35 protein-coding genes are annotated in these 44426 nt (G+C 44.9%); 12 read left to right on the top strand and 23 right to left on the bottom strand.

All coding sequences use genetic code 11. The features are described 5' to 3' along the window. Positions 1–51 precede the first annotated feature (51 nt). Positions 52–981: a carbamate kinase gene (locus tag ACED45_RS11795; protein WP_371714115.1), complete on the top strand. Its 930-nt coding sequence runs from the start codon at positions 52–54 to the stop codon at positions 979–981. Positions 982–1297: 316 nt separating this feature from the next. Here the strand turns inward: ACED45_RS11795 and maiA are convergent, their stop codons facing one another. From maiA to hppD, 4 genes are read right to left on the bottom strand one after another with little or no spacing between them, the layout of a single operon-like run. Beyond that, a complete protein-coding gene (maiA, locus tag ACED45_RS11790) occupies positions 1298–2002 on the bottom strand; it encodes a maleylacetoacetate isomerase (RefSeq protein ID WP_371714113.1) in 705 nt (234 codons plus the stop codon). 21 nt (positions 2003–2023) lie between these two features. Then, the gene (locus tag ACED45_RS11785) at positions 2024–3061 is read right to left on the bottom strand and encodes a fumarylacetoacetate hydrolase family protein (protein ID WP_371714112.1); all 1038 of its coding nucleotides are present in this window, start codon (positions 3059–3061) and stop codon (positions 2024–2026) included. A 12-nt stretch (positions 3062–3073) separates the two neighbouring features. Then, on the bottom strand, positions 3074–4204 hold the full coding sequence (locus tag ACED45_RS11780; protein ID WP_371714111.1) for a homogentisate 1,2-dioxygenase: 1131 nt from the start codon (positions 4202–4204) through the stop codon (positions 3074–3076). After that, positions 4197–5270 carry a 4-hydroxyphenylpyruvate dioxygenase gene (hppD, locus tag ACED45_RS11775; protein ID WP_239718609.1) on the bottom strand — a complete coding sequence of 358 codons (1074 nt, stop codon included), beginning with the start codon at positions 5268–5270 and terminating at the stop codon, positions 4197–4199. Before hppD ends, ACED45_RS11780 begins: the two co-directional genes overlap by 8 nt. 83 nt (positions 5271–5353) lie before the next feature. Between hppD and ACED45_RS11770 the strand changes: the two genes are divergently transcribed. Further along, positions 5354–5536: a hypothetical protein gene (locus ACED45_RS11770; protein ID WP_371714110.1), complete on the top strand. Its 183-nt coding sequence runs from the start codon at positions 5354–5356 to the stop codon at positions 5534–5536. A 94-nt stretch (positions 5537–5630) separates the two neighbouring features. Here ACED45_RS11770 and ACED45_RS11765 read toward each other — a convergent pair whose 3' ends face one another. From ACED45_RS11765 to ACED45_RS11740, 6 genes are read right to left on the bottom strand one after another with little or no spacing between them, the layout of a single operon-like run. Then, positions 5631–6290: an HAD family hydrolase gene (locus ACED45_RS11765; protein WP_019821750.1), complete on the bottom strand. Its 660-nt coding sequence runs from the start codon at positions 6288–6290 to the stop codon at positions 5631–5633. 1 nt (position 6291) lies between these two features. Further along, positions 6292–7311 carry an ABC transporter ATP-binding protein gene (locus ACED45_RS11760; protein WP_371714109.1) on the bottom strand — a complete coding sequence of 340 codons (1020 nt, stop codon included), beginning with the start codon at positions 7309–7311 and terminating at the stop codon, positions 6292–6294. Further along, a complete protein-coding gene (locus ACED45_RS11755) occupies positions 7311–8096 on the bottom strand; it encodes an ABC transporter permease (RefSeq protein ID WP_210472204.1) in 786 nt (261 codons plus the stop codon). The genes ACED45_RS11760 and ACED45_RS11755 overlap by 1 nt, the downstream gene beginning before the upstream one ends. Then, complete coding sequence (locus tag ACED45_RS11750) at positions 8096–8989, bottom strand: ABC transporter permease (protein ID WP_371714108.1); 894 nt, start codon at positions 8987–8989, stop codon at positions 8096–8098. Before ACED45_RS11750 ends, ACED45_RS11755 begins: the two co-directional genes overlap by 1 nt. Beyond that, positions 8986–9864, bottom strand: coding sequence for an alkaline phosphatase family protein (locus ACED45_RS11745; RefSeq protein ID WP_371714107.1), 879 nt, complete (start codon positions 9862–9864; stop codon positions 8986–8988). The genes ACED45_RS11750 and ACED45_RS11745 overlap by 4 nt, the downstream gene beginning before the upstream one ends. Before the next feature lie 33 nt (positions 9865–9897). Beyond that, positions 9898–10980: an ABC transporter substrate-binding protein gene (locus ACED45_RS11740; RefSeq protein ID WP_371714106.1), complete on the bottom strand. Its 1083-nt coding sequence runs from the start codon at positions 10978–10980 to the stop codon at positions 9898–9900. 211 nt (positions 10981–11191) lie between these two features. Between ACED45_RS11740 and ACED45_RS11735 the strand changes: the two genes are divergently transcribed. Next, positions 11192–11920, top strand: a complete 729-nt coding sequence (locus ACED45_RS11735) for a UTRA domain-containing protein (RefSeq protein ID WP_371714105.1) — start codon at positions 11192–11194, stop codon at positions 11918–11920. 115 nt (positions 11921–12035) lie between these two features. Here ACED45_RS11735 and ACED45_RS11730 read toward each other — a convergent pair whose 3' ends face one another. Further along, positions 12036–14441, bottom strand: a complete 2406-nt coding sequence (locus ACED45_RS11730; RefSeq protein WP_371714104.1) for a response regulator — start codon at positions 14439–14441, stop codon at positions 12036–12038. Between the two features lie 88 nt (positions 14442–14529). Here ACED45_RS11730 and ACED45_RS11725 point away from each other — a divergent pair, with 88 nt between their 5' ends. Further along, complete coding sequence (locus tag ACED45_RS11725) at positions 14530–15288, top strand: substrate-binding periplasmic protein (protein WP_285953423.1); 759 nt, start codon at positions 14530–14532, stop codon at positions 15286–15288. A 206-nt stretch (positions 15289–15494) separates the two neighbouring features. Here the strand turns inward: ACED45_RS11725 and ACED45_RS11720 are convergent, their stop codons facing one another. Further along, on the bottom strand, positions 15495–15956 hold the full coding sequence (locus ACED45_RS11720) for an NADAR family protein (RefSeq protein ID WP_327784627.1): 462 nt from the start codon (positions 15954–15956) through the stop codon (positions 15495–15497). A 263-nt stretch (positions 15957–16219) separates the two neighbouring features. Then, positions 16220–16414: a PA3496 family putative envelope integrity protein gene (locus ACED45_RS11715; RefSeq protein ID WP_004736928.1), complete on the bottom strand. Its 195-nt coding sequence runs from the start codon at positions 16412–16414 to the stop codon at positions 16220–16222. Between the two features lie 362 nt (positions 16415–16776). Between ACED45_RS11715 and ACED45_RS11710 the strand changes: the two genes are divergently transcribed. Genes ACED45_RS11710 through ACED45_RS11700 form a run of 3 tightly spaced genes read left to right on the top strand, consistent with a single transcriptional unit; the run spans position 16777 to position 19058 of the window. Next, entirely contained in the window at positions 16777–17601 is an 825-nt protein-coding gene (locus ACED45_RS11710) for an ABC transporter ATP-binding protein (protein WP_371714103.1), read from the top strand. 9 nt (positions 17602–17610) lie between these two features. Then, the gene (locus ACED45_RS11705) at positions 17611–18543 is read left to right on the top strand and encodes an ATP-binding cassette domain-containing protein (protein WP_371714102.1); all 933 of its coding nucleotides are present in this window, start codon (positions 17611–17613) and stop codon (positions 18541–18543) included. Next, positions 18540–19058 (top strand): transcriptional regulator, encoded by a 519-nt coding sequence (locus ACED45_RS11700; RefSeq protein WP_371714101.1) that lies wholly within the window; start codon positions 18540–18542, stop codon positions 19056–19058. The genes ACED45_RS11705 and ACED45_RS11700 overlap by 4 nt, the downstream gene beginning before the upstream one ends. 382 nt (positions 19059–19440) lie before the next feature. On the opposite strand, the gene ACED45_RS11695 is transcribed toward ACED45_RS11700, so the two are convergent. Next, on the bottom strand, positions 19441–21420 hold the full coding sequence (locus tag ACED45_RS11695; RefSeq protein ID WP_371714100.1) for a replication initiator protein RctB domain-containing protein: 1980 nt from the start codon (positions 21418–21420) through the stop codon (positions 19441–19443). A gap of 1261 nt (positions 21421–22681) precedes the next feature. Between ACED45_RS11695 and ACED45_RS11690 the strand changes: the two genes are divergently transcribed. From ACED45_RS11690 to ACED45_RS11675, 4 genes are all read left to right on the top strand, one after another. After that, the gene (locus tag ACED45_RS11690; RefSeq protein ID WP_285953426.1) at positions 22682–23899 is read left to right on the top strand and encodes a ParA family protein; all 1218 of its coding nucleotides are present in this window, start codon (positions 22682–22684) and stop codon (positions 23897–23899) included. A 5-nt stretch (positions 23900–23904) separates the two neighbouring features. Next, on the top strand, positions 23905–24879 hold the full coding sequence (locus tag ACED45_RS11685; protein ID WP_371714099.1) for a ParB/RepB/Spo0J family partition protein: 975 nt from the start codon (positions 23905–23907) through the stop codon (positions 24877–24879). Positions 24880–24972: 93 nt separating this feature from the next. Then, positions 24973–27075, top strand: a complete 2103-nt coding sequence (locus tag ACED45_RS11680) for a GNAT family N-acetyltransferase (protein ID WP_371714098.1) — start codon at positions 24973–24975, stop codon at positions 27073–27075. A gap of 418 nt (positions 27076–27493) precedes the next feature. Further along, on the top strand, positions 27494–29164 hold the full coding sequence (locus ACED45_RS11675; RefSeq protein ID WP_102431369.1) for a DUF342 domain-containing protein: 1671 nt from the start codon (positions 27494–27496) through the stop codon (positions 29162–29164). A gap of 150 nt (positions 29165–29314) precedes the next feature. Here the strand turns inward: ACED45_RS11675 and ACED45_RS11670 are convergent, their stop codons facing one another. From ACED45_RS11670 to ACED45_RS11645, 6 genes are all read right to left on the bottom strand, one after another. Further along, positions 29315–31429: a type I secretion system permease/ATPase gene (locus tag ACED45_RS11670; RefSeq protein WP_371714097.1), complete on the bottom strand. Its 2115-nt coding sequence runs from the start codon at positions 31427–31429 to the stop codon at positions 29315–29317. Between the two features lie 18 nt (positions 31430–31447). After that, on the bottom strand, positions 31448–33358 hold the full coding sequence (locus tag ACED45_RS11665; RefSeq protein WP_371714096.1) for a bifunctional diguanylate cyclase/phosphodiesterase: 1911 nt from the start codon (positions 33356–33358) through the stop codon (positions 31448–31450). A 5-nt stretch (positions 33359–33363) separates the two neighbouring features. Then, a complete protein-coding gene (locus ACED45_RS11660) occupies positions 33364–34032 on the bottom strand; it encodes a transglutaminase-like cysteine peptidase (protein WP_186728107.1) in 669 nt (222 codons plus the stop codon). A gap of 59 nt (positions 34033–34091) precedes the next feature. Then, positions 34092–35483, bottom strand: coding sequence for an HlyD family type I secretion periplasmic adaptor subunit (locus ACED45_RS11655; protein ID WP_327784632.1), 1392 nt, complete (start codon positions 35481–35483; stop codon positions 34092–34094). Positions 35484–35595: 112 nt separating this feature from the next. Further along, complete coding sequence (locus tag ACED45_RS11650) at positions 35596–36891, bottom strand: sigma-54-dependent transcriptional regulator (protein WP_146492693.1); 1296 nt, start codon at positions 36889–36891, stop codon at positions 35596–35598. Between the two features lie 68 nt (positions 36892–36959). Further along, a complete protein-coding gene (locus tag ACED45_RS11645; RefSeq protein WP_371714095.1) occupies positions 36960–38897 on the bottom strand; it encodes a sensor histidine kinase in 1938 nt (645 codons plus the stop codon). Between the two features lie 167 nt (positions 38898–39064). Here ACED45_RS11645 and pdxH point away from each other — a divergent pair, with 167 nt between their 5' ends. Further along, entirely contained in the window at positions 39065–39700 is a 636-nt protein-coding gene (pdxH, locus tag ACED45_RS11640; RefSeq protein WP_371714094.1) for a pyridoxamine 5'-phosphate oxidase, read from the top strand. A 124-nt stretch (positions 39701–39824) separates the two neighbouring features. Here pdxH and ACED45_RS11635 read toward each other — a convergent pair whose 3' ends face one another. From ACED45_RS11635 to ACED45_RS11625, 3 genes are all read right to left on the bottom strand, one after another. After that, positions 39825–40607 (bottom strand): PAS domain-containing protein, encoded by a 783-nt coding sequence (locus ACED45_RS11635; RefSeq protein ID WP_371714093.1) that lies wholly within the window; start codon positions 40605–40607, stop codon positions 39825–39827. A 375-nt stretch (positions 40608–40982) separates the two neighbouring features. Then, entirely contained in the window at positions 40983–42812 is a 1830-nt protein-coding gene (locus ACED45_RS11630; RefSeq protein WP_371714092.1) for an SUMF1/EgtB/PvdO family nonheme iron enzyme, read from the bottom strand. A gap of 187 nt (positions 42813–42999) precedes the next feature. Further along, positions 43000–44103, bottom strand: a complete 1104-nt coding sequence (locus ACED45_RS11625; protein WP_146492685.1) for a PEGA domain-containing protein — start codon at positions 44101–44103, stop codon at positions 43000–43002. Between the last annotated feature and the right edge of the window lie 323 nt (positions 44104–44426).

The following is a 44426-nucleotide window of genomic DNA, read 5'->3' as shown; positions in this document are numbered from 1 at the left end:
TATGGGTTTGGAGCTATTAGATCATATCTGTTAACAAAGTGCGATCCCGCCCTGCGCATAGTATTAGCTTTAGGCGGTAACGCTCTTTTAGCAAGAGGCCAAGCATTAACGGCTGAGAACCAACGTGAAAATATAATCAAATCAGCAGCGAGTATTGCCGCGATCGCACGCGAGCATGAGATTGTTATCGTTCATGGTAATGGCCCACAAGTAGGTTTATTGATGGAACAAAACGCGGCTTATAACGAATATTCGCCAGAGACGACCCCGTACCCAATGGATGTACTAGGCTCTCAAACCTGTGGCATGGTGGGCTACATGTTACAACAAGAGCTAAGAAACATTGACCCTGAATTAGACGTAGCTACTCTAGTCACGCAAACTGAAGTATGCAAAAAAGACCCTGCGTTTGCTAACCCGACTAAATTTGTTGGCCCTGTATATACGGAGCAACGAGCTAAAGAGTTGATGGCTCAAAGCACAATGCAGTTTAAAGCTGATTGCGAGTACTACCGTCGCGTTGTGCCTTCTCCTATGCCAAAAAACATTGTTGAAATTCAGCAGATTGAAACTCTTCTAGATACAGAAAACCTTGTTATCGCTTGTGGCGGCGGCGGTGTTCCCGTGAGTATTGAACAGGGTAAGAGTACTGGTGTAGAGTGCGTAATTGACAAAGATCTTACAGCTGAATTACTGGCTGAAAAAATCCATGCCGACTTATTTATTATCTTAACCGATGGCTCGATTTTCCGTAACTATGGTAAAGAAGACCAAGCAGAAATGAAGCAAGCAACGCCTGCTGGTTTAGCTGAATTTTCATTCCCTGCAGGTTCTATGGGGCCAAAAATTGATGCCGTTTGTAAATTCGTTGAAGCTGGATTGGGTAATGCGGCGATTGGTTCATTATTTGATTTAGATAAAATAATTACCAATGAAGCTGGTACTCTGATTACGAAAGGTGAAGGTATTGTTTATTACTAATATTCTCGAATGATAATCACCACCAATATAAAAACCTTTGATTAAAGCCTCTTATTTAATAACGAGGCTTTTTTCTTATAAACATATTAGTGCTAAACGGGATAAATATTCATACACTTACTGAATTTCATATATTTAATTAACATTATAAAAACGAGTTTTGTGCTCCACATTTGGCAGTTTTGAGTACTAAAAGAATAACTTTCCATACCTGTATTTATTCAATAATAGCTAATATTTAATTTTGGAAACCGCTTCTTTCAAGAAACGGTTTTGGTAGTGTAAGGGACGAGTATTTTCGTTTACATCAGTTATTCTACATGGGCTCATTTGCATCTCCTTGATTCTCTGGCATCGCACCAATAAACGCGGGCAATTTGTTACACGCTTCAGCTATCGAGTTAATCAGCGGATAAGGCGACATATCAAGATCAAAGCGCAACGCATTGTAGACTTGCGGCACTAAGCAAATGTCTACGATGCAAGGCGAATCCGTCAGGCTATACACCGAATCACCGTGTGATTTTCTGTGCTTCGCTAGCTTCTCTTCTAACGCCAAAAAACCTTGGCTCATCCAATGATGAAGCCAATCCATTTTCGCCTCTTGTTCGCACAACAATTCTCGCTCCAAATACTGCAACACGCGCAGGTTATTAAGAGGGTGAATTTCCATCGCAATATCCTGAGCCATCGCCAACGCTTGATAGCGCAGTGGGGTTTGCTCAGGAATCAGCAAGGTGTCTGGGCTGCTCTCACACAAATAGCTTTCGTCCAAGTATTGCAAAATCGTCAGTGACTGATTGAGTTGAACTTCACCATCCACCAGCACGGGCACTAATTCACTGGCGTTGAGATCGCGATATTGTAGATCATGTTGCTCGCCGCCATTACGCACCAAATGCACCGATTTAGACTCATAGTTGAGCTGTTTTAGGTTCAACCCAATACGCACTCGATAGGCTGCAGACGAGCGCCAGTAACCGTAAAGTACAATGTTCTTGTTCACGATGCTCTCGCTCATGCAGAAATCCTATTATGTAGATTATAGCGCTCGATACTGGCTCACTTTTTGGTCTATCGCGCCAAAAATGGAATTACCCGCCTCATCGAACATCTCAAGTTTGATCGAATCACCAAACGACATGAATTGAGTCGAAGGTTTACCATCGCGAATCGTCTCAATCATACGAACTTCAGCAATGCATGAATAACCCACACCGCCCTCGGCAATTGAGGTGCCATGGTCAGTGCCTTGCTTATTGGAAACCGTGCCCGAGCCTATGATTGCACCTGAAGATAATGGGCGAGTTTTCGCAGCATGCACGACCAACTCTGCAAAATTGAAAGTCATATCTACGCCAGCATTCGGACGACCAAAAGGCTGGTCGTTGTAGGTCGATATCAGCGGTAGATGAACCTTGCTGCCTTTCCATTGCTCGCCAAGCTCGTCGGGTGTAACTGCGACCGGAGAAAACGCTGAAGAAGGCTTAGATTGGAAGAAACCAAAGCCTTTCGCGAGCTCTGCCGGAATCAAACCACGCAGCGACACATCATTCACTAACATCAGCAAGCAAATCGAATCGTGCGCTTGTTTAGCACTGGCACCCATAGGCACATCACCGGTCACAATCGCGACCTCACCTTCGAAATCGATACCCCATTCGTCGCTGGCAAATTCGATGTTGTCACGAGGGCCAATAAACGCATCAGAGCCACCTTGATACATGAGCGGGTCAACCCAGAAGCTTTCTGGCATTTCAGCACCACGCGCCTTACGCACCAGTTCAACGTGGTTTACATAGGCGCTACCATCCGCCCATTGATAAGCGCGTGGCAGAGGTGATTCACAATACTGAGGTGCAAAGACTTCACTGCCAGTCACATGCCCGTTGTTTAACGAGGTGTATAACTCTTCTAACTGAGAAGCCACGCTATCCCAGTTATCCAAAGCCACCTGCATGGTTGGCGCCAGATGCATCGCATGGAAGATTTCAGTGGCAGCCACACACTGTTTGAGATCTTTACTTACGACCATCAACAGCCCATCACGAGTACCATTTTTCTTGGTTGCTAATTTCATCTTTGCTGTCCCTTACTTCTCTTGCCAACTGTAGACATATTCTTTGTTCTCAACGCTATCGAGTTCGTCAGAAAACTGTAGTGCGTGGCGAGTATCGATCATCACCGCCACTTCATCGGTGAACTTTTTCTTGTGCGCTTGCCCTGCCTTAAAGGCTTTAGGGTGAGGCCCATGCGTAAAGCCCGCAGGGTGGAAAGTCACCATGCCCGCTTCAATGTTGTCGCGGCTGAAGAAGTCACCTGCGTGATAGAAAAGCACTTCATCGTAATCATCATTGTTGTGGTAGAACGGCACTTTCAGCGCTCCGGGGTCGCTCTCTATCGGGCGTGGTACAAAGGTACACACCACAAAGCCAGCACCCACAAACGTTGTATGCGCAGAGGGTGGCAAGTGGTAGCGATGCGACATCAGCGGTCTGATATCGCGCCAATTCACTTTCACCACCGCTAAGTCGCCATGCCAGCCAATTGCATCCAATGGATTGAACGGATAGGTGATCACGCTGACTTTATCGTGACGTTTTACCTGAACCTGAGTCTGGTTTTCTGAATACTGAGCGCGGAATTGATCATTGATCGACGGGATGTCGAGCACCGCAGGATCAAACACCGCGTGATTGCCGACCATGCCTTTCTCTGGCAGGGAGTAAGCCGCGTCTGTATTCTCAATCATCAAGATGAACATCGGCTCGCTTGGCTCCAAGCGCCAGTTGGTTGAGCGCGGTATCATCACGTAATCCCCTTCACTCACCGCTAGATGACCATAGTCACAATAGAGATCGGCGCTGCCTTGGTGAATGAACAACAGCTCATCCCCGTCGGAATTACGCACCAAGAAGTCCATCTTGTCATCCATGCGCCACACACGGATTTTGCAGTCCGCATTGTGCAAAAGATGAGGCACCGCCCAAGGGGTTATCTGGCCGGCTTTTTCCACCAGCGTAAAATCAAAAGCGCGAGGACGTAAATCGCCCTCCCACTCCGACCAACCTGTTGGGGCATGTTGGTGATGAAAGTGAGTGGCAGGACCGAAGAAACCACTTCGGCCCGCCTCTCGCTCATAGATTGCCTCTTCGGGGAAGTCGGCATGCGCTTGTTTAGAACATACCCCCTCCCGATGAGGAAACGAGATCCATTTATGCATCGTCTAATACTCCTCGACGAATCTGGTCCTCTTCAATCGATTCAAACAGCGCCTTGAAGTTGCCTTCGCCAAAGCCTTCATTGCCTTTACGCTGAATGATTTCAAAGAACACAGGCCCGATTACTGTCTGTGTGAAAATTTGCAGCAAGATGCCGTCTTTAGTCGGTGCGCCATCAATCAGAACGCGAAGCTCGCGCAGCAGATCAGTGTCTTCACCGTGGCCTTTCACACGCTCGTCGACTTTCTCGTAGTAGGTATCTGGGGTTGGCATAAAATCCATGCCGCGATCACGCAGAGTTTTCACTGTTTTGTAGATGTCATCCGTAGCAAGCGCGATGTGCTGGATGCCTTCGCCGTTGTATTCGCGGATGAACTCTTCGATTTGTGATTTGTCGTCTGAAGACTCGTTGATAGGAATGCGGATTTTGCCGCAAGGTGAGGTCATAGCGCGGCTCACAAGGCCTGTCAGCTTTCCTTCAATATCGAAGTAACGAATCTCACGGAAGTTACCGATACGCTCATAAAAGCCAGACCACAGGTCCATATTGCCTTGTTTCACGTTGTGCGTGAGATGGTCGATTTCATACAAGCCAACATTAGCTTCGGCCATGCGCTGTTCCGCATCGTCATAGAATCGGAAATCGACGTCATAGATGCTCTGCTTGCCATAGCGATCCACAAAATAGAGCAGGCTTTCACCAATGCCGTAAATGGCAGGAATGCTCAGTTCCATCGGCCCTATTTCTGTTTTGTACTCTTCACCACCGCCCTTGAATGCTTGCTCCATAGCAGCCGTTGCCTCGTTGACACGAAAAGCCATGCCACAGACCGATGGCCCATGCACCTTGGCGAACGCTTCCGCTTGACTGTGTGGTTGTTCATTAACGATAAAGTTGATGTCACCTTGTCGATACAGCCAAGCTTCTTTTGAGCGGTGCTTGGCAATCTCAGCAAAACCAAGTGACACAAACAGCGCTTTAAGTTGCTCTATTCCCTTGTGGTCAACGGCCGTGTATTCAACAAACTCGAATCCATCCGTGCCAAGCGGGTTGTATGTATCCACCATGAACTTTCTCCTTGTACCTATTGGTTTTGTGTTACGTGATTTTTGTCCTCAATTAAATTTGGCCCACAAGCGGAAAGATTGGAATGGATGGAAGAAAATGGGCAATAACGCTAAAAACCCGTCAGGTTGTAAAATATTTGTTACACAAAGAGCCTCGCAACAACAAAATGAGTGCTATCAAGGGATTGAAAGATGGTGGTTTGATTTACAGCAGAGTAAGAGATGTTATTAAATTGTTACGCATATCCTTTTGTCAGCTACGGTGATAAATCAAACATTAGCCTGATGATGCAAAAAAGCCGCTGTAGTCAGCGGCTTGATGAGTTCTAAGACGAACATGATTCAGAGATGGGTTAAGCGTTAATCCCAGTTGAGAATCGACCAATTCGGTTGATCGGCTAACGCTTTCAAACGCGGGCACGGGTTGACCAAATATGCAAAATCAGCGTGTTCACACAAAGGTAAGTCGTTGATTGAATCGGTATAAAAGTGAATGTCTGAGTAGTTGGTTTCTTGATTGTCTAACCACTCTTTTAAACGCGTCACTTTGCCTTCACGGTAGCTTGGCACACCTGAGATCTGAGACGTGAAACGGCCTTGGTTTTCAATCAAATCAATACCGAGTGCGTTCTCAATACCAATCTTACGACCGACCGCTTCCACTAAGAAAGTCACGCTGGCAGAGATGATCAACATGTCGATATCATCATTCTCAAGCTGCTCAATCAAAGGTTTCGACTGCTTGAACTGTCTAGGCAAAATATGCTGTTCAACACACTCTTCCACCAATGCGCTGACTTGCTCTGTTGGCATATCGGCCAGTGGCTGCATGGAAAATGTTAGGTAATCTTCCATGTTCAATTTACCTTCCGAATACAGGCCCATTAAGCGCTTATCTTCTTCAATAAAGTTAGGCGCAGTGGCAATGCCCTTTTCAACCAAGAACGCATTCCAGAGCATCGCTGCATCGGCATTGATCAGCGTTTCATCCATATCAAATACATACAAAGGTTTGAACATCTTAGGCTCTCACAGGTTGAATTTCGTTAAGGTTAAACAGGAGTTCAAGTTGGCTACCGTTTGCCAACAGTCGTTCAGAAGAACGGTTAAGCAGGTCGACCGTTAATTCACACTCATCAACGTCCACTTGATAGCGAATCACATTGCCTAATAGCTGGTGATTGCGAATGGTACCGGTTTTCGGCGAAGAGATATGTTCGCCATATTGTCGGCCTTGCTCTTTAACGTAGATAGATTCAGGTCGAATCGCCACTTTCCACTCGGTTTCAATATTAAACAGCTGCTTAGCTTTGTTGGCTTGCACCAGATTGTAGTGACCCATGAACCCCGCCACGAATTCATTGGCAGGTTGAGTGTAGATCTCTTCTGGTGTACCTGCTTGAACGATCTCGCCTTTGTTCATCAAGAAGATGCGGTCAGACATGATCATCGCTTCTTCCTGATCATGAGTCACGAAGATCGTGGTCAGGTTCATCTCTTTTTGGATGTCTCGGATCTGCTGGCGCAAATGCTTACGGATCTTCGCATCCAGCGCTGAAAGAGGCTCATCGAGCAACAAAATACGCGGCTTCACCACCAAGGCTCTTGCCAAAGCAACACGCTGGCGCTGACCGCCTGATAGCTGATGCGGGTAGAACTTCTCTTTGCCCGTTAAATCCACCAGCCCAATCACTTTTGCGACTTCACGCTTAATCTCGTCAGCAGCAAGCTTTTTCATCTTGAGGCCAAACGCAATGTTGCCCTCAACCGTCATGTTCGGGAACAGCGCATAAGATTGAAACACCATACCGATGCCACGCTGTTGCGGCACTTGGTGAGTAATCTCTTCGCCATTAACCCAGATTTCGCCACTATCGACCGGATTCAGGCCTGCCAAGCTGCGCAGCAGCGTTGATTTGCCACAGCCACTTGGGCCAAGCAGCGTGATGAACTCTCCCTTCTCGATGGAGAATTCAATGTCTTCAAACACTGTGTTGTCGCCAAAGCTCTTGGTGAGGTTTTTCGCATTTACATAGCTCATTATTTGGTTCCTTGGCTGAAACGACTTGCCAACCAAGTCAGTAAGAAAATAAACAGGAAGTACGTCATCACAAGCGCTGACGTGAAGTGACCACTGGTTTGACGCATGTTGTATAGGTAGATTTGCAGCGTCTCGTAACGTGTACCGACCAAGATGTTGGCAAACACGAACTCACCCAATAGGAACGAGAACGACAAGAACAGCGACGCCATTAAGCCTTTCTTGAGGTTTGGTAGAATAATCAATAAGAACGCCTTAGTGGTGCTTGCGCCGAGTAGGTGGGCAGCGTCCATCAAGTCGTGCAGGTTGATCGCTTCAAAACTGTTGGCAATCGCGCGATACATGAATGGCAGCGCGATGGTGAAGTAAGTACCAATCAGGATCCATGGTGTGCCTATCAGTGAGATTTCGCTATCGGCATACAGCTGAAGCAACCCCACCGACGACACAACAGGCGGCACGGCGAATGGCAATAAAATAAGGATATTCATGATCTTGTCGAGTTTCGGGAAATAATAAAACACCACGAAAATCGCAGGCAGAATCAACACCACACTCAGTGACAACGCCGCTACACAGATAAACAGTGAACGACCAAAGGCTTGTAAGAAGCGAGGATCCGTCAGAAGATTGATGTACCAATCCAAAGTAAAACCATCAGGCAAGATCGTGGCGCCCCAACGCGACGAGATCGAGTAAATGAAGGTCGCTAAGATCGGGATCATCATGATACCAACGATCGAATAGACCACGGTTTTATGAAAGTGAGTATTTACGGTGTTCATTACTTTCTCTTCCCTGCGTAGCTTTTGCTGATCAGCCATTGGTTAATCACGGTGATGAAGGCCAGCATCGCCATCAGAATCACGGAAATTGCGGCAGCTAGATTAGGTTCTAGGAACAAGTCGCCTGATACCAAGCTCGCGATTCGAATCGTAATCACATTGTAGTTGCCCGACGTTAACGCATACACGCTCGCGTAGGCGCCAATCGCGTTAGCAATCAGAATGATAAAGGTTCCAAACAAGGCAGGAGACAGCACTGGCAGCGCTATTTTGGTCCAGTATTGCCAAGTTTTCGCACCAAGCAGTGCAGAGGCGGCTTGCCAGTCATCGCTAAGGGCATCAAACGCTGGATACAGCAACAGCACCGCCAATGGGATCTGGAAGTAGATGTAAATTGCTAGCAAACCCCACTTGCCGTACAACTCGAAGTCCCCTAGCAATCCGTACTGCTTAAACAATAAGGTGATTGCCCCGTTGGTGCCTAATATGATGATGAAGGCGAACGACAGAGGCACACCAGAGAAATTGCTGCTCATGTTGGTGAAAGCAATCACTGCGTCGCGGATTTTAGAGTCGACACGGCGCAATAAAGAAACGAGCAGAGTCGCAATGGCCAAACCAAAGATACTCGACCAAATCGACAGCCATAAACTGTTACCAAAAGCCTGCATCATGAAGGCTGAATCGAAGACTTCAGAGTAGTTTTCTAAAGAAAGCTCATCGTCGTAGAAGAAGCTGTTGATCAACACCCAAACCATAGGTGCTAGTTGGAACAGATAGAAAAACAGGGCGAAAGGCGCAAGCCACAAAGCGGGCTTGAAGCGTTTGAACCAAGATTTGGTTTGAGGTTTAAGCGCAGAGCCATCGCTCTGCGTGATTACAGAACTGCTCATAGGGCCAACAATTCCTGAGTGTAAGATTTATCGTGTTCAAGGTTGAATAACTGACACACGCTGCCGCAGATATCGGTCTGTTTCACTGAACATTCTTGGTGTGTGAACTTATCGCCAATCACAAAGAAAGGCACTTCACGCTCTTCAGGCAGAATACCACCGTGAGACAAGTCATTGTTCATGCCATGGTCACTGGTAATGATCACTTGATAACCATCGTCTACCCATTTCTCAAGGTAGTTCGACAGGTAGATATCCGCGCCACGTGCACTATTGCGGTACTGGCGAGAATCCAACCCATGCTTGTGGCCCATGTCGTCAATGTTCATTGGGTGAATCAATAAGAAATCAGGCTGATGAGTCACGCGCAGGTGCTCGGCATCCAAGAACAAGGCTTCATCTGGGTAGTGATCCCAGTGGTAGAAACAGCCATGTTGAATGTTCATGGTTTCATCGTTGGTGAAACGGTCACGCACGGCATCAAATGGCGCTCGATTATACAACTCGCTCACCCAGTGATAGGCCGCGGCAGCCGTCACTTTGCCTTGCGATTTAGCCAAACTAAAGATCGACTCGTGATTCGACAAACGCACGATTTGATTGTTAACGATGCCACTCTCAACAGGGCGAGCCCCAGTTAAGATGCATTCATACAGTGGGCGTGACATGGACGGCAGTTCACATTGCATTAGGTAAAGTGTGGCGCGCAGCTTGTTTTTTTGCGTGCTTTGCGAAGTGCTCTGTTTACTGTACGAATCGCCCAGCTTTTCATGCATATCACTTTGCTCTAGAAGACCGTTCAGGTAGCCCATACAATCACGGGCTACCTGATAATTCAGTCCATCTAGAACAACAAGGATAACCTTATTGCTCATGGTCTATTCTCTGTTGCTTGTTTTGAATATGGATTACTGCTGATGAATCAAGACGCTTTCTTGCCATTGACGCGGCAGACGACGTGCTGATTTTTCCCATGCTGAGAAATCAGTGACTGGGTGAACGTTGCTGTATTGCTCGTTCGAGATCAGCTTGTCTTGTACTGATTGAGGAAGCGTCACGTTGCTACGGATTGGGCGCGCGTAACCTTCTGCTAGGTTGATCTGGCCTTGGTCACTGAAGATATATTCACGAGCCAACTTCGCCGCATTCGGGTTCTTTGCGTGTTTATTGATGATGGTGGTGTAACCAGAGATCACTGAACCATCTTGTGGGATGTTTACGGTAAAGCGCTCACGGTCAATCTTGTCGCGGTAGTTCAATGCGTTGAAATCCCACATGATCGCGACTTCCACCTCACCTTTTTCAAGGTTCGCAATACTTGGATCTGTGTAAGATAGGCGACCTTGCTTCGCTAGTTCACCAAAGAACTTAATCGCCGGTTTTAGGTTCGACTCGTCACCGCCATTCGCAAATGCCGCCGCTAGAATCGCGTTGTTAGCTTGTGCTGCGACACCTACGTCACCTACAGTGACTTTGTAATCGCCTTCGAGTAGGTCACTCCAAGATTTTGGTGCGTCTTTAACAAGGTTGTTGTTTGATATAAACGAGATAGTGCCCGTATAAGCCAGAGCCCAGTGACCATCTTTGTCTTTCGCCCAGTCCGGAATATCATTCCAAGTACTTGGCTTGTATGGCTGAGTCACGTCTTTCTTCACCGCAACACGTGCAAAGGCGAAGCCAACGTCACCGATATCTGCGGTTGCGTTTCTTTTCTCCGCTTCAAATTTCGAGATCTCTTGTGCTGAGCTCATGTCAGTATCCTGATGCTTCAAACCGTAGTTCGCTTTCAGATCAGCCCATGTGCCTTTCCAGTTTGCCCAACTATCTGGCATGCCCACACTGTAAACCGCACCCTCTTTTTGAGCAGCTTCAATCAGTGACTCAAGATCGGCATCCTTCGCCATCGCTGGCATTGAAAGTGTTGCCGTTATTAGCGTTGCGCCAATCAGTTTGGCTGGCGATACAGTTGAACGGCTAAGCAAAGTTTTCATTGTCTCTATCCCTCTGGACTAGGTCAGTAAGTTCGTTTTGTATGCTATCGCCAGAGTGTGACGCTTTCGCGCAACTTATTTGACAGTTAGAGTGTATTTTCGTGGCAGTTATATTTCACTCATATGACAGTAAGCCTTTGTTTACTGTCACATTCCTGTTAACTCCATGGTTTACCTTATTGAGCACACGAACTTATGGACTAGATCAGCAATGAGAACATTGGCAACAGCGCAATCAGGGACACAGCTAGGTAGAATTAAGGCGAGCATCAGAGAACAACTTCAATCGGGTATCTTCACCGAGGGACAAAAACTGCCATCCGAACGAGAGCTCAGCGAACTGTTTTCCACCACACGAATCACGCTCAAAGATGCATTGGTGTCGTTAGAAACTGAAGGTCTAATATACCGAGAGGAGCGCCGAGGCTGGTATGTGTCACCCGAACGTATTCGCTACAATCCATTGTCTCGTTCTCACTTTCATCAAATGATTCGCGAACAAGATCGCATTGCAGAAACACGACTGCTGAGCACTCGCACAGAGATGGCGGCTGGCGACTACGCCAAAGCATTAGAGATAGAGCAGATAACGCCAATACACGTGATTGAGCGATTACGCTTTATTGATGGTAGAGCGGTACTGTTCGTTGAAAACGTACTGAAAGCACCGCTATTTGAGAAAGTATTGTCGGAAAATCTCACCATGTCGCTGACGGGAATCTACCGAGAAAAATACGGCTACGAGACCAAACGATCGCGCTTTGATGCCATTCCCACTTCCGCTCCTGCGCATGTCGCTAAGGCGTTAAACCTAGCTGAAGGTCAGCCAGTGCTGAAGATCTGCCGTGTAAACTACAAACAAGATGGCGAGCTAATGGACTGTGAATTGGAATACTGGCGACCAGATTCTGTGGTGATCCACATTGATAGCATCGGGTAACGCCGTATGGCTTAGGTCTCGCAATAAGGGAGGAAGTAAAGCTAGCATATACAAAAACTCCGACGGATTAGGTCGGAGTTTTGAGGTTTAACAATCGGATATAATGGCGCACAGACTAAACAATCTTCTGTTCACCTTCTCCCGCTAACTCGCTCTTATCCGACAAAAAACTCGCTACGATCTCTCTCAGTTTGCCTTGGTTAACCGGTTTAGGTAAAAACTCATCCATGCCCACATCAAAGCACAAATGCTTATCCCTTTGCACTACATTGGCTGTCAGCGCTACGATTGGGATATGTTTCGACGTCCCCTCTTCGAGTGCTCGGATCTGTTTGGTTGCTTCAAAACCATCAAGAACCGGCATCTGACAATCCATAAATATCATCACATATTCATTGTATTTGAATTTATCGACTCCAACTTTACCGTTGTCGGCAATGTCGACTTCAAACCCGAGCTTCTTAAGCATCATCTTGGCCACTTGTTGATTCACTCTCGAATCTTCCACAACTAAGACTTTGCCACTAAAAGAGGTTGTGACCGCCGCAGGTTTTGGTTCTTCTTTTAAAGCCGTTTTCTCTGGTTGTGCTGGCTTAGCAACAGTCGCAGGTTTGGTGACTGGTACCGGTTCATTGTCTTTAAACGCCACCTCGCCTCGATTTGGATAGGTGAAGGTTGAAGTATCAGCGGCTCTCGCAAGCACCTCACTGATGGTCCACTTAAGTTGATTGTCTTGATAAGGGCGAGCGATGTAAGCGACAAAGCCGACTTGTTTCGCGCGAACTTCATCTTGCTTTCTTGGGTCGGCGGAGATCATCACTAACTTAGGACACTCGCTACCAAAGCGCTCGACCAAGCTTCTTGCCAGTTGGAAGCCATCAACCGACGGCATCACTTTATCAATCAGCACTAAATCGTATGGCGATGACTTAGCCACAGACTCTGAAACTAACTCTAACGCTTGGTTTGCCGTTTCACAGCACTCAGACTTAACGCCGAAGGATTGAAGCTGTGTAGACGTTATACGCATGTTCAGCTGGCTATCATCCACTAGCAAAACCGAAACCTTAGTGAAATCGATATTGCTTTCGTCGGCTTCTAAACATGGGTCAAAGTCAGCCGTAAAATAGAATGTACTGCCCTGACCTTCAACACTGGTTAGTTCAAGCTTACTGCCCATTAATGCCACTATCTTCTCGCATATTGTTAGACCAAGCCCAGTGCCTCCGTAAATACGCGTGGTACTGCCGTCGGCTTGTTGAAACTTATCAAATACCGATTGCTGTTTGTCTTCTGCAATACCGATGCCGCTGTCGACAACCTCGAACTTCACTCTGAGTTTTTGCTCAGGCTCAACCACATCTTCCAAACGAAGCGAGAGCGTGACATGACCATGCTCAGTAAATTTAATTGCGTTGCCGACTAAGTTATTTAGGACTTGTCTTAGTTGAGTACCATCACCGATCACCATGGTTGGGATCTTAGGGTCGATCGCCAATTGGAATCGAAGTCCTTTCTGTTCCGCTTTTACTCGGAAGGTTGACTCAACGTCGGCCGCAATGCCCATCATTTTCATCGGCTCTTGCTGAAGCTCTAGTCGCCCCGCTTCAATCTTCGAATAATCGAGAATGTCATTAATCAGATCTAGCAGGGTAAGTGAAGAGGTGTTGAGCATATTGACATACTCTTTCTGCTCTTTCTGCATATCCATTTCAGAAAGCAGAGACGACAGCCCGATAATCCCATTCATTGGGGTACGGATCTCGTGGCTCATGTTAGCCAGGAATTCACTTTTGTTACGGTTAGCCACCTCGGCGATATCTTTGGCTTTTTCCAGTTCTTGGTACTGTTGACGAATGCGTTCAATTGACTGGTTGTAACTGCTTTCTAGCGTCGAGATCTCATCTTTGTAAGTCGAATCGGTTGGTGTTAAAAAACGCGGTTTGTTGTCTTCTACTCGTTGCTGATTGATCTGGGAAGACATGGTCATTAAACGCTTCACAACGAGGCGATACACTATCGTTAGACACACCAGAGACAACAAGAAGATTTTAACGGCTTCGAAGGCGAGTAGTAATAGTACGCGTTCTTCAAAGTCATTGAGGATCATGCTCAAATCAGATTGCACCGTGAGCGTCGCCAATGGGAAATCTGTCCCCGCCATTTGGTGAACCATTTCCCAAGACTGAGAATAAGACTGACCTTCAGTCTTTTTACCTAATTCTAGAATTTTTTCATCAGGGCTTTCGATAAGAAGATAGCTAACTGAGGGGAGGCGAGAGATGCCTTCAGCTTGCACAAGCAACTGCTCTCGATCTTCAACCCACAAACTCGCTGTTAAGCCAGAAAGATAGCCAGCCTTAACCTGTTCGATCTGAGAACTAATAAAAGAAACTCGACTTTGATACTCTACATACAACCCGAGACCTGTCACTATAACTGTGAATAAGGTACTAATTGCTATGATAGTCCCGATCAACTGTCGGGAGAGTCCAATATAGCGTTTTCCTTTTTTCACCATACACAAATTACCATTATTGTTATCCTAGCAAACTACAATTACTCAACTAGTATAATAGTAGTCATTCATCAAATAACTAGGGAAGGTTATGAAAAAACATCTTATCGTTGCATCCATAGTCAGTTTGTTTTCAAGCAGTTATGCTCTTGCAAGTGAACCTCTTCACTACTACATTATTGCGAGCCAAGCGCAACCTTTTCAGATCGAAACTGACGGGTCATCTCACAGAGGAATGGTTTCTGATATCGTTGAAGCGGTATTCGATGACAGCCAGTATGAGATCAAGTACCACACCTACCCATTTAACCGAATGATCGACAAGCTCGATGCGAGAGAGAACCCAAACTGGGTAACCTATGGCAGTCCGAGTTGGGGAAATATCCAATCTGTTAACCTGTCTGAAGAGCCAATTTACAATGTAAAACATGTGTTACTCAGCAGCGGTAAGAAGCCCTTTGAGTTCAATACAATTGATGATTTAGACGGAAAAGCAGTGGTATTACTGGTGGGGTTTGAGTATCCGAACCTAGAACCTTACATCCAACAAGGCAAGCTCAACGAGATTCGAGTTAAGGATTACAGCGCGGCTTTTCGAGTCCTGAACCGTGCACCTGGTGATACAGTGTTTGTTGAAATGGAATCACGAATCAAATACAACCTAAACGAGCAGAAGCTGAGTATTGATGACTACCAGATGCAAGAGTTCGGTTCAGTCATTAATAACTACCCTATCCATTTAGCGTTCGACCCTGAGATGGACCCTAAACTGCAAACCTTCATTAACCAACGTCTGGACCAGATGAAAGACGATGGGCAGCTCAACGACATTGTACAAAGCTATCTATAGCATTTGGCTAGCGCTCACTTGATTAGCTAATAGCCCATGAATGACTTCGTGACACGTTTTTGTACTTTTGGTCAACCTAGTGACTAACAATGACAAAGGCCGCTCTGTAAGCTTACAGGGCGGCCTTTTAATTTATTAGTGAAGGCTTAACAAACGTATCACTAGAACTCGAGTCAATTCATTTAATGCGAAGTAATCAAATGCAGCTACTGATTACGAAGTTGTTGGCGCACCGCCATCAGAATCTTGCCGAGGTGGTTTTCACCAGTTCCATCGCCCCCATCTCCCCAAAAGTGATCTTTATGAGAGTGCTCTTTAATCACTGAATCGCCTGTCCCCGTCAGGAACAGAGCAAATTGTGGGTTCTGTCTGAACTTCTCGGTCACAATGAATCGCATCACTTCAACACGAATGTCATACCAATCTTTTCGAACTTGGTCTTCATAGTCACGACTTAAAGAGAACGCTTCAGCAGGGGTACTGGCTTCCAAAATGGTATTGCGTAATGCTTCAGAAGCAAACTTCATCGCTTGATAATAATGTTCGCTGGTTGCCCAAACTTGATCACCTACCTTGATGGGACAAGCCGCAAAATTTGACAGGTATCCGTTCGGATCTTCAGGTTCATAAAACAGCACTTCTTTAGCTTGTGCCACAGAATTAGACATAGCCTCTCCTTACCAACGACATCACATATTTTTGCTTTAACTTTAAAATTAGTGGCGTTGCATATTACTGTCAAACAACTTAGTTCAAGAGTATGCCATGTGCGTGTTTTTCATCTAAAGAACGTAATATCAAAAGGGATCAGCTAAGCGAAGCAAAGATCTAAAGAATCAAAATGTTGATTTAATCTAGATAGGAATTATGAAAAAGCACTTATAAATCAAAGGGTGGCATGGTGCCACCCTTCTAAATGCAATGGGGATTATTAGTGAATAAGACCTAGCTCCCTCGCTTCTTCCAGACTCAAACCGCTTTCTCTAATTTCTCTTAGAGCCTCGATACGACGACGAGCTTCAGCGGACTTCATTTTCTTTTCTGGTTTGAAAGATACTTCTTCTTCAGCATCCCACTTGTTTGCAATATTTGTCATTTCATCATGGTTGATAGAATTAATGGACATGTTTTCCTCCGAAAAGCACCATGTAATGGACAGGTAATCTGTAGCAAATGCTATTTCGCTTGTTAAGAAAATCTGTACTGAAATGTGATGATTCCGACGCTTCACAAAGCTAATTAATAAATGCCTCATTTAAACTTTGCCAAAGGCATTTTCTGCAATTACATTTAAAAGATTCCCCATAAGAAATGTGGTTTGATCCAACTCTCATTTTCCCCTCTCCCAATTCTTCTTTTCCGCTGAAAATTCGTGAAATAACCCAAGATAAATTTCGAGGCACTTCATTCTTTTTGTGCTGATCGCTTTCACTAAATCCAACACATGTTAATGATAATAGTTATCAATATCATAACTGAGTATTTATCATGTCTGTGGGAATTTCAGATACACCACTTCTCGAAGTGAAGAATTTATGTGTCGATTACATCACCGATGACAGTGATTTCAACGCGGTCAAATCCGTCAGCTTTAGCATAGGCCAAGGTGAAATTTTTGGCTTAGCCGGGGAATCTGGCTGTGGCAAAAGTACCATCGCGTTTGCCATTAACCGTCTGCATAAGCCGCCCGCGTTCATATCCGGAGGCCAAATATTGTTTGGTGGACAAGATCTGCTGAGCTTATCAGACAGTCATTTGAATACCTTGCGCTGGAGCGAGATTGCTATGGTGTTCCAAAGTGCAATGAATTCACTCAACCCTGTATTAACCATCGAAGAACAATTTGCTGATGTGCTACGCCACCACAAAGGCATGAGCAATGAACAAGCCAAAGATCGCGCAGAAAAGTTACTCGACTTGGTAAACATTCCGCGCAACCGACTCACGGAATACCCTCACCAATTCAGTGGCGGCATGCGTCAGCGTTTAGTGATTGCCATTGCCCTCGCCCTCAACCCTAAGCTGATCATTATGGACGAGCCAACTACAGCTTTGGATGTGGTTGTACAACGTGAAATTCTGCAGCAGATACACCAACTCAGAGAGGAGTTTGGCTTCTCAATCCTCTTTATTACTCATGACTTAGCGTTAATGAGCCAACTGTGTGACCGCATTGCCATCATGCGCCATGGCCAAATCGTTGAAGTCAATCAAGCCTACGAGATTCGCAACAATCCGCAGCACTCCTACACCCAAAAGCTATGGAGTTCTTTCCCTAATATTCACGAACATGCTCACGCGACAGCGTGCTAGGAGAGCTCTATGTCACAACCTATTTTTCAAGTAAAAAACCTCGTCAAAGAGTTCACTGTTGGCGGTGGATTTGGCAAAGAAGAGATATTCAGAGCGCTGCACGGCGTGAGCTTCGACCTATATGCAGGAAGAACGCTGGCACTGGTTGGTGAGTCCGGTTGCGGGAAAAGCACCTGCGCGAGGCTGATGACCAAGGTTTACCCTGCGACAGAAGGAGAGATCTTGTTCAACGGCAGAGACATCTCTACGCTCAAGAGCCGCAAAGATATCTTGGATTACCGCAGCCGCGTGCAAATGGTGTTTCAAGACCCGTTTGGCTCACTTAATCCCACTCACACCATAGAGCACCATTTAACTCGCCCGCTTAAGATTCATAAGCAAGTCGCTAATAAAGCAGCTCTAGAAGCACGCCTTAAAGAGTTGCTCACGCTGGTGGAGTTACCCGTCGAAACGCTCGCCAAATACCCTCACGAGCTCAGTGGCGGCCAAAGACAACGGGTTAACCTAGCCAGAGCGCTTGCGGTTGGGGCCGAAGTCATTCTTGCCGATGAACCAACCTCGATGCTGGATGTTTCAATTCGACTTGGCGTGCTCAATCTCATGCAAAAAATGAAGAAAGAGCTTGGGATAGGCTTCTTATACATTACTCACGACCTTGCGACCGCTCATTACATCGCAGAAGAGACCGCAGTGATGTACAAAGGACAGATCGTTGAGTGGGGATCAACTCAGTCGATCTTAACTAATCCGCAGCACCCATATACCAAGTTGTTGATCTCTGCAGTGCCGGATCCTGATCTGCCATTTGGCGAACTCGTAAAAAATGAGCCAAACTATTCCATAGACGCCGATCGTATTCGAGAGCAGAGCAGCGAAATACAGCATGAAATCAAGCGAGTTGCTGATAATCACTTTGTAAAACAGTGGGATAATGTTGCATGAATGAACTAGACACTTGGTTAGAGCGAGTCGGAGATTGGTACAAAGACCGAAAGCATGATCAAGTGGAACGGTTAGAACCTTTGATCTTAACGCCTCCAGATGCACTCTGGGGGCCTTTGATCACGGATGAACAAAGCAAAGGCATCGCATGTTGGCTAGACGGATGTCTGAGAATCTTTACTTTCTATCGCCACCTCGCTGACTTATCGAATCCGAAGTTGGCTTCACAGAAGGCCATCAACTCAAGCCATCAAGAAAAGGCCTACCAATACCTGATGTTTGCCTATAGCAAGCTGCAAGCCGTGTCATGTGACCCAAAATCAGAACCAGCCTTACAAGAGTGGTGCATACAACGGCTACAACACTTGTGTGTATTGGCTTTGGAGTTTACGAACCAACAGCAAAAACCACGTTGGAAAGCAGAGTCAGAGAAATTGATCGAATCGCATGTGCGTTTTATGACAACCCATCCCCGAAACGATGATCAAGGTAGTATTCAACGCCACCTCCACTGATCAAGTCCTTCTCGATCAAACATCAAATCAAAATCTCATCAAAGTTAGATCCGTAGAAAGCATGATCTAGCCTTGATCATGCTTCGGAGTTTAATTCTATAAGCTATTGAATTTTAATGATTCACTGAATTTCAGGCAAAAAAAAAGCGAGTCCCTTAGGAACTCGCAAAAATCTATTCAGTATGATGTAACAAAATATGAGCCAATCTATTAATCATAAGAAAGGACAAAGGTTGTCTATTCGGAATAAATAATAATCAACTGGGTGCGTTACTTTGTCATCACTTTGTCAGCGTTAGGTGCGATTTTAATCAGTATCTAATGTGTTCAAAACTATCCATTCATAAACGGTAAATACAGGCTTATCGCTACAGGATAATGACTAGTGGCCAATCGCCATTTCATCGAGCGCAAGGAACACGTTTTCGTCAAGGTGACCTTCGTGAACCTGTTTACACACTTTACGACGCACAGCTAAACCAGAGATCAAACGTTCAATGGACAAGTGTCGATTGCTGGTGCTATCACGGTCGTTGTAAAGCTCAATCAAACGACTCAGTGTTTCGTATGGAATAACGTCTTCCCCTACTCTCAACCAATCAAGCTTCTCAATGAGCTCTGAGCACTCTTCTTTGATTGAGGCATGTGAGTGCCCTGTCATTGCGGATAAAGCCGTTATACTGCGTTCTAGAGCCTCTGCAGAGGTATATTTAGAGAGAGTAATCATGATCTCGTCAGCGTTGATCTCAACAGAATGTTTACGTTGCTTAACTCGACGTCCCAATTTACCTCTTGGCGACGGTGCTTTACGCTGAATTGGCTCAAACTCACCGTCGATAATCTCAGACAACTCTTCCAGCTTCTGCTTAGACACCATCTCGTTACGAAGTGGATTCGGCAGCGTTGGCGCCATATTACGCTTACCGGCGTTGGTAGTACGCGCTCTTGAATATCGTAATACTTCTTCCACATTACATTTAATATCTACTTGATAATCCGTCGTTTTGCCTTTTTCGATCAACGCGGTGATCGTCAAGTGATAACCCCAAAGGTTAACCAGGAAAGTATCTTCTTGATCGCCGGCTTCACCAAGCTTTCTAAGCTCACGGATCAGATCCATTGAGAAACGACGCCAATCGATGTTACGCGCCAACTTCTGGTTAAGCTCGCTGAGCAACATGCAATCTGAATGACGGCGTGCCATACGGCTTCTAAAGTACGAATACATTTGGAAGACCAAGGTATGTTGTTTCAGAATTTCTGGCGGAAATAGGAAGAAATAATCACGCGTCAGTAGCTCTTCGTAGAAAGAAGGCTCCCAAACCAGGATGTATAGGTTCGGTTTAATGCGAATTTCGCCGTCAGAGCCCTCTGTAGGAGCCTCTTCCGATGCGGTAATGGTTCTAGCTAAGAATCGGAAACGATCACTCTTAAAGCCCTCTGGCATGTTCTCACTAAGCCAACGGCCAGTAAGCTCATGCAGTTGGAAATCCGTAAACTCGATACGGTCAATACTGTCGCGGATCGAATCACGTGCTGGACCACTGTCTTTCTTGCCACGTAAAGACAAAATATCAGTGATGTAGAGTGGAGTTTTGTTCGGCGTGTGCTTCGCGTCTAGATGGTAATCATCTTGATGATGATCATGATATTGAACCGTGAGTGTGAATAACGCGAATAGCGTCATCAGATCGTCAACTGTCATGATATTTTTAGAAGATCGTGTCTCGATCACAGCTCGAGTGCCAGAGATCGAGACCATGGATTTTTGATAGCTCTTGCGAGTTCTAGGTGGCGCTAACGCTTGATCAATAATCCCCGCCCAATTGGTTGGCGAAACAATGAATTGATCCGCTTCATCTTTCATTGTTGGGGGAGTATTAAGTCCATGCTCATTGAGTAAGCGTTTGTTTACTTTGGTTTGAGCTAGTGCTTTAGAACGCTTCTGCTTTTCATTTTGCTTCACGCTTTCTGTCACCAAGCTGGAGGCACCCAGTACCGATATCAATTGGTTTGGGTTCACAAAGCGGTGCAGCATGGTTTTACCAGCAAGGCCTTCTTCGAAGCGAACGGGGGTTTGTTTGAACAATCCAATATTTACTGCGGCTCTTAGCCTTTGCTGTAAGGCCGCGCGAGTGACTTGACCATCGGTTGATTCAATAATCTCGGTGGTTGAAACGTATCCGTCTTTGCTGCTAAACCCACGAAGTGAAATTAGGTTAAGAAGCTCAACTATGCTTTTGGTGACACCTTTGAAGTGTTGATATTGTTCTATCCATTCAACGGCTGTTTCAGATACCTCAAATAAATGACCATCTTTGTGGCTTCGTGCCTTAATTAACAATTTCTCTTCTGGTTTCATTTTTGATCCGTATCACACTAACCGTAATTTCACTATAGTTCCTGAATGATAAAGAAAGAATGATCATAAATAAAGAGAATTTATTGGCTTTTAAATAACTGATCTTTTTGATTAATATGATCTTAAATGATTAAGTGATCTAATGATCTGGACGTAAACTTGCGCTTAAGTTGCTGAATTTAAAATATAAAAAAAAAACCGCTTGGAAAGCATGATCATAAAGAGTCCGAAACTATGATCATTAAACAGAAGAAAGCATGATCACAAAGCATCAGAACGATGATCATTAAGCCATTGTAAGCATGATCATTATTGGTTCGAAAGCATGATCATTATACTTGTACAGCTTATCCACAGTCCATAATTGAACATGGTCTGTTGAGTCACTTCTAACTCGTCAATGTGGATAGTTTTAATGGCTTATCTATCGGAACAATGATCAAGTAAGTGCTCTTTTCTATCGTTCCCACCCTATTACGTACAAAATTTGTTCTGAAGTTAGTGTTAACGGCTGGCTCGGATGTCATTAAAGCGGACGTGCATTATCTAGGAAGCATGATCACGAAATTGTCATGTTTCTGTATTCTGAGTCTGTGCAGATTGAATTTCCAAGCAATGAGGCCTTATAGGCCTTGAATCCCCATTGCAAAAGCATTTGTCCGTAACTTAGCTCCTAAATTATATGCTTCCGGAACTATATTTACTTGATCATTTTTCCGGAAGTTGATCATTTCGAACAGTCACTCGTGCGGATCAATATTGCTGAGTTTACACCTTGATCATGCTTCGTAATGACGCCTTATCAATTCTCTTACGCGTGATGTATTCCATGATCATTCTTCCGTGTTAGGTTCAACTCTCTTTTATCTAGTGATGCTTCACCTCGTCGTGGTTTCGTATTTGCGATGCTATTTTTGGGTTTTGACTACTTCTCGGTTGAAAAGCTCACAATTTCGAATGCAAATCACATGAACCGTAATCTACGGTCGTATTTCAATCGTTCCGAAGGTTTTTTGATGGAATTGCATTTACATTGTAAATAAGTGATGCTGTAACATTTCAAATGTAAGCCAGAAATAGCATGGTTATACATAACAAAAACGGTCATTTTTTGTGTTTGTCTTAGCCGTTGTTTCATCAAACTGTAAAAATACAGTCTATTTTATGTGATTTTACTCATAAATGTATGTTCATGTTTTTGTTGTGTTTGTTGTTAATCGCTGTACAATTTGTACTTAGTTAATCATTACGGAAACTGGCGATGAAAAGAGAACAAACGATTGATAAGCTCTATCAGCTGGCCGAACAAACTCAACAAGTTCAGGCTGACCGAATTGAGATTATTCTGGAAGAGCGAAGTGATGAACATTTCCCTCCAATGTCTAAAGCTATGATGGAGACTCGTTCTGGCTTAACTCGTCGAAAATTGGATGAGGCGATTACCAAGCTTGAAGCGGATGGTCACCAGTTCACAAAGAACAACGCCAATCATTACTCGATTTCATTGACTGAAGCTCACATGCTGATGGACGCGGCGGAAGTGCCAAAGTTCCACCAACGCAAACAGCATGCAGACAACAAACCTTGGATTATCAACGTACAAAACCAGAAGGGCGGTACAGGTAAATCAATGACAGCGGTTCACCTAGCGGCTTGTTTGTCTCTGAATTTAGACAAGCGCTACCGCATTTGTCTGATTGACTTGGATCCACAAGGTTCATTACGTCTGTTCCTAAACCCACAAATCAGTGGTGCAGAGCACGACAGTATTTATTCTGCCGTTGATATCATGTTGGACAACGTGCCTGAAGGCCAAGAAGTTGACCTAGAGTTTCTTCGCAAGAACGTACTCTTGCCAACTCAGTATCCAAACCTAAAGACAATCTCTGCATTCCCAGAAGATGCGATGTTTAACGCTGAAGCGTGGCAAAGCCTGTCTCAAGATCAGTCACTTGATATCGTTCGTCTTCTGAAAGAGAAGCTTATCGACAAAATCGCCGATGATTTTGATGTGATTATGATTGATACCGGCCCACACGTAGATCCACTAGTGTGGAACGCAATGTACGCGTCGAACGCTCTTCTGATTCCATGTGCTGCAAAGCGTTTGGATTGGGCTTCAACGGTTAACTTCTTCCAGCACTTACCAACGGTGTACGAGATGTTCCCGGACGATTGGAAAGGGCTTGAGTTTGTTCGCCTTATGCCAACCATGTTCGAAGATGACAACAAGAAACAGGTTTCGGTTCTCACTGAAATGAACTACCTGCTGAATGACCAAGTTATGATGGCGACGATTCCAAGAAGCCGCGCTTTTGAAACCTGCGCCGATACCTACAGCACGGTTTTCGATCTCACGGTTAGCGACTTCGAAGGTGGTAAGAAAACTCTGGCTGTCGCTCAAGACGCAGTACAAAAAAGTGCTCTAGAATTAGAGCGTGTATTACACAGCAACTGGCCTTCACTTAATCAGGGATAACAACAATGGCAATTAAAACATCTGACTTAAATGCAAAGCTATTTGGTAAAGCAAACAAACGTCGTGTAGCAACGCCTCAAGAAGCGCAAACTGCTGCTAAAGAACAGGCTCAAGTGATTGAACTTTCAGTTGCGGGCGAAGAGTTGGTTTCATTTGAATTGGTTCGAATTCCTGCTTCTGAAGTGGCAACTCGAACGGTTGTTTTTGAAGAGAATGCACGTGAGCAATCTTTCTTAAATGAACATGCGCTTTCAGACGTACTGACTACGTTAAAAGAACGCGGCCAGCAATATCCAGCGGTTGGTCGTAAGAACAAGGACGGCAAGATTGAAGTTCTCGATGGTAGCCGTCGTCGCATGTCATGTATTTTGGCTGACAAAGAGTTCCTAATCTATGTTGCTGAAAACATTAACGGCGAACACGCTAAGTTTCTATCAGACGTAGCTAACGCTCATAAACCGCTTTCTCTTTACGAGAAGGGTAAAGAGATGCAAGCGAAGCTGGATAAAGGCGAAGCTGAAGACCAGAAAGCACTCGCGAAAATGTTCCAGTGCAGTGAAGCTTTGGTGAGTGGCGCATTAAAAGCGGCGGCTTTGCCACTTGAATTACTACAAGCTTACCCTAATGTGAGTGACCTTGGTCGTCCAACGATTGTTAAACTGCACAAGCAGTTTGGTGGATTGACGAGTGAACAACAACAAACATTGCTGATTAAGTGTGATGCTTCTGAAGGTTTTGTTTGGCAACGTAGTGAAGCTCAAGGCGTAACTCGTCTAACTAAAGACGTGACAGAAACTTTGGAAGGTTGGATTCTTGAATTGGCGCCAGCGCCAGCGAAGAAAGCGTCTCCAAAAGTTGAGCTTATTAAAGGGCGCGCATCATACAGCCGTAAGGGTTCAAACTTGGCGTTGAACCTTAAGAAAATTGATGATGCGACGATGGAAGAAATCCTCGCTTTCGTGCAATCGAAGCTCGACTAAATCGACAGTTTTTCGTTACTACTCTAAAGCCGCTATATGCGGCTTTTTATTTGGCTGTGATAAACTGTGTTTAGACGAATCTGGACACTAACTATGACAAACCCAACCAACAATTTTCTACACACACTTTCTAATATCGCTCAACACAACGATCACCGTTATGGCGTTGTATTTGATGGCGATTTCGATTGGCAAAACTCCGCTGTTACAACTTTCCTTCAAGATGCAAATTCTCAAACCGTTTTCCAGATTGGCGGTACTTCGTTTGAAGGGGCGATTTACGCGCCAGTAAAAAAGGGCCAGCAACTTCTTGGTCGCGAATGCCAACTTCTTGTTTGTGATTTTAGAGAACAGTTTGATGCAAACAGTTTTAGTGCTGCACTGGGGTCGTTAGTCGGTGGCGGGCTGTTGTTGGTGTTGCCACCAAAAGTTGATGACTCTAAAAATAGCGCGAGCTTTGGTCAACGTTGGTTAAAGCTACATTTTGATAAACTGCTTTCTATTTCGCAAAGTGACGAACAGATGAGTGTGGTTGAAGCGATTAATTCGCTTCCTCAAAAACTTAATGACGACAATTTGACTGACCGATTTGAACAGCAAAAAACGGCGATTGAGTTAGTTAAGAAAGTCGTCACGGGACATCGAAAACGCCCACTGATTTTAACTGCAGACCGAGGACGAGGTAAAAGCTCAACTCTGGGTATTGCAGCTGCTCAGCTTTTGGCAGAGCGACAGGGCTTAAATATTATTGTTACCGCTCCGTCTTTGAAAGCGATTGAGCCCGTATTTTCTCATGCGTTACAGCGACTCGATACGTGTGAAGTAATTAACGCGACTCACATTGTTTATCAAGGTGGAAGTTTAAGATTTGTCGCGCCAGATGAATTACTTAAATCTAAGCCTGATTGCGATCTGTTGTTGGTTGATGAAGCCGCTGCCATTCCAATCCCAATGCTTAAATCTATGGTCGGTAGTTATCATCGCATGGTTTTTTCAACCACAGTTCATGGTTACGAAGGCAGTGGACGAGGTTTTGGAATTAAGTTTGAAGCTTGGCTTTCTGAGCACCGCCCTGGATGGAAGGGTTACAAGCTTGAACAACCCATCCGCTGGAGTAACAACGACCCACTCGAGCGTTGGCTATTTGATTGTTTCCTTCTTGGTGATGATGTTTGCCCGAGTGAACCAGCGGTTGATGAGTCGGAAGAACTTTCTGATGGTGCATTCAATCAACCTTGCTTGGTTGAGTTGTCAAAAGCAGACTGTTTTATTAATCCTCAAAAACTCCAACAATGTTTTTCTCTTTTAGTCGAAGCTCATTACCAGACGTCTCCTAATGATTTAATGCAATACCTCAACAATCCAGCAATCCGGTTGTACGCAGCTTGGCAGCAAGATGAATGCTTAGGTTGTATGTTGGTGACGGAAGAGGGTGGTTTAGATCAAGAGTTGATTGCACAAGTTCAAGTTGGAAAACGTCGCCCGCAAGGTCACCTAGCTCCAGTCCTTTTAGCTAACCAGCTCGGTTCTGTTGAAGCGGCAACTAGCCGTTGTCTTCGAGTGATGCGCATTGCTGTCTCGATACGCCGTCAAGGTTTAGGTATTGGCCGTTGGATGTTAGAGAGGTTGTCTGAGGAAGCTGTACAGACAGAGCAAGCAGATTATTTGGCGACAAGCTTTGGCGCGACCAGCGAATTAATTTCGTTTTGGAATAGTAGTGAATTCGAAGCTGTGCATATCGGCCATCAGCGAGATCAGGCGAGTGGCTGTCACTCGGTTCTTATGGTTAAGGCGCTTAACTCATCCCCTCAAAGCTGGCTGAAACAAATTCAAAATCATTTTGAGCGTAGTTTCTGTTTTCTTGTTTCTGGTTCTTTGGCTTCCCTTGAAACCGATATGGTGCGCGTACTGCTGCCAAAGAGTGTACAAACCGTGAGTGAGTTTGAAACTCAATTAGTTAGAAATCACGTAAACGGTGGCAATAGTTATGATACGATTAGCTTCAGCGTATTGAATTTGATTCTGCTCAGTAACGATCGAGAAGCCAGTGTTTCTGACTTACTTATCGCAAAGGTCGTTCAACAGAAAGAGTGGGAGATTTGTGTCGAGCAGTTTAATCTTGTTGGTCGTAAACAAGCAGAGAGTCAGTTTCGCAAAGATGTCGGTGTTTTGTTAGCAAATTTACAGTGTAAATAGACAGGTCATCATTTTAATAAACTTACCGCTACGAATTAGATTTACAGTGTAAATTAGAATCTTGGATTTACACTGTAAACTGGAACACAATAACGAAATCAGGTTTTACCCGGATTTCCGGTTTTAGCCTTTCTGTTTTATCTCTCCATTACAGCCTCTAATCTTTTATACCTACTGGTCTTTACTATTTGGCCCAACCTCGTATCAACATTCAATCGCACGAAATATCTTGGAAAATTCACTAATGTATTTGTAAAGGTGAAGCCGATCATAAAATGTATCAGTCTTATTTATGAGTCATGTTTGCAGAATCGAAAGTAAGTGATGTGACGCTGATTATTCTAATAATGTGATTCTAAGCGCAGAACGAATTATATAGACTGAATAACAACTGAGTCATTAGGGATACTCAATTCGAATGTGGGATAACATCGTTACATTGTCGGAAGATAAGCAACAAGTGATGGCGTGTCTGCCAACTGGGTTTGTGGTCGACGCAAGCTTTGATAATAAGACGCTGCCAGCAACCTTGGAAGCTTTGAACGCATCAAACTATTTTATTTTCGAAGAAGAGGTTTTGCGTTTTGTCACTCTTGCTAAAGAAGGTAAGGGGGAAGCTTATGAAGGAATCTTGATTGCAGAAGTTCGAAATGCCAATGTTACGGTCGAATTATCTGATGATGAGATGCTCGCAAGTCTTGTGGTAACGGGGCCATATAATGGACATGCGCTGCGTGGTAGCGACATTATTCATTGTTTAGCTCAAGCCCACATAACAAAAGGAATTAATAAGTTAGCGCTCAGAAAAGCATTAATGATGAGTAACAAGCTTAAACCGGGCGAAAAGTTTACTCAGCCAGTCGCCAAGGGGACACAACCCGTAAAGGGTAAAGACGCAAAATTTGCCGCTTTGGTTGAAGATATTACTCGCCAAGTTTTGAAGCCTCGCAATAAAGACGAAGGCAAGATCGATATGCGAGATTTGGGACAAACCATTACCGTTGGTCAAAATGATCACTTAATGAAACGTACCCCCGCAACCAAAGGCATTGCAGGCTTTACCGTCCAAGGTCGAGTTATCCCACCACTTCCTGGACAAGACAGTTTAATCAAGCCTGGAAAAGGTACCTACATCTCCCCTGAAGATCCCAATCTACTACTCGCCTCACACCCTGGATTGCCCATCATTAAAGATCGAACCATCGAAGTGGATGACGCCTTATGTGTCAGCAACGTCGATGTCTCAACTGGGCACGTTAAATTCAAAGGCAATGTCTTTGTCTCTGGCAACATCGAGCCGGGGATGATCGTCAAGGCGACCGGAAGTGTCACGGTGGGTGGTTTTATTGAATCAGCCGAAGTTCAAGCTCAGGGAGATATCAAAGTCGCGAAAGGTATTATCGGCCACACCACCAAAGAGGGTGAGCCAAAAAGTTGTAAGGTATTCAGTAAAGGTTCCATTACTGCAAGCTACGCACAGAATGCCGAGCTACAAACCGCCGGTGACCTTCGACTTGGTGTGCACAGTATGAGTAATGACATTCGCTGTGGTAACAATCTTATCGTGATGGACAGTTTGAAAAAGCATGGCACGCTCAGTGGTGGCGAAGCCAAAGTCGGTGGAAAGATAGAATGTGTGTTCTTAGGTGTTGAGGGAGACACCGCAACCAAGGTACATGGTTTTGCACGCTACGATGGCTACCGACAAAAGATAGCCGAGCTGAAGGAAACTTATAAACACACTCAAGAGCAAACCATGGGTGTGATCCGCCAAGAGTTAGAATTTAAGAAGCGCCCGAAAGCTGAGAGAAGCGAAGAGCAAGCCCTAGAAATTGAGCAGCAACGTGAGAAGAACAACCTCGCCATTGAAAATACTAAGTCGCAGTTGGATACCCTCGAAGCGGAATTTGAAACCAACCTTGCCGAATGCACCATAGAGGCTCATGAAAAAGTGTATACCCGAGTGACGATCCAGTTTGGTGATGAGACGGTCACTACTAAGCGAACGCATGGTGGCAGTGTATTCTCGTTCAATCAATACGAGATTCAATGTTCATTTAAGATGGAACAAGAAGATATCTCATTGTGATTGAAAGACTCTCAATCTGAATGATTCTGACTAGATCGGTTCGAACCGTTTTCTATATATTCGAATAAAAAAAAGGGGGGGAGCTGATGCTCCCCCCTTTGCTTGTCACTGATATTGATTTAGTTAGATTCTTTAAGTCACATGAGCGCTTTAACTTGCAGCTCTTACCTTACCTTGCTTCAAGTCTGACAGAACTTGCGCTTTTGGCCCGTCAGCAATAATGCAGCCTTTCTCCATTACGATCACTCTGTCGACAATGTCCAACATCGATGTTTTGTGTGTAATCAGAATTAACGTCTCGCTTGGTAGCAATTGGTTAAGCTGGTGCTTGATGTGCATTTCTGAACGGTTATCCATCGCACTGGTCGGTTCGTCCATCAATAGCACTGGAGGACGGCCTAGGAAGGCTCTAGCAATGGCAATTGACTGACGTTGACCACCAGACAGCAAACCACCGCCTTCGCCCACTTGGCGTTCTAAGCCTGCTGGATCTTGCTGAGTAAAAGCGGTAACACCTGCACGGTTCGCAGCATCCATTACATCACGGTCATCGACCAATGGACGACCTAAGGTAATGTTGTCTCTTACTGAGCCATAGAATAGGTTACTGTCTTGCGGTACACAGCCTATATTGCGTCGTACGTCGACATGATGTAGTTGCTCCATGTCGGTGTCATCAATGCGAACATGGCCTTCTGTGGGCTTATACAGGCCCATAATCAGGCGCTCTAGAGTCGTTTTACCTGAACCAATTCGGCCAATGATCGCCACCTTTTCACCAGGTTTAATATGCAGTGTTAAGTCTCTGATAGAAGCGACTGGCGAGTCAGGGTAGTGGAACGTCACTTTGTCTAACGCGATATGACCTTGGATAATCGGGCGATGAATGTAGCGTTTGCCTTCTTCTTGTTCATCAGGCATCGACATGACTTGCTCAATCAGAGTCATCGACGATTTCGCTTGGTTATAACGTGTAGAAAGCAAAGACAGTTGAACAAGAGGACCAATCGCACGGCCACTCAGCATGGTCGCAGCAATCAAGCCACCCATAGTCAGTTCACCTTCAGCAATGAGATACACACCAAAAATGATCATACCTACGTTAGTACTTTGCTGAACAAAGCCGGCGGTGTTTTGGATGCTGTCTGTGATGCGTCGGCTTTTGATATTCCAATTTGCCATGTGCGCAACCGCTTCTTCCCAACGGAATTGGAACTGACTCTGCGCGCTGAAGAGCTTAACCGTCTCTAACCCAGCCAAACTTTCAATCAAGTTCGCGTACTTCTGAGAAGCAAGACGAGAGCCCTCTTCAATAGTACGACGCAGTGGACCTTGGATTAACAGTGCATAGATGATCAGAATAACCACGCCGACAACAGGAACAAATACAAGGTTTCCGGCCATTAACCAAATCAACGCCAAGAACATCAGCGCGAATGGTAAGTCGATTAACGAGCCGATGGTTGCTGAGGTAAAGAACTCACGGATTGATTCGAACTCTTGCAAGTTTTTGGCAAAAGCACCGACAGAAGCAGGCTTTGCTTCCATACGAATCCCTAATACCTTACTAAACAGCTTGGAAGAAATGAGGATGTCGGATTTCTTACCGGCAACGTCAATGAAGTAGCTTCGCATCAATTTGAGCAGCAAATCGAATAGGAACACGACAAAGATACCACTCGCTAGCACCCACAAAGTTTCAAAGGCAAGGTTGGGAACGACTTTGTCATACACCAAGCGTGTGAACATTGGCGCGGCTATCGCGAAGATATTGATCAGAATGGAGGCTATCAACACATCTCGGTAGATGTTTTTTGATTTCCAAATGGTACTCCAAAACCAATGCCCTTTACGTGTTTTTAGAACCTCTGGTGAACGTTCATCATAGCGAAACTGTTTCTTTACCAAGAAGTAGCGGCCGATGAATTGTTCTTTCAGTTCTTCGACAGGAATGATGATTGGCACCATTCCGCTTTCCGCTGTAATGATTTCCGCTTCTTGCTTTTCTAAATCAATGCTGTTGAGAACGCACGCCTCACCTTGTTTAAGTAGTAAAACCGCAGGCAGAATCAGGTGAGGTATCTTTTCCAAGTCGGAACGGTTTTCTTTCGCCACCAATCCTGCTCGCTCTGCAGAACGAGGGAATAGGAAAGGGGTTAGCTTTCCGTCTGATAATGGTAGCCCATTGATCAACGCTTCAGGCGAGTTAGCTAACCCGTAATATCGGCTAACGTAGATCAGTGAGTTCAATAGTGGATCTTGCATGTGATATAACCCTTACAACTATTTATCAACAATGAAGCCTTGGAACACTTCTACGTAGTTATCAGACAAGATATCTAGCTGAGTCTGAGTTTCTATTCGAGACGCGATGGTGGTGACGCCTAGGTTGTGAGCGGTTCTAGAGATCGACGTTAAGGTGAACTTTTGTTTTTCGTCATCCAGGTTATGTGTGAACAGGTAATCTAGCTTCACATAGCTTGGACGGTATTCGTTGATGTAATCCAGAGATTGGAAGTTACGTCCGTAGTTATCGACACCAAACACCGCTTCAGCATTGCGAATGGTGTTACACAATAGTGCCGTGTAGTGCGGAACGTTGATGAAGCAGTTTTCTGGAATCTCAAAGTGCAACAGGTGAGCGATTGAAGTATTTTGTTCAAGCGTCTTACCGATCCAGCGGATGAAGCTTGGTTGAGAAATACTGCTTGGCGAAATATTGATAGCAACAGGGCTTGTTACTTCTTTCGCATTCAGTTTTTCAATCATCTTCTCGATAACGTATTGGTCGAGAATGTGGCTCATTTCAAGCTGTTCTAGTGCGTACAAGTACTGGTTAGCACCGTAACGCACGCCATCTTTTTCAATCGCAGAGAATACTTCTTGGTGATACGTTTTACCAAAGGCATTATTTGCAGCCTGAAGACGGAAGGTAATGAGGTCGTTGATGATCGCTTCTTCAACCAACATACGCCATTGTTGTTTACCCATCACAGCGCCGTGATCGTCTGCGGTTACGTAACCGTAAGCAAGCTCTCGGTTCGCCTTGGCACTTGAGAGTGCGTTATCAACCAACGACATGATTTCGGTACTGTTTTTTCGGGTGTTGCTGTATGTCACACCTAATGCGATGTGTGGATTCGCCGTACCTGTAGGGTCTGAACCTAGGTTTTGAATGCAATTTACGATGCTGCCCGCGACAAGTTTAAGTTCGCTTTCGTCAATGTTCGGCATAATGAAACCAAACTCGTCACTAGAAATACGGGCGATGGTGATATCTGGTGATGAAATTGAAGCCTGTAGCTGTTCAGCCAGTTGATGAACCAAGGCATCACCCTCTTGGTAGCCTTTTTCGTCGTACTCTTCACTAATAAATTCGGCTTTTAGTACCGCTAAACCACCTAAGCTAGACTCTTCTAACCACTGGGTTAACTGAGACATGTAGTAAGCACGGTTACCTAACTGAGATACAGGGTCGATATACGCTCTTTCACGCAGCTTTTGAGCTTCTTTCGCTTGGTTTTTAAATGCCAGTTCAACTTGAGTCGACATGTGGTTGATACCGTCGACAACCAAGGTTAGATCTTTTGTTTTCGGACGAGCCAGTGGTTCGCCAAACTGATTTTTAGCGATCTGATCCATCTTAGTAATGATCAACGAGAGCGGACGTAAGGCACGTTTGAGGATCCAAGATATAGACACTAAACCTAACAAGAAGATCGTGCCAAAGATGGTTAATAAGCGGATGAATGCTTGCCAAAGTTGGTCGTAGGCCGGACCTGGGTGGCTCACAATCTCAACCTCTGCTAGCTGCATCCAGCCACTGGTGATTACGCGGCGGTCATGAACAGGCTCAAACAAGTTAAGGTTGGTAAACCACTGTGGTACGCCGGTTGGCTTTACAGGGTATGAGCGAAGAATGTCTTCACCGCTGTCAAGAAAGATCAATCGAACGACGGAGTAAGAGCTGCCATCAAACAGGGCGTTGATAACAGACTCCACTGCCACCTTATCCTTTTCTTCTAGGTAAGGGGCGAGAGCCAGTCCAACAGTATTGATGGTATTACTTACCTCAGAGCGTTGCTGCTCTTCTAAGTATCCACGGGTGGTATTGAATTCGATCATAAAAACTGACGTCATCAGCAGTATGAATACCGCAACCATCCCGACCACAAGCTGTTTATATAAAGTCATTGTACCTACTCATCGTAATTGATAATGGGTTTGTTTAGTTTTAGATTGCGCTCACGAGAACGTAGGTCGTTCCATAAGCTCAGTCTTGATGATTTCCCTGCTAACTTACCGCTGCCTGCTGCCGACTTGATCAGCCAAAGGTTTTTACCATTGAAACTGTATATCGGTCGCAGATCTCCGCGCTTAGAACCGCGTTTTATTTCAGGGTTTAAGTTGTCTAAAATTAGTGGCTCTGCACTGGGTGTTGAGTAGTAAGCCAACACCATGTGGAATTGGTTTAACTCAAGTGCTTTTACGTACACTAATCGTAATTTCTTATCTGGGACGCCCAGTTCAAGCAAAGAGAAGTATTTTGCGATAGTAAAATCTTCACAGTCACCGGCGTTACTGCCTAGAAACTCCAGTGGTGTTGCCCAGTAGTCGTTTTTTCCCCACAGTATGTTGTCATCGACAAAGTACATTTGGTTGAAGAATCGATTTACCGAATCTAACTTCTCTTTTTCACTTAACCCTTCGTATGACGTCATATTTGAGCGCCATGTTGCTACTCGTTTTCCTGCTCTTTCCCCGTAGGTTGCAGTAACCGCGTCTATCCATCGTTGGTCGCTCTTATTGAGCGCCATAGAGGTAAAAGAGGTGAGGACCAGCAGCAATAGAGAAATCCGAGATCTCATAGCCTCTGCTCTCGTCTGTTTGCTGTGTATTGAAAGGCGTCATCAAGCATCAAACGTCCTTACTCTTTTAGTGCGTTGTTTTGAGCGCTTAATAGTGGCTTCAACATGTACTCCAGCACGGTTCTTTTACCCGTGATGATATCGACAGAGGCGGTCATCCCTGGAATGATTGGCAACTCTTCGTTCTGTCCAAAATTGTGTTTTTCGGTGCGCACGCGCACGATGTAGAAGCTGTTACCTTCTTCATCTTGAGTGGTATCGGCACTGATGTGCTCTAACACGCCTTCTAGACCACCGTATTTAGTGAAGTCATAGGCACTGAATTTAACGATGGCAGTCAATTCTGGGCGTAGGAACGCGATATCTTGCGGGGCGATTTTCGCTTCAACCAATAGCGAGTCTTCTGTCGGTACAATCTCAACGATGTCCATACCCGGCTGGATAACACCGCCGACAGTATTAATGCCGAGTGTTTTAACGGTGCCAGTTACCGGAGAAACCACCACGGTACGGTTTACTCTGTCCTCAAGACCAACCGCTGATTCGGTCAATGCAGAGAGCTTATCTTGTGCTTGGTTGAGTTTTTCTTGTTGTTCTGAGCGGAAGTTCAGTGCGGCATCAATACGGCTGAGCATAGCTTCTTTGATTGCCGAGCGTAGAAGAGGTATTTTGAGTTCGCTTGAGGTCATTTCTCGGCGAGTGTCGTTGACCTGTCTTTGAAGCTTGAGCAACTCAATTCTTGGTACCACCCCTTCATCGGCAAGAGGTTTGGTGATATCCAGTTCTTGGCGAGCAAACTTGTAGCTTTGTTTTAGGTTACGAACACGTGCTTTAATTTCGATAAGGTCTTGCTGTTTCTGCTCAACTTGTTGATCAAAAACGGAAAGTTGGTTTTTTAGATTATTAAGATCCTGACGATATTCTGCTTTCTGGCGATTCACCAGTTTTGGTTGAAGCTCGTAAAATTTTGGAGGGAAAGCCAGTTTACCGTAGTCGAGTAAGACACTTTTTTTCCACTCTGCTACAGAGAAATCTTCGTCGATAACAACACTGGTTAATGAGGCTGAAAGCATTAAGACGCTGGCGGTTAAGTTGGCCACTTGTTGCTCACGTTCGCGAAAATCCGAGCGAAAACGAGTGTCATCGATTAACAGTAGCTGTTGACCTTTTTGAACGCGTTGACCTTCTTTAACCAAGATCTCTTTAACCAATCCCCCTTCAAGGTTTTGCACCACTTGGATTTGAGAGGAAGGGATCACTTTGCCTTGACCAACAGTGACTTTGTCGATCTCAGCCCAAGCAGACCACCCAATAGCAGCAACAAAAAACAGAACGATTACCCACAACATAATACGCGCACTGGTGGGCGTATTGAGGAGCAGTGCTGCTGTTTTATCATCGACATACTCAAGCTCGGTCTCGTTCAATTTGCTGAAATTTTTCTGACTCATAACAGTCCTTGTTCGCTAAATAAAAGTGCAAGCCTATTGAGTGTATTCTTACTTCTGATAAATGTTAAGATTTTGTTCCTTTAAATCTTTGAATTTATATATTTTTTAAGATTTATCGGTTTTTGAAATCGGTTTTATCGAGCTGGTGCTTTCTTAGTTTGTCATACAGTGTTTTTCGCGACACCTGCAGCTCTTGTTGTACTTCTTTTAAACGACCTTGATGGCGATGTAGTGCCTCAATCAAGATAATTTGTTCAAAGCTATCGGTACGTTGGTTTAACGATAGTTGTTGTACCTCAATGCTCACATCAAGTTCATTTTCGTCGCTCTGCTCATTAGTATCGCTATCGAGTGATGGCTGTTTGATTTGAGTCAGCACTCTGAGTTCGGCATGTTGGCGAAGCTGACGAATGTTCTCTGTCCAATGAGTCGCGATGAGTCGTTGAATCTCTTTTTCTGTAATGACGGGCGGAGGTAGTTGATATCGACTTGCTGCACCACGAGCAAAGTGCTTAAACAAAGAGCCAATATCTTCGGTTCGTTGCGCCAAGGTTAGTAAATCAAATCGGCGGAACTCACTTATAATTGTAGTAGGAACTATTGTGCTTGCGATAATGATACAAGTTGCATTGGTCTTGCATGAGTTTTCACGAAGTAGAGTCGGTTTTAGATTGGCGAACCACAGCCATTGATCCTGAGTTAATGCTTCTGTCTCATGGATATAGAGTGTTCCACCTTGATGCTTCAAAAACAGTTGCAAAACAAATTGATGAAATGTCGCTTCGTCACTGCGAGGCAAATTAAATGCTGCGACAGGGCAAAGCTCCGCAGTTTGATGACTGTGTAGATCATGGGTGTATTGTGCTGTGACCCTTTTCCCCGTTCCTAAATCACCAACAAATAATAAAAGTGGGTTGGTTTTGGTATCTAGGGTGATCAACTCTCGGCGTAATGCCTGCATTGATGGTGATTGACCAATCAGTTTTGGGCCAACTTGATTTTGCATTGCCAACTCTTTACGCAATAGGTTGTTCTCTTCAACTAGTGCGAGTTTATCCGCGGCTTTCTTAACGGCAGTGAGTAGGGCATCGACCACAAATGGCTTTTCCAGAAAGTCATAAGCGCCGGCTTTCATCGCAGATACTGCTGTTTGTACGTCACCATGCCCGGTAAGTACGATGACCTGAAAATGAGGATTTTGGCTCAGTAATTTTTGCGTTAATTGAATGCCATCCATCACCGGCATGTGAATATCGGTGATGACAATTCCGGCTTGCGACGTATCTATTTTCTTTAATGCCTCAATAGCGTTGGGAAAGCAGACGATATCGATGCCTTCAATGAGCATGGCTTGTTCTACTGAGTCGCGAATCGCAGGTTCATCGTCGACAAAATAGAGTTTAGGCATAGAGTGCAAAAGTCGAGTCCTTAGCAGTATGTGAAATTCGTTTTCTAATCAATGTTAACAACGGCGCGTTAGCTTTTATCGTTATATAACGGGATGTTTAGCGAGAATACCATGCCTGAAGGCTCTAACCGGTTTACGCTGATCGTGCCGTGATACGCTTCAATAATCCGTTTCGATATTGAAAGCCCTAACCCTAAGCCTTCCGGTTTAGTCGTAAAAAACGGGTCGAACAGCTGTTCTAGTTTGTCATCCTGCATGCCAATTCCGTTGTCCCAAATGATCAGCTGACAAAAGTTATGATGCAGTTGCCATTCGATGCCTATCTGTGGGTTAGCCTGTTGGTCAACGTTTTCCAGGTTTTGTTGCTCCTGCAAGATTTTCTGTTCAAGAACTTGCTGTTGAAGCGCTTGAATCGCGTTGTGAATCAGATTGACCAGTACTTGCTCAAGTTCGGTTGGATGAATCGCAATGTTGATGTCATCGGGCACCGTGCTTAACCTAAGTGTAATGCCTTGCTTGATCATCAGCGCACTGAGAATACTGGTGGCATTGTTGACCGCTTGGTGTAGGTTGGCCACATGATGTTCTTGTTTAGTGACTTTGCGAGTAAAGACTTTGAGTCGCGCGATGATGTCGGTAATGGTGTTGTTGAGGCCAATCATTTTCTCAAGATTGTTCTTCACCAAATCGGTTCGTTCCATCTCAAGTAGTTTTAAGCTGTTCTCACTGTAGGTTCGCAGCGCTGCAAGTGGTTGGTTGATTTCGTGGTTAATGCTGGCTGACAGCTCACCGAGTACCGCTAGTTTCGCGGTTTGTGTCAGCTCTTGTTCTGTCTGTTTCAACTTCAACTGCGACTCTTGGTATTGAAAGATGGTTTGTTGCAGCTGTTGATTGGATTGCTTCAAGTAGTGAGTACGTTTATCAACGGTTTGCTCTAGGTTTTGGTTGAGTCGGGTCAACGCCACTTTCGCGAGATAAGTCTGGCGCCACGACCAAGCGATGAGCATCACCAAGCTGTAAATCACCACGAAGATGACATCGATCTGCAAGACCTTAATAAGCTCAGCTCTGGTCTCTTTTAGGGCGACGACTTGGTACTGGTTGTTGCTGACCGTTGCAGGGTAAAGATTAAAAGTCCCGAGTTTAAATAATTGGTTAGCGGTGAGTTCTTTTCGGATTTCGTTTGATTGAAGGTTGCTAGATCGATTTGTATTAGGTTGATTGGCGTTGCTAGCTTCTGACTGAGAGCTTGAAGAGCGAAAGGCTTCGATGATCGAAATTTCGCTTTGACCGTATTGGCGTTGAATTGCGATATCCGTTTGTTGTTGCTGCGTTAGTGGCAACAATGAATGGTAAAGCCACGGAGCTTGGCTTGATAGAAATACCACTTGGTTAGAGTCGAGTACCACAATCTCAAATTCGTCGCTGGTTAGGATGTTTTCGAGGTTCTCTAAGCTTACTTTTACGGTGATCACCCCGACAATATCACTTTCTAGATACAACGGTGACGATAAAAAGTAACCGCGTACATTAGATCGGGCACCCAGCGCGACATAGTGCGTGTTATTGCCTTGAATTGCAGAAGCAAAATAGGGACGAAACGAGAAATTTTGACCAACAAAGGTACGTGGCTTTTGGTAATTACTTGATGCGATCACAGTCCCGCTTGGGTCATGAATATAGATGGTGTCGGCCTGGCTTTGATTCGACCACTCAAACAGCAATTGATTGAGCTGCGCAGCGGAAATTTTGTCTGCTTTTGGTGAGGAGTCAAAATAAGAGAGTAGGCGCGGGTCATGACTGAGTAAATCAGGGATCTGTTTGAATTTATCCAGTTCAGAATCGATTTGTAGATTGGCTTTATTAGCTGCTTCATTGAGTTGCTGAGTGACGATTTTTTCTTGGAATTGACCGGCCAAAAAATGAGTAGCAGTCAGTCCTGCAGCTCCCAATAGCAATGAGAATAAAACAAAGGGAGTCATTAGGTTAGGCAGTATTTTGGTCACTCGGTTCTCAGCTTGTCATCGGTTTGTGTAAAGATTATCAATATGATGGAGAGAGTACCGAGATCTTGTTAACACAGAGCATCTTCAGTGAGACAAAACTATGACTGAGACTTGTGTTTCAAAGGATTACAGCGCAAAATCACAAAAAAATTGAAAGGAGCAACCAAATGGAACTGACAGATATTCGTCGCGAATACGCTAAGGGTGGATTGAGACGCAAAGACTTGGCCGCAGACCCTATTGAGCAATTCAATCTATGGCTAGAGCAAGCCATTGAAGCGAAGTTGACGGACCCTACTGCCATGACAGTTGCTACGGTTGATGAAAATGGTCAGCCATTCCAACGAATTGTTCTGCTGAAGAATGTTGATAAAGACGGTTTCGTTTTTTACACCAACCTAGGTAGCCGTAAAGCGCACCAACTTGAGCACAACAGCAAAATCAGTTTGCACTTCCCTTGGCATCCACTTGAGCGACAAGTTCATATTACGGGCACGGCTGAAAAGCTGACAGCTATGGAAAATATGAAGTATTTCTCGTCACGTCCAAAAGAGAGCCAGTTGGCCGCGATTGCAAGTAAGCAGAGTAGCCGCATCTCAGCGCGTGGGATTCTAGAAGGTAAGTATCTAGAGCTTAAACAGAAGTTTGCCAAAGGCGAGATTCCTGTGCCTTCTTTCTGGGGTGGCTTTCGCGTACGTGTGGATAGCATTGAGTTTTGGCAGGGTGGCGAACACCGCTTGCACGACCGTTTCTTGTTCTCACGCCAAGACGACAGCTGGGATATTGATCGACTAGCGCCTTAGGTTGCTTGATCGCTTAGCTGCTTAATAGATCCAAAAGTGCCGTTGATGATACTTATCTAATCAACGGCATTTTTTTGTCTGCACTCTTGTCAAACCAATAACCAACTGGCCTTCAATTACTTAACTAGTCACTGTGCAGAACAACGGAGATCTGTTTTTTGAGCAGAGTTTCTGGGATCACTGAGCCTAACCCCGAGTCCAATGCATATTCAATCAATTGGCTTTTACTGCGAGCGTCGAATTTCTGCTTCAATCTCGCGACATGACCTTCGACCGTTTTGATTGAAATGTTTAACGTAGACGCTATGTATTGAGGTTTTTTTCCGTAAAGCAGTAAGAACAGCACTTCTGATTCTCTAGAGGTCAGCCGCTTTTGCAGCTTAGACACACGCGGCTCTGATCCCGCAAGTGATGCTTGATTACCTTTCGCTCCTGTTGCCTGACAAACCCAATGACCGACCTCTAAGATTGCAGTATCAGTGAGCTCTTGCCCATAGAAGATAGTGCCTTGGACATTGTCATTATCATCAAGCCAAGGGGTTTTGGTAAAAATATGGGCATGCCAGCGTCCGTCTGGATAAGGGTGAATATCGAGGATCTTAAGGGTGCTGTGTGTATCCATCACATGTTTGTCTTGGGCTCTGAAATCCTGTGCACATTCAATAGTTTGACTGGGCATATCGAAGTCGGTCAAGCCAGTACAAGTCTCATCGGGTTTTAAGCCAATTAACTGGTTGTAAGCAAGATTGGCGTACACAAAGATCGAGTCAGTATCTTTGCAGCCCCAGCAGCCTGGAAGTTGTTCGAATAAAGAACGATGTATGGAGTTGAGTGGTTCGGGCAATTTTTTATCTCGTAAGCTGAGGTGTGGTAATGATATCAGTTTCTTATAGTGCTGCAATGGCAATTAGAGTTTGTAGTCCGTGCGAAAAATAAGGGGTGAATGACAGTTAAACGGATTGCTGACGAACTACTTCAATTACGTAGGATGGGTAGGCATAAAGAGTGATAAATAGGCAAAAAAAAGCCAGCCTGAAGAGGGGCTGGCTAAAGACAAGATATGCCTTGTCGACATGTAGAAGATTTTCAGTCTAATTTACGAGGGTCAGGTAAATTAAACTGAGGTATCAATTTGATACCCAGAGTGACTTACTACTCTATCGACGAATCTACTCCTAGGAGTGCTAATGCATAAGGGGGGAATTCCCCTATAAATGCTGCTCAATGTGAGAATTGAGAACCTAGAGTAAATATTTCAAAATTTCAGAACCTAATGGAGAGCTTACAGCTCTCGCAATACTCGGAATCCTAGGTAGTTGGCTGCGGTTGAAGGTGCAACGTTCAGTTCGTTATACACTTTCGCTTCTTCTGGAGAGAAGCTCCACGCGCCACCCTTCGCTAGGCCTTTCTGAATGGTTGTCCATTCCCATACATTACCCACCATGTCGTAGAAACCAGTAGGGGTTGGTAAGAATGACTTAACCGGGGAGGTGCTTACGTTTGACCAAGGTGTGCCTGCCCAACCTGTATTGGCCTTGCCAGAGCTGAATTCGTTGCCCCACCAGAAATTGGTGTTTTGGCCAGCTCTTGCTGCGGCTTCCCACTCTTGTGGCGTTGGTAAACGGTAAGTGAAACCTGTGTTTTTAGACAACCAACGAGTATAAGCTTTTGCATCGTTCTGGCTGACACATACAACGGGTGAGCTATCTGCTTGTTTAAAGCCAGGGTTTTGCCAGTCATTGTCTGAAACAGTTGTGATTTCTGCATTGACGAACGTATCGCATGTGTTCATCAGCTCCGCGTCTGTCTGGTAGCCTGTGCTTTTAATAAATGCTCTAAAGTCTTGAACACGGGTTGGTGTTGCTGCTAATGCAAACGGCTGTTTGATCGTCACTTGTTGTGCATTGTTTTCACCTAGTAGGTAGCGACCAGAGCCGACAACAATCATTTCAGGGCTTTGAATGTCGTTCCCCATCGGATCGGCAAACTTGGTACCGACATTCAATGAGTTCTGCTTGGCTTGTAATACCGCTCGTAGGTTGTGATCGCGGGCTATCTTCAACTCTTGGTGGAAAGAAAGGTAGCCTTCTTTTTCGATCGTGACCATGTGTTGGCCCGTAGGTAACATCACTTCAACCGGTGTGCTGCCATAGTTCACGCCGTTGATAGAAACATTGTCGTTGTATTGATTTGAACGCACCACCAAGTTAACCCAAGCGACTTCTTTTTGCTGGTCGTTGGTTTGTTGCTCGCTTTGCGTGAAACAGTTTGATGACTGAATACCAAGTAGCCGGCAAGGAGTGTTCTTATCTGGGCGAGCTTCTAGGTTCGCCGCAATTACCGCTCGGTAACGGTTATCTTCAGAGAAGCCAGAGGATTTTACTTTGTGTTGCAGAACGTGAATATTCAGAGAAGCAGACGCAAGGTGCTCTTTCACTGTGTTCGATTCAGTCGCGTTGTCTACCAAGCTGTGCTGGAACTGTTTTACCGCTTTTTGAAGTGCTAAGGTCACCGTTTGATCTGAACACTGCGCCAGTGTCATATCGCTGCTGCAACGGTTAGTAAAACTAACGGTCTGCTCTTCCGTCTGAGTGATCTCGTTTCTTAGTCGCTCTGCCCTTGCTCTTAGCTTGTCTTGGTTCAGGTTTGCGATTGAAGCTTGTACCGCCGCTTTTTCGGCCTGGATAGCCTCAAGTTCCATCACCAAGCCTTGCTGCTTCTGTTCTGATCCTGAAATCGTAAGCTTGCTCTCTTTTACGGTTTTCCAAGCGTCTTGGAATTGAATTTGAGCTGGCGAGATATCAAAGTCAGGCTCATCAATCATACGTGTATAATCTTGCTCTAGACTCGCTTTCGCCTTTGCGAGTGTCTGCTCTGCTTGAGCGGATAACTTCGCTAGACGTGCCATTTGCTGCGTCTGATTGTCGACTTCATTTTGTTTGTCAGCCAGTTTCTTCTTAACAGCCGTTAAGTCGGCATGCTTTTCGAATAGTGAGCTTTCAATGTCGGTGACAGAAGACGCGATCGCTGGCGGTGTTGCCTCAGCGAAAACAGCAGGAGTCATTAGGCAGGGAGCAAGTGCAAATAGTAGAGTAGGAAGACCTTGGCGCATGATGGGCTACTTCAATCGTAATTTAGGTTAATCGAATATTCTAAACGAAAACGCCATTTCGTCTGCAGCTACTTTCTATAACTATCAACAAAATGGCGAGTATTCATTCAACTTTGTGAAATAGGCACGGCTATCTGATATAGCACTGAGCGTTTTGTATCGTCTCAGCTCTATGTAGAAAGGGTGTTTAGCTTTCCTTGCTAGGAAGAAGCTTAACCCAAATCGTGTCGCTGCCGTTGATGGTAACTGTGCGGTTGTAAGACTCGTAACCTTGTTTTGAAATGGTTACTTGGTGACGACCACTTGGTAGCGCAACCTCAAGAGGTGTACTGCCATATTTAATTCCGTTGATCGTTACTGAGTCGTTGTACTGATCAGAACGTACCGTCACGTTAGCCCACTGTTTGTCACTCTTCTTAACGACTGCTGCGTCACTGCCCGTTAAACAGTAGCGCGTTGAAACGTTCAATAAGTTACACGCAGCAACCGCTTCAGGTTTTGCTTGAAGCTGAGCCTGCATTTGCATGAAGTAAGAGTTGTTACCAGAGAAGCCACTCTTGATTGCTTGGCTGTCTTGAACATGGATATTCAATTGAACACCCTGCAAGTTTTGCTTCGCCAACGTACTTTCTGTGAGCTGCTCAAGTAACTGACTCTTGAACGTCTGCACGGCTTTTTGATTGGTTAGGTATTTACCTTGAGCAGTACACTCACCCAGTGTCATTGTTGATGCACATGTAGTGGTGTAGCTGGTTTCAAGAACCGCACTTTCACGCAGTTCTGTTGCAATACGTTTAACACGAGCTTCAACTTTTGATTCTCTCAAATTAGCCAGCTCATTGTTTAGGCGAGCTTGCTTTTGTTTGATTTGAGAAAGGTGAATTTCGCTCTCGTTGATTGCTTGTTCATTGTCTAGCTGAGCCGATTGATTATCTTTAACCGCAGCCCAGGCATCTTGGTAACTTTTCTGGAAAGAGACCAAATCTGTTTCGGGATCTTCAAGTAAGCGACTGTACTGTTTGTCGAGTACAGACTTAGCTCTGTTACGTTTTGCCTTAAGTTCTTCACCTTCGCGTAACAACTTACTGTTTTTGTTCTGTAGTTGTTTTAGGTTTTCGGTCGCCGATACTTTGGTTGCTGAAATACGCTCAATATCTGAGTTTTTCTCTGTTAGCTTTGCATCGATAGCTGAAACAGGATCGACTTGATTCAGTTCTTCAGCTGATACCGATGCAGATACCCAAAGAGGGGATAGCGCAAGTAAAAGCGCTGAAATTCGAAAGTTAGTCATAGGTCCCTGCAACTTATAGATTGAAATTGGCTCGTTAATAAAGTGTCTACTTCCTAGTTGTCAGTCACTAGTTATTAGCAATTAACACAGTACCCGTCTTTATACCGTTTTATTGCATTTCAATCTACTCAAAAGCCAAGTTTCGGTACTTCGGATACACTTTTTACAAGTTGAAAGCGAATTATTTGAGCTATATAAGAAAATTTATTCATTATGTTGGTGCTATGAAGCATTTATTTATGACATGATTTTCGTGCTTGTGTGATTGCTTGTGTGATTGCTTGTGTGATTGCTTGTGTGATTGCTTGTGTGATTGCTTGTGT

Source organism: Vibrio crassostreae (assembly GCF_041439375.1).
Taxonomy (GTDB): Bacteria; Pseudomonadota; Gammaproteobacteria; order Enterobacterales; family Vibrionaceae; genus Vibrio; species Vibrio crassostreae_D.
The sequence above is the reverse complement of the archived record's forward strand: the minus strand, read 5'-3'. Positions and strand labels throughout refer to the sequence as shown.

Excerpts from the sequence above, each read along its gene's own strand:
- ACED45_RS11705 (WP_371714102.1), top strand. The coding sequence starts at position 17,611 with ATGTCACAACCTATTTTTCAAGTAAAAAACCTCGTCAAAGAGTTCACT.
- ACED45_RS11715 (WP_004736928.1), bottom strand. The coding sequence starts at position 16,414 with ATGTCCATTAATTCTATCAACCATGATGAAATGACAAATATTGCAAAC.
- ACED45_RS11785 (WP_371714112.1), bottom strand. The coding sequence starts at position 3,061 with ATGAAATTAGCAACCAAGAAAAATGGTACTCGTGATGGGCTGTTGATG.
- ACED45_RS11740 (WP_371714106.1), bottom strand. The coding sequence starts at position 10,980 with ATGAAAACTTTGCTTAGCCGTTCAACTGTATCGCCAGCCAAACTGATT.
- ACED45_RS11655 (WP_327784632.1), bottom strand. The coding sequence starts at position 35,483 with ATGAGTCAGAAAAATTTCAGCAAATTGAACGAGACCGAGCTTGAGTAT.
- maiA (WP_371714113.1), bottom strand. The coding sequence starts at position 2,002 with ATGAGCGAGAGCATCGTGAACAAGAACATTGTACTTTACGGTTACTGG.
- ACED45_RS11695 (WP_371714100.1), bottom strand. The coding sequence starts at position 21,420 with ATGAAACCAGAAGAGAAATTGTTAATTAAGGCACGAAGCCACAAAGAT.
- ACED45_RS11650 (WP_146492693.1), bottom strand. The coding sequence starts at position 36,891 with ATGCCTAAACTCTATTTTGTCGACGATGAACCTGCGATTCGCGACTCA.
- ACED45_RS11685 (WP_371714099.1), top strand. The coding sequence starts at position 23,905 with ATGGCAATTAAAACATCTGACTTAAATGCAAAGCTATTTGGTAAAGCA.
- ACED45_RS11660 (WP_186728107.1), bottom strand. The coding sequence starts at position 34,032 with ATGAGATCTCGGATTTCTCTATTGCTGCTGGTCCTCACCTCTTTTACC.
- ACED45_RS11760 (WP_371714109.1), bottom strand. The coding sequence starts at position 7,311 with ATGAGCTATGTAAATGCGAAAAACCTCACCAAGAGCTTTGGCGACAAC.
- ACED45_RS11710 (WP_371714103.1), top strand. The coding sequence starts at position 16,777 with ATGTCTGTGGGAATTTCAGATACACCACTTCTCGAAGTGAAGAATTTA.
- ACED45_RS11735 (WP_371714105.1), top strand. The coding sequence starts at position 11,192 with ATGAGAACATTGGCAACAGCGCAATCAGGGACACAGCTAGGTAGAATT.
- ACED45_RS11670 (WP_371714097.1), bottom strand. The coding sequence starts at position 31,429 with ATGCAAGATCCACTATTGAACTCACTGATCTACGTTAGCCGATATTAC.
- ACED45_RS11680 (WP_371714098.1), top strand. The coding sequence starts at position 24,973 with ATGACAAACCCAACCAACAATTTTCTACACACACTTTCTAATATCGCT.
- ACED45_RS11625 (WP_146492685.1), bottom strand. The coding sequence starts at position 44,103 with ATGACTAACTTTCGAATTTCAGCGCTTTTACTTGCGCTATCCCCTCTT.
- ACED45_RS11780 (WP_371714111.1), bottom strand. The coding sequence starts at position 4,204 with ATGCATAAATGGATCTCGTTTCCTCATCGGGAGGGGGTATGTTCTAAA.
- ACED45_RS11770 (WP_371714110.1), top strand. The coding sequence starts at position 5,354 with ATGGATGGAAGAAAATGGGCAATAACGCTAAAAACCCGTCAGGTTGTA.
- ACED45_RS11700 (WP_371714101.1), top strand. The coding sequence starts at position 18,540 with ATGAATGAACTAGACACTTGGTTAGAGCGAGTCGGAGATTGGTACAAA.
- ACED45_RS11675 (WP_102431369.1), top strand. The coding sequence starts at position 27,494 with ATGTGGGATAACATCGTTACATTGTCGGAAGATAAGCAACAAGTGATG.
- ACED45_RS11730 (WP_371714104.1), bottom strand. The coding sequence starts at position 14,441 with ATGGTGAAAAAAGGAAAACGCTATATTGGACTCTCCCGACAGTTGATC.
- ACED45_RS11755 (WP_210472204.1), bottom strand. The coding sequence starts at position 8,096 with ATGAACACCGTAAATACTCACTTTCATAAAACCGTGGTCTATTCGATC.
- ACED45_RS11765 (WP_019821750.1), bottom strand. The coding sequence starts at position 6,290 with ATGTTCAAACCTTTGTATGTATTTGATATGGATGAAACGCTGATCAAT.
- ACED45_RS11720 (WP_327784627.1), bottom strand. The coding sequence starts at position 15,956 with ATGTCTAATTCTGTGGCACAAGCTAAAGAAGTGCTGTTTTATGAACCT.
- ACED45_RS11725 (WP_285953423.1), top strand. The coding sequence starts at position 14,530 with ATGAAAAAACATCTTATCGTTGCATCCATAGTCAGTTTGTTTTCAAGC.
- hppD (WP_239718609.1), bottom strand. The coding sequence starts at position 5,270 with ATGGTGGATACATACAACCCGCTTGGCACGGATGGATTCGAGTTTGTT.
- ACED45_RS11690 (WP_285953426.1), top strand. The coding sequence starts at position 22,682 with ATGAAAAGAGAACAAACGATTGATAAGCTCTATCAGCTGGCCGAACAA.
- ACED45_RS11665 (WP_371714096.1), bottom strand. The coding sequence starts at position 33,358 with ATGACTTTATATAAACAGCTTGTGGTCGGGATGGTTGCGGTATTCATA.
- ACED45_RS11745 (WP_371714107.1), bottom strand. The coding sequence starts at position 9,864 with ATGAGCAATAAGGTTATCCTTGTTGTTCTAGATGGACTGAATTATCAG.
- ACED45_RS11630 (WP_371714092.1), bottom strand. The coding sequence starts at position 42,812 with ATGCGCCAAGGTCTTCCTACTCTACTATTTGCACTTGCTCCCTGCCTA.
- ACED45_RS11750 (WP_371714108.1), bottom strand. The coding sequence starts at position 8,989 with ATGAGCAGTTCTGTAATCACGCAGAGCGATGGCTCTGCGCTTAAACCT.
- pdxH (WP_371714094.1), top strand. The coding sequence starts at position 39,065 with ATGGAACTGACAGATATTCGTCGCGAATACGCTAAGGGTGGATTGAGA.